Raw genomic sequence first — 57,107 nt, forward strand, 5'->3', positions numbered from 1 at the left:
GGTGGTCTTCCCATTGGTGCCTGTGACACCGAACAGCGTCGGGAAGCCGCTATCCGCAGGCTGGCTGCGGTAGATCAGTGCTGCCAAGCGCCCGACGGCGGTCCGCGGCTCCTGGACGATAAGTACCGGCACGGGCTGCTCGCCCGCAAGCGCAAGCTGGCGCGCTCCGGCGTCGTCCGTGACCACCGCAACCGCCCCGGCCTCGACTGCCTGCGGTACGAAGTCGGCACCGTGGCGGGAAGCTCCGGGCAGGGCCATGTAGAGGTCGCCTGCTTCGACGGCCCTGGAGTTGAGGGTTATGCCTGTCACTCCCCTGTCCCGGCTGGCATCCGGAGCGGCGACGCCCAATGCGTCCGCGATGACTGCCAACGGCACTGCCGCCACGGATGCGGGACGAAAGCCGGTCTGGCCGGCATCCGGCGTAGTGGCGCTGATAGCTGCCTCATTGTGCTCTGACACGTGGTTCTCCGTTGGTGCTCGTGGAACGACCGGCTTGGGGCCAGCGGCGCCCGGGCCGTTAGTGGTGGATCGATTTTTGGCCGAAACAGACGCCCAAAAAGCTTACTTGACGAACTGGGGCAACCGCGCGGGCGTTCCGGTGGACGGGGCCACGTTGTAGGTCCGGAGGACTTGCGCCATCACGGAGCGGAAAACGGGTCCGTTCGTGACTCCATAGATGTTTCCCTTGGGGCGCTGAAGGACTACTTCAACGATGAACCTGGGGTCATCCATGGGTGCCATGCCCACCATCGAGGCTGTGAAGCCGTCGAATCCCGGCAGTCCGTCCTCGCGGGGAGCTTGGGACGTTCCTGTTTTGGCGCCGACGCGGTAGCCGTCAATGGCTGCATCCTTGATCTGCCCCTCGGTTACGGCGCTTTCCAGGATGTCCCGTACCTGCTGGGCTGTTTCCTTGGACACCACTTGGCGGGAGTCCTTGGCAGGAACCTTTTGCTCCTCGCCCTCCGGGGTGATGTAGCTGTCAATGAGCCTGGGCTGCAGCATCACGCCATCGTTGGCAATGCTTTGGAAGGCGCGAACGGTCTGGAGTGTCGATTGGGACACGCCTTGCCCGAACAGCACGGTGTATTGCTGACGGTCGTCCCACTGCTCGGGCTTGGCCAGGATGCCTGTTGCTTCCGCGGGAAGGCCGATGTCCGTCTGTTCGCCGATGCCGAATTTCTTCAACCAGTCGTACCGTTGCTCCTTGGTGAGCCGGCTGCCCGCCATCACCGTTCCGGTGTTCATGGACCAGCCGAGGATACCGGCCAGGGTGCGCTCTTCAGTGCCGTGCTCGAAGGCGTCGGTGAACGTCTGCCCATCGATGGTGTAGGCCGCGGGGGTAGTGAAGTGGTCCAGGGGAAATGACTTCCCCTCCTCAATTACGGCTGCGGCAGTGATCATCTTCTGCACGGAACCGGGCTCGTAGGCGGCCGTCACCGACCTGACGCCGCGATCCTTGGCATCAACCTTCCCGGGGTCATTGGGGTCCGGCGAATTGGTATCAGCCAAGGCAATGAGATTGCCCGTCTTGGTATCGATCACAATGATGGAACCCCACTCGGCGTTCATCTTGTTGACTTGGCTTTGGATTGCCTGCTGCGCAAAATACTGGATGTCCGTGTTGATGGTCAGCTTGACGTCGCTACCATCAACAGCCGGGGTGAGTTCATCTGTTGCCACCGGAATCCTGAGTCCATCAGCACCGATCTCAAAGACGCGTTTACCCTCAACACCACGAAGAATCTCGTCCTGGGTTTGTTCGATGCCCGCCTGCCCGTTGGTTCCATCCTTGAGGAAACCAACCACGCCGCCGGCAACGCTGCCGTTCGGATAAACGCGCTTGCTGACACCCTCCGCACTAAGGCCCGGGATGTAGAGCTTGGAAATCCGGTCTTCCAGTTCCGGCTTGACGTCCTTTGCCACCATGAAGTACTGCTTATCCCCGGTCAAAGACTCACGGATAGTACTTTCATCCGCTCCCAGAAGCCCGGCCAGGTCAGAGATCCCCTGATCACGGGTGATCTCGTCCAGTTTCTCGGTCTTCTCATTGAAGCGGTGGAAAGTTTCCGTGCTCGTATTCACCGTCTGGTCCACCACGATGTTGTACCGGATCACGCTGCTGGCCAGCACCGTCCCGTTTGCATCCACAATCTGCCCCCGCTCGGCGGGGAGCACTTGCGGAGTGAGGCGGCTCGCCAAGGCAGCTTCAGCCATCCCGCCCATATCCAGGCCTTGAACCATGAACAGCTTGCCACCCACCACCAGGAGCAAGGTCAGCATGATGCCGAGGCCAACGCGCAACCGCTTTCTTGCCGCCGGCGTCTTCGTTTTTTTCGATGTGCCGGGGTTCTTCGCCACGTTGATTCCTTGCTGCTGGCCTTGCTTCGGTGGACTGACGGTCTACTGCCCTGGTGCCTTCTGCTGGGGGGCCGGTACCGATCCCCCGTGGAGCTCTACCGGCGGTGTCGCTGCCGGAGACGCCGGGGTAGCCGCCGGCGTCGGGGGCGTTGCAGCCGGGGTCGTCGGAGTTGCATCCGGCTTGCGGTTTTCCAGCGGGTCCTTGGTAGTTACCGATGGAACCACGTCAATCAAACCCTCAACAGCCGGAGCAGCAAGCAGGGCTCCGGGATTATCTCCCTTAACCGCCGGTGATGCCTTACCGGTCACAGACATGGTGTTCAGATCGATTTGGCCTTTAACTGTGGAAGCAACCATTCCCAATTCTGCAGCCTTGGCAGCGAGGTTCTGTGGAGCTTCGAAGTTCTGCTTCTTCTGCGTCAGGTCCTGGTTCTCTTTGTTCAGCGTGGCAGCTTCGGCTTTCAACTGCACCAACTGGTACTGCGCTGTGGACACGGAGATGTTCAGCACCAGGACAGTCAGGAGCGCGGCTGCCATCGCCACGAAGCACAGGACCACAAATGGCGTCCTTCGCTTTCCCGGTGCACTGCGTACCACTGATAGAGGAGTGCGTGCCTTGCGGGCAGTGTCGGGCTTCCCCGCCGGGACCGGAAGCGCACGTGCAGTGCTGCCCACCGTGGAGGGCAAGGTCTTCGCTGCGGCGTTGCTCATGCGTCTCTCCTCTGTTTGATACGCTCCACTGCCCTCAACCGGGCAGACGCCGCGCGGGGGTTTTCAGCAATTTCTGCTGCTGTAGGCACTTCCGTGCCCTTGGTAATGGTCTTCAATTCGGGTTTGTGTTCTTCTAGCTCAACCGGGAAGCCGAGTGGTGCCGACGACTTGGAACCTGACTGGAAAACGGATTTCACGATCTTGTCCTCAAGGGAGTGATAGGACATGACCACAATCCGACCACCCATGGACGTCGCGGCAACCGCTGCCGGAACTGCACGTTCCAAGACATCGAGTTCCTCGTTGACCTCAATCCTTAGGGCCTGGAACGTGCGCTTGGCCGGATGACCGCCGCTCTTCGCTGCAGCAGCGGGGACAACGCTGCGGATCTGCTCCACAAGTTCCCCTGTGGTGGCAAAAGGCTTCTCCGCGCGAGCGTTGACGATCCGGTTGGCTATCCGCCCGGCGAACTTCTCCTCGCCCCATTTCCTGATGATGCGCACCAGTTCGTCTTCGCTGTAGTTGTTGACCACATCAGCGGCCGTTTGGCCGCGGCTGGTATCCATCCGCATGTCCAAGGGAGCGTCGTAGGAGTACGCGAATCCACGCTCACGCTCATCCAACTGCAGGGACGAGACCCCAAGGTCCATGAGGATGCCATGAACTTCCGGTATGCCCAGGTCCAGCAGGACGTCCTCAATCTCGTCGTACACCGCGTGAACAAGATCGGTACGGTCAGAAAAGGGCTCCAAGCGGGCTCCGGCCAAGGCCAGGGCTTCCTCGTCGCGGTCGATGCCAACCAAGTGGAGGTCAGGGAAGCGCTGCAGCATGGCCTCTGAGTGGCCCCCCATGCCAAGGGTTGCATCGATGGCGACAGGTCGTTCCCCGCGTTTCCTGGCGGCCTCAAACCCCGGAGCAAGCAAGTTGATGCAGCGGTCTTTCAGGACGGGCACGTGGCGCTCCGATGTGGGCTTTGCCGCGTCCTGCTCTTCCACGCTGCCTCCTCTTTCCTCAATCGCTTGCATGCTGATTCTTGAATCGGATCCCCATCCGCGCCTATCGCTCGGCCGGCCTGGCTCAGGGGAAGGTGAGCCAGGAAGACAGTTCGATGGGCGGCTGGAGATCCCATTCAAGAAGCTGGACTGCGGCTTCCTCCAACCGGGTCAGATGAACCCGGGCAGATTGTCGTCATCCGTTTCCGAGAAGGCTGCTTCCTTCTCGTTGAGGTACTCGTTCCAAGCGTCGGCATCCCAGATCTCCGCCCGGGTACCGGCGCCGATGACGGCCAGTTCCCGACCAAGCCCTGCGTATGTCCGGAGCGCCGGCGGAATCGTCACGCGCCCCTGCTTGTCAGGTACCTCATCAGAGGCTCCAGACAGGAAAACCCGAATGTAGTCACGCGCCTGTTTGGAAGACAGTGGCGCCTCCCGCATTGACTCGTGAATGCGCTCGAATTCTTTCTGGCTGAAGACGTAGATGCAGCGTTCCTGGCCCCTGGTGAGAACCAATCCGTCGGCAAGTTCCTCACGAAACTTAGCGGGGAGGATGATCCGGCCCTTTTCATCAAGACGCGGCGAGTGAGTGCCCAGAAACACTGGCCCACCGCCCCTCAATCAAGGTGCCCGCACATACCCAACACTGCCACTACCCTCTTATGCACTCCACTTTACTCCACAACGCACCACAGTCAACGCAATCCATGGCGTTTCTCCACCACTTTGAGAATCGTCGGGCCCGAAGTCACGCGGATTTTAAGGCAGTGGAAGAAAGTGGAGGGCCCAATGCAGAGGGCAGGGCCGGCCGCTTTAAGATCCCGGATTTCGTGCCCAGGATCGGGCGATGCCAGGCCATGTTCAGGGCAGAGGGGTGAAAAGTGGAGAAAAGGGTGGGAAGTGGAGCGCCGCTCCTCCACCAGAGGACGAGCCCTTAAACGCGAAAAGACCCGCAGTGCGGGTCTTTCGTTATCCCCTGTGGAAAATTAGGGGCGTGTTTGATTCAGGAGTGGCCGCGGGTGACGGCTGAGAGCCCGGAAGGGTCAGTCAGTTGTCGTCGCGACGCCGTTCGTCCCAACGTTCTTCCAAGCTGCTCATGAACGAACTCTTGGGCTTGGTCTTGCCGGGTTTTCCTTTGTTGGCTTTGCCGAAGGCCGCGCCACGTAACGTGGCAAAGTAGACGCCAGCACCCATGACGATGAAACCAAGGACACCCACAGGTATCGCCTGCATTGATACGCCAACCAGCAGGAGAAGGATACCGGCAATGGCACCAAGCACACCGATGATGACATGCCGGGTAGACCAGCTGCGGATGGGATCCGAACCCATGGTGTTGGCGAACTTCGGATCGTCCTCATGAAGTTGCTTCTCAAGTTGCTCAAGCAGCTTCTGTTCATGCTCCGAGAGGGGCATCGCGACCTCCTTTAGTCAGCCAGCGTCTGGACATAACGCGTCCTGTGCGTCTGTTTCCATAACGATCGGACCAAGAAAATCGTTCCCAAAATTCCCTCTTGGTTCAGCGGGCATCCCGGGGCCGACTGTTCAGGAAACAGTTTGTCCAGACGATCTAAATCTCTGTAATAAATAGGATAGTTTGTCCGACGCCGTTCTGAAAGACGCGAGGAGTCCTGCCGGGTACCCGTGCTGGCCTCAGGAGTCCGCAGGCGGCTTTCCAGGTTCCAGGAGCCGTGCCGGAAGAAGCGTTTTGGACCCAAAGCGCTCGGAGACGCGGTCAAGCGCCTGTTCGGCCGCCCGCCAGTTATCGTCCCGCCGATCAAGGCTCAACTGCAGGGATGTTTGGCCTGCCGGTTCCAATTGCTCAGCCCGCACTCCAACGAGTCGAACGCTCATGGATCGCGTCCCCAGAGATTCAAGGAGCTGCACGGCCACTTGATAGATCAGTTGCGCGCTGTCCACGGGGGTGTGCACGGTGCGGCTGCGTGTGACCGTGGAGAAGTCCGAGTACCGCAGCTTCAATGCCACAGTCCTTGCCAGCATGCCTGAGCTCCTGAGCCGGATGGCGGTGCGGTGCGAAAGACGCAGCAATTCCCTGTGCAGTAGAGCATCGTCGGCCGTGTCCACGGAGAACGTCTCCTCCGCGCCGATGCTTTTTTCAAGCCTGGCCGGAGTTACGGGTCGCGGGTCGATACCCATGGACAGGCGATGAACATGTTCGCCGCTGGCTCCCAACACCTTTTTGAGCGATGGCAAGGGCGTTGCCGCGACATCCGCTACCGTGCGAATGCCCATACGCGAGAGCACTTCGGCAGTCTTCCCACCTACACCCCACAAGGCGCCGACAGGAAGACTATGGAGATAAGGGATGGAGTCCTCCGCGTCAATCTGGAGGATACCGTCGGGCTTGCACCGCGTGGAGGCGATCTTGGCCACAAACTTGGTGCTGGCAATCCCTACGGATGCCGTGATGCCAAGTTCTGCATGAACCTTGCGGCGGATGAGATGGCCGATGTCCATCGGGGACCCAAGACGACGAATCGCGCCTCCCACGTCCAGGAAGGCTTCGTCTACGCTAAGCGGCTCCACCAGGTCGGTAATGGAGGCGAAAATCTCCATGAGTTGGGCGGAAACCTCGTAGTACTCCGTGTGCCGGGGGTTGATGATCACCGCGGATGGACACCGCCTCATGGCAATGGACATTGGCATGGCAGACTTCACACCTGTGGCCCGGGCCTCGTAAGAAGCAGAAAGCACCACGGACCGTTCTGCAGGAAATCCAACAATGACCGGCTTTCCCCGAAGATCGGGGCGGCTGCGCAATTCCACGGAGACGAAGAAAGCGTCCATATCCACGTGAAGTATGCTGGTTCGCCGCATTTCCCGCAGTGCATCTCCGGCGCTGCGGGCGGGCTTGCTGCCGGCACTTTGAGCGCCACCGAATGCTTCCTGCCTCACAACGGCAATACTATGCCCGGCCACTGACTAAACTGGAGGCACAGTCCGGCTCAGCCCCAGGAAGGATACCCTGTGAAGCTCTTTGGAACTCCTCAATCGCGAGGGTTTGCCCTGCTCGCAGTCAGTGTCGCTTTGGCGGCCTCAGCATGCACCCCATCACCCGGCGGTTCGGCAGCGCCGTCCACGACAAGCGCTTCCTCGCCATCGTCGGCGACGCCGACTCCGTCATCATCTGCTTCCGGATCAACGGCGTCGCCTGAAACCACCTCCTTTACGGAAACCCCCGCAGCTGCTCCCGACACCACGGCAACGGTGAACGCGCTTGTTCCTGGTTTCCCTGAGCAACTCATCCCGGTCATGCCCAAGACTTCTGTTCGTTCAAGCAGCGTGGACAAGAGCGCTGCAGTAGCCACAGTGGCCCTCGTTGGAACAATCAAGGCTCCGCCGGAGGGCGTTGTGGACTACTACAAGACCTCCATGGAGGCACAGGGCTTTAAACTTGTCCCCGGCCCGTCCGCTGTCGGCAATGTCACCTCCCTGGACTTCATCCGTGGTGACGGCGAGACGGTGAACGTTTCGGTCAGGCAAAAAGAAGGCGTCTCAACGTTCACTATCGGTGCCAACGTGGCGGCCGGGTCCGTCAAGTGACGGTAACTTCCCACGTCACCTCGGAGCAGGCAAAGTTCATTAGCGGTGTTGCCGGCAAACTGAGCGGGTTCATGTCTGAGCAGCGGGACCTTATGGCCTCGGTTTCTCCCGATGTGGAACCGCTTATTGGATCGATTTCGAATCTGGTCACCGGTGGAAAACGTCTCCGTGCCCTGATGTGTTACTGGGGCTGGAGGGGCGCAGGCGGCGCCGCCGACGATCCGGGCATCGTCACGGCCGGGTGCGCCCTGGAGCTTTTCCAAGCGGCAGCCCTGATCCACGACGACATCATTGATCGATCCGACACCCGCCGCGGCGGACCAAGCGTGCACAAGCGGTTCAGCCAGCTCCATGAAATGAATGGCTGGGCGCTGGACAGCGGGCGTTTCGGCGACGCGGCGGCGATCCTGACCGGCGACCTTTGCCTTTCCTTCAGCGAGGAGTCCTTTACGGAGATCGGCCCCCGGGCAGCAGCGGGAACTCCTGCACGCCGAATCTTCAACATGATGCGGGCAGAAGTGATGGCAGGTCAGTACCTCGACATCCTGGAAGAAGTGGCCGGCCCCGTCCGCGACAGAGCCGGTTCCGTAGAGCGGGCAAAATCCATCATTCGGTATAAGTCCGCCAAATACTCCACCGAACATCCGCTGGCGTTGGGCGGCGCGCTGGCCGGTGCTCCGTCCGGCTTGCTCAACGGCTACTCGGAGTTTTCCCTACCACTGGGTGAGGCTTTCCAAATGCGGGACGACGTCCTGGGCGTCTTTGGCGATCCCGAAACGACCGGCAAGCCCGCCGGGGATGACCTCCGGGAAGGCAAACGCACCGTGCTGGTTGGTTTTGCCATCAACCAGGCACCGCCGAGCGAAGCAGACCTCCTTGACCGCATGCTCGGCAAGCCTGACCTTGGCGAGGACGAGGTAGCTGAAATACGGCGCGTCATGATTGAGTGCGGCGCCTTGGAGGCCACGGAGTCGCTGATCGCAGAGCTAAGCGATAGGGCCTTCGAAGCCCTGGAACGCCTGCCCCTCGAGGACGTGCCACTGGTGGCGTTACGCCAACTGGCCGAAGCCGCTGTCAGTCGGGCAGCCTGACCCGCAGGCAGCGCCAGCACAAACACGACATGCAGCGACGACGGCGGTGAATCACCGCCGTCGTCCGCGTTATGTCCGGCCCGCTCAGGAGGCGCTGTTACCAGGCCAGTGACTGGGCGCGGCGCCTGATCTCTGTCTTACGCCCCTCGCGCAGGGCGTCAATGGGGCGCCCCCGCAAAGATTCGTCCGGAGTGAACAGCCAGATGATCAGTTCTTCGTCGTTGTACCCAGCGTCGCTGAGAACCGCAATGGTTCCCTTAAGGCTGTCTACAACATGCCCGTCCTGGATAAAGAGGGCAGGGATTGAGCGGATATTCCGTTCTCCCCGCCGGATGGCGACAAGCGCACGCTCATCCAGAAGTCCGTGGACTTTGGTGATGGAAACTTCCAACAGTTCGGCAACATCCGGCAGCGGCAGCCAGTCGGAAACAAGGCTTTCTACATTACTCACGGATCAAGGTTGCCACGCCGCCCCTCCCGGCGCATAGCCGGAGTCCGACGCCGATACCTCCGGACCGCTTTGCAGTCGCAATTTCGTCCGTCGGAATTGTGGCTATTTGTCCGGTTTGACAGGAATTGTTGTGCTCATCGACTAAGTGTGAGAGATTCACACTGATCACATTTGCATCATTGATAACATCAGCAACATTGGTAACACTGACAACAGCGCCAAACAATCCCCCCACCGCTGTTTGAGATGAGGACACATTTCATGACGACGCCCCGCTCGCCGAAACGAACCATGAGCATGCCGGTCATCGCGGCAACCACGGCTGCGCTTCCCGCCGTGGTTTTGTCCTCGCTGGCCCTGGCACAACCGTCCATGGCAACACCGGCGCCTCAGCCTCGAAAGATTCCGGCTACGCTCGCTGCGGCCATGAAAGCGCAAGCAGTCAACGTGGGCTCTGTTATTCCCGCGCAGGCCGTTGCCAGCACCATCCCTACAGCCCTGCGCCCGATGGCTCCGTCAGTACCGGACTCTTACACGATCGTGCGCGGCGATACGATTAGCGCCATCGCACGCCGCTTCAATGTGGACACGACGGCCGTTCTTCAGCTGAACAAGCTCTCTGCAACCACGCTGATCTACCCGGGACAGACCATTAAGCTCAAGGGCACAGCCACAGCAGCGCCCGCGCAGCCTGCCCCGACCGCCCCCAGTGCGCCCAGCACCCAGGGCAGCGCAACCGTCTATACCGTGGTCGCCGGAGACACCTTGGGCGCCATCGCAGCCAAACATGGCGTTCCGCTCTCCAGCATCTTCAGCTGGAACGGGCTCAACGGAAGCTCCATCATTTATCCCGGTCAGAAAATCAAGGTCAGTGGCGGATCCGCCCCATCAGCGCCCGCAGCCCCGGCACCGGCACCTGCGCCCGCCCCTCTGGCCGGCACAGGTTCCTACACCATCAAGGCGGGCGACACCCTCAGTTCCATCGCTTCCCGCCACGGGGTTTCCCTGGCCGCTTTGATGGCTGCCAACAACAACGTGACAGCCACCACCGTCATCTATCCGGGCCAGAAGCTCACCATCCCCGGCGCGGGCTTGCAGCCTGCCGGTGACACCAAGCCCTTGGTCCCCAGCACGTTCCTGGGCTTCACCTACCCGCCGGCAGTTGTCAGCTCGGCTAACGAGAACAAGGCCTTGCTCAACGCCTCACCTGTGCCCAGCCGGGCTGAAATGAAGAGCATCGTAGCTGACACGGCCCGGCGCATGGGCGTCAGCCCCTCACTGGCTTTGGCCTTCGCCGAACAGGAATCAGGCTTTGACCAGCGGGCTGTCTCGCCCGCCAATGCGATCGGCACGATGCAGGTTATTCCTTCTTCCGGCCAATGGGCGTCCGACCTCGTGGGCCGCAAGCTCAATCTCCTGGACCCGTACGATAATGCCACGGCAGGTGTCGCTATCATCCGGACCCTTATTGCTACCAGCAAGGACTTGGACACGGCGATTGCCGGCTACTACCAAGGTCAGTACTCGGTCAGTAAGTACGGCATGTATGACGACACCAAGCGTTACGTCGAATCGATCAAGGCCCGACAGCGCACTTTTGGCTAGGCCATCAACTGCACCTTTGAAGGGGCCCGAAACCCACGTGGATTCGGGCCCCTTCCCTGCCTCGTTTAGGATCATATGGTGCAAGAACCAACGCAGGACCACCTCATCGGGACAACCGTAGACGGCCGATACACGGTCCGTTCCCGCCTGGCGAGGGGCGGTATGTCCACTGTTTACCTGGCCACGGACCAGCGCTTGGAGCGGGACGTGGCCCTCAAAGTCCTGCACCCGCATCTGGCCAACGATCCCACATTCCTTGAGCGGCTAAGCCGCGAAGCAAAGGCGGCCGCCAGCCTCTCGCACCCGCACATCGTAGGGGTGCTCGACCAAGGTGAGGACGGCCATATCGCCTACCTGGTCATGGAGTACGTCAAGGGGCACACCCTTCGTGACACCCTTAACGAACAGGGTGCCTTGCCGCCGCGCCTTGCCCTGGCGCTGATCGATCCTGTCATTGAGGGCCTGGCTGCCGCCCACCGCTCAGGCCTGATCCACCGGGACGTCAAGCCTGAAAACGTCCTCATTGCAGACGACGGACGCATCAAGGTTGGAGATTTTGGACTGGCCAGGGCGATCTCGGCCAACACCAGTACCGGTGCCCTGATAGGCACTGTGGCTTACTTGGCTCCCGAGCTGGTGCTCGGCCAGCCAGCCGATGCCCGCAGCGACATCTACTCGGCAGGCATCATGCTCTATGAGATGTTGACGGGCAATCAACCTTACTCGGGAGACTCCCCTATCCAGGTTGCCTACCAGCACGTCAATGCTGTGGTGGGACGTCCTTCGGAGTCCGCTCCCGGCCTCGCCGAGGACCTCGATGAACTGGTGCAGTGGTGCACGGCGGCAGATGCGGAGAACAGGCCGGTGGACGCCGCTGCGTTGCTGACCGAGCTCCGCCACATCCGCACTACGCTCACAGACGAAGAACTGGACCACAGGCAAGCGTCGTCCCGATTGCCCGGCTCCCCCACGCCCTCGGCGGCCGCCGCTGCCTTCGGCGGGTCCGGTGCAGCAGGTGTTACCAATGGGAACCCCACAGAAGCCATTGCCTCCACTGCCTCGCCCACGGAGTTGATCTCGCACCAGAGCAACCCCACCACCATCATGGCTGCGGGCGTTTCAGGCAGGCCGCAGGCCTCAGCTGTTGATCCGGGCAACGATCCAGACGTGCGCCGGCCCGGCAAACGGGAGCTGAAGAGACTCGAACGGCAAGAGAACAAAGATCGCGCACGAGCCGCTGCCACTCCTGTTCGCCCGCTACGCGAGGGCAACCCCCGCCGCCGCGGCGTTATCTGGACCATCGTGATCGTCATCCTTGCAACGCTTGCCGCGTCGGCCGGTTGGTTCTTCGGGATGGGACCGGGATCCCCGGGAACCGTCCCGGACGTTAAGAATAAAACCGTGGCCGAGGCACAGCAGCTCCTCCGAACTGCCGGCTTTCAATCAGAACCGAAGGATGTTTTCGACGACGACATCCTTGCAGGGCTGGCCGTTGGGACGGAACCGAAGTCCGGCACCGAGGTCCGGAAGTTCCAACCCATCACGCTCTTCGTCTCCAAGGGGGCCCAGCTGTTCGCCCTGCCCGGTCTGACCGGTGGCACGTTGGACGAGGCCAAGGTTTCCTTGAATTCCGCCGAAATGGCCCTTGGCAACGTCACGCAGGCCTTTGACGAGAAGATTCCCGCCGGCGTCGTGATTTCGCAGGACCCGGCCGAAGGCACCGAGGTGAGGCATGGCACCCCCGTGTCGCTGGTGGTCTCCAAGGGGCCCCAACCCATCCCCGTTCCCGATGTGCGCGGACTGACTCAGGACGCAGCCGTCAAAGCCCTGCAGGATGCCGGGCTCAAAGCAGTTATCGCTCCGGAGATGGTGAATGACAAGGCGGTCCCCAAGGGCGCCGTTGTTTCCCAGATACCGGCGACTGGAACCCTTGTCCGGGGCGAAGCGGTGACGCTCACAGTATCCAAGGGACCAAAGTTGGTGAAGGTGCCCAGTTTCATCGGCAAGCAGGCCGATGAAGCCGAAAGGGAACTGAAAAGGCTCGGTTTCAAGGTAGAGGTCAACAAGATCCTGGGTGGCTTCTTCGGCACCGTCCGGGACCAGAACCCCGTCAATGCCGAGATACCGGAAGACTCTGTGGTCACCCTGACTGTCGTCTAGGGTTCGAGCCCTGCAATTCCAAGCGCAAAATGGCGCGGTCCGGGAATCCGGACCGCGCCATGTTGTATCTCTACCTCTTGGAGAGGGCGCCTGCCACAAGGAAGGCCATCTCAAGGGACTGCATGTGGTTCAGGCGGGGATCGCACACCGACTCATAACGGTCCAGGAATGCGTCCTGGTCGATCGGGTCGGCGCCACCCAAGCACTCGGCGACGTCATCGCCGGTCATTTCAACGTGGAGTCCACCCGGGACCGTGCCCAGGGCGTGATGCACCTCGAAGAATCCACGCACTTCGTCAATAACATCATCGAAGTTGCGCGTCTTGTAGCCGTTGGGCGACGTGACCGTGTTGCCGTGCATCGGGTCGGTCACCCACAGCACCTGCGCGCCGGAAGCAGTGACGCGTTCGACGACGGCCGGCAGCTTCTCCCGAATGTTGCCGGCGCCCATGCGGGTGATGAATGTGAGGCGGCCGGGTTCGCGGTTGGGATCCAGTTTGTCGATGAGACGCAAGGCATCGTCGCCGCTGGTGGTTGGGCCAAGCTTGACGCCGATGGGGTTCCGCACGCGGGACAGGAAGTCAACGTGGGCGTGGTCCAGCTCGCGGGTCCGCTCACCGATCCACAGGAAGTGCGCGGACGTGTCGTAGGGCAGGCCGGTGCGCGAATCGATGCGTGTGAGTGCGCGCTCGTAGTCGAGCAGCAGTGCTTCGTGGCTGGCAAAGAACTCCACGCGCTTGAGTGCCTCAAAGTCGGCGCCGCAGGAGTCCATGAAGCTGATGGCACGGTCGATGTCGCGCGCCAGCGATTCGTAGCGCGCGTGTGCCGGGTTCTCGGTGAACCCCTTGTTCCACTGGTGAACCAGGCGGAGATCCGCGAAACCGCCTTGGGTGAAGGCGCGGATGAGGTTCAGCGTGGATGCGGACGTGTGGTACGCCTGAAGCATCCGGCCGGCGTCGTGTGCGCGTGATTCCGGCGTGAAATCATAACCGTTGACAATGTCACCGCGGTACGCGGGAAGCGTCACGCCGTCGCGCGTCTCGTCATTGGATGAGCGCGGCTTCGCGAACTGGCCGGCCATGCGCCCCATCTTGATGACGGGCATGGCAGCGCCGTATGTAAGGACCACAGCCATCTGGAGGATCGTTTTAACCCGGGCGCTGATCTTGTCGGCGGTAGCTGCCTCAAAGGTTTCAGCGCAGTCACCACCCTGCAGGAGGAAGGCTTTGCCCTGGGCAGCAGCGGCCAGGCGCTCCCTCAGGACGTCCACTTCACCGGCGAACACCAAGGGCGGCACCACCGAGAGTTCCTTGACGGAAGCCTTGAAGACTTCAGTGTTGGACCAGGTGGGCTGCTGGGAAATCGGCAGGTCCCGCCAAGCGTCGAGCCCGGGATAGTTCGCTGCTCCGCTCTGGGCGGTGCTTGCGAGAGGATCTGCTGCGGAGGGTGCGGTGTTCGCGGTTAGCTCAGTCACCCTTCAAGAGTAGTAGCCCACGGCAAGGTTGCGGGACTGCGTCCGTAACCGATGCCACCGCCTACGTCACAGTTTCTCCGCTGATCCGCTTCCGTCACCACGGGGTTCATCCCTGTCCTCTGCGATGTCTGACGTGGCGTCTTCGGCAACCTCGATCTTATGGACAGGTTCGGGGCCTTTGCCGGCCAACTGGGCCTTGACCACTGCTGCGTACTCGTCCACATACTCCTGGCCGGAAAGCCGCATCAATTCGTACATGATTTCGTCGGTCACAGCCCTCTGGATCAGTCGGTCGTCTTCCAGGCCGTAGTAGCGGCTGAAGTCCAGGGGCTGCCCGAAAATGAGGCCGATCCGGCGGATGTTGGGCAGGCGTTTGCCAATGGGCTGGACCTTCTCCGTCCCGATCATTGCCACAGGCACCACGGGAACACGTGTTTGCAGTGCGAGCTTGGCCACGCCCACTTTGCCACGGTAGAGCCGGGCATCCGGGCTGCGGGTTCCCTCCGGATAGATCCCCAGCAGGCCTCCGGAGTTCAGGACGTCTTTGCCTGCCTGCAGTGACATTTCCGACGCCGCGCCGCCGGAACGGTCCATCGGCAGTTGGTTGCTCAGCCTGAAGAACAGCGCAGTCAGCCGGCCTTTGAGCCCTTTTCCTGTGAAGTACTCGGACTTGGCCAGGAAAATCACCGGACGACGAACCATCAGGGGCAGGAAGATGGAGTCCGAGAAGGACAAGTGGTTGGAGGCCAGGATGGCAGCTCCGCTTTCAGGAACGTTATCCAGTCCCTTCACCCAGGGACGGAACAGGAGTTTGAGGATGGGACCGAGAAAGATCCTCTTCATGACCCAATAGAACACATTTGTCCTCTCACGGCCGATTGGTTGGCATGCACCCGGGCAACCCGGCCGGCACTCAACAGCAACCCTACTCCAGTGAGAAATGTCAGGAACAGTGACACGATGGACGCATGACGGAACGCAACAAACCCGCCGCGCCGCTCGCTTTCCACCATGCCGGACATGGAGCCAACGCATCCATCGGCGTGGCTATCTGCCACGGCTTCACCGGAAGTCCCCTCAGCGTCCTCCCTTGGGCCGAATACCTCGCCGAGCAGGGCTTCGCAGTGTCCGTGCCACTCCTTCCCGGTCATGGCACCAGTTGGCGTGACCTCGCCACCACGAGGTGGCAGGACTGGTACCGGACCTTCGAGCAGAGTTACCTGGACCTTGCAGCGACGACGGAGACGTGTTTCGTGGCAGGGCTCTCCATGGGCGGAGCCTTGGCTCTGCGGGTGGCCTCCCGCCATGAAGTTCCCGGGCTGGTCCTGGTGAACCCGGGGCTGAGCTTTTACGACCGCCGGGTGCGGTACGTCGGAGCGTTGAAGTACGTCATGCCCACTACCACCCCCATAGTGGAGGACAGGCCGGCGCCCATAACGGTCGAGGAAGGCGACTACTCCAAGACGCCGCTGAAGGCCGTCCATGAACTCAAGAAGCTCTTCCGCGCGGCTACCCGGGGCCTACCGCATGTGGAGGCTCCCGCGCTGGTGTTCAAATCCTCGGTTGACGACGTCGTCCCGCCGAGCTCAGTGGCCACCATCAGCAAGTACATCGACTCCTCGCGCCTCAAAGTGGTCACGCTTCCACACAGCGGGCATGTGGCCACACTGGATGTTGATGCACCCACCATTTTTGAAGAATCAGCCGGCTTTTTCCGCCAGCGTGCCGGGGACAGAGTAGCCTCGGAGTCATCATGAAAATGCTCCCCGACTTTTCGCCGTTCCACAGTAGCTGGAAGGGTGCCGGCCCCCGCGTTGGCGTGGTCATGTCCCACGGGTTCACTGGAAGCCCGCACAGCGTCAGGCCGTGGGCCGAACACCTCGCTGCGTCCGGCTACGCCGTAAGGCTGCCGTTGCTGCCCGGCCACGGCACCACGTGGCAGGACATGGCCACCCGCTCGTGGCGGGAGTGGCACCGTGCCGTGGATGATGCGTACCTTGAGCTGGCTTCGGAGTGCGATTACGTTTTCTCTGCCGGTTTGTCCATGGGCGGCACCCTGGCCTTGCGGATAGCAGCCACGCGTCCCATTGCAGGGACAGTGGTGGTGAACCCTGGACTGGTCCTGGACGATCCGCGGGCTGTCATTGTCGCTGCCCTCAAGTATGTGGTGAAGACAACTCCGGCCATCGCCAATGACATTCTCAAGCCGGACCAGGACGAAGGTGCCTACGCCCGGACGCCAGTTGCGGCCGCTCACCAACTCAAGAAGATGTACAAGGACACGGCCACCATCCTGCCGCGGATCAGCTCACCCGTCAGGGTCTACAAGTCAACGGTGGACAACGTCATCTCGAACGCGAGCCTGGAGTTCCTCCGTTCCCGGGTTCAGGCACCGGTGGATGTCACTTACCTCCACAACAGCCGCCATGTTGCCACCCTTGATAATGACGCTCCGGAGATTTTTTCCGGAACTGTCGACTTTATCCAGAAGACCGTAGCGGCCCTGGCCGGGCACGGGCTTTCCCCCGAAAAGGACACAGCCCATGAACAGGCCTGATCCCAATTCTGCTGATCAAAGCGCCAACAAGGACGACGACGCCGTATGGCAGGATCTGGTCGCCCGGCTGGAGGCCACGCAGTCAGGCCCGGAAGGGGAATCGCCAAAGCACGGAAAGCCGCAGGACATCAACCAGGCCCCGGGCCCTGAAGCCGGGCTTCAGCAAGAGTCCGGCAGGACTTTCAGGGACTTCGATCCGCTCGGGTTGTCCGCACCTGCCCCGGAACCGTTACCTGATCCGGCGGCAGTACGTCCCGATGCCGATGCCGGAATCCGGCCGTCCGGGCCTCGTGACTTCGAAGTCGAGGACGAGGACCACACCTTCGTTCCTGAGGATCCGCCCAGCCTGGCGGGAACTGAGCCGCTGGTCATGCTGGCGTGGGTGGGTGCCGTGGGCGGACCCATCGCCCTGCTTTTCACAGCCATGTTTTGGCGGTCCGCGCCGTTGACGGCAGTTCTGGGCATTGTCGCCATTTTCGTGGCGTCAGTGCTCTACCTCATCATGCGGCTTCCGCAGGAAAAAAACGAGGACGACGACGGCGCCCGCCTCTAGGGGCACACAGCCGTTCCCAGCATGGCAAGCCTAGCTGCGCGCCCGTCCGCTGACACGCGACAAGTCTGCTGCGCCGATCATGCCGGCACGCGGCCCGAGGGCCGCGAGCTCGATTCTTGCCATAGGACGGAAACCCCGCCCTGTGAGGTTCTTCGCGAATGACTCCCGGGCGGGTGCGGCGAGCAACTCCCCCGCATCACACAATCCTCCGCCTATAACGAACATCCCGGGGTCAAGTGCTGCTGCAAGGTTGGCCAACCCCAGGCCCAACCATTCGCCTTGGTCGGCGAGGAGTTCGCGGGACGTGGCATCGCCCGCAAGTGCCAGCGAGGTCACGGCTGCGCCCGACAGGTTCTCTGCGGTCCCGCCTGCCTTCTCCAAGAGCGCACGGCCTGCGGGGGAATTGGTCCGCACCAACTGCCGGGCTTCGCGGCCCAGCGCGTTACCGGAGGCATACTGCTCCCAGCAGCCGCGGTTACCGCATTCGCAGCGGTGGCCCCCGGGGAAAATGATCTGGTGCCCGAATTCCCCGGCCACGCCGTAGCGTCCCCGTTCCACCCGGCCATCCATGACCATGGCACCACCAATGCCTGTGCCCAGCGTGATGCAGACCAGGCGGCTTTCGCCCTGGCCTGAGCCAAAGCGCCACTCCGCCCACGCCGCAGCATCTGCGTCATTTGTGAGCAGTACGGGACGCCTCAGCAACTTCTGGAGGCTCTCCCTCAGGGGCTCGTTACGCCACGCCAGATGGGGGCTGAACAGCACCGTGCCGCCGTCGAGGTCCATCCATCCTGCGGCACCGATGCCCACCGAAGCGATCCGGTGTCCTGCGCTGAGTTCGTCCACCAACTCCACAATGGTCTGCTCGACGGCTCGGGGGTCCGCGCCTGGCGTGGACCTGCGTGCCTCGGCGAGGACCCTGCCCTCGGCGTCCACAACGCCGGCGGCTACCTTGGTGCCTCCGATGTCGATCCCGATCGCCAGTCCGCGGCGGCCCAAATGGCTTCGTCGGGCAGCCCAGGGCACGTCCCTCCATGCCGAGGCCGGTGGCTTGGGTCTGACCAGGGAACTGGACCGTAGTGCGGGCATCCCCTCATCCTATTCCGCAGGGCGGGGCAGCACCGGCATCGTAGGGGCATGGATGGCATCGAGTTGCTTGAAATGACGGCTCATCCGTAAAGTTACTCGCCAGTAGGTGAAATAGAACACACCTCCGCGAGCGGGCATACTAGAGTGGAAGCAGCCCCTCGTGGCCCGTGGATATCAAAGGAGCTACCGTGCGTGAAATCAGTGTTCCTCCCCTCGTGAACATCGCCCCGGAAACCAACATCACGGACCTCGTGATCCGAGAGGCAGAAAAAGCATCCAACCCTGCGCTGTTTTCCAAGTTGGACGGCAATGGGCAGTGGCAGGACATCCGTGCCAAGGACTTCCTACAAGACGTGAGGGCCTTGGCAAAGGGCCTCATCGCCAGTGGAGTCGGCGTAGGCGATCGTGTGGGCATCATGTCCCGCACGCGGTACGAATGGTCCCTCGTGGACTTCGCCATCTGGTTTGCCGGAGCCGTCTCTGTCCCGATCTACGAAACGTCGTCGCCTTCACAAGTGGCATGGAACCTGGGCGACTCAGGCGCTGTTGCAGCCTTTGGCGAAGCCGCGCACCATGAGGACGTCATCCGCCAGGCTGTTGCCGCAGAAGACATCACGTCGGTGGCAAACGTCTGGCAGCTTGAGGGCGCCGGACTCGATGCGCTGCGCACTGCAGGTGCAGGCGTCCCCGACGACGAACTCGAGTCCCGCCGCTCCTCAGCCGGGCTCAAGGATCTCGCTACGATTATCTACACCTCCGGTACCACCGGCAGGCCCAAGGGCTGCGAACTGACCCACGGCAACTTCGTGGAGCTCTCCGAGAATGCCCGCGCTTCATTGCCGGAAATCATCAACGAGTCTGCCAAGACCATCATGTTCCTCCCCTTGGCCCACGTCTTCGCGCGTTTCATCTCCGTGCTTGCAGTGGCCGGCGGGGTGAAGGTGGCGCACACCCCGGACATCAAGAACCTCTTGGCTGACCTCCAGAGCTTCCAGCCGACGTTCATCCTGGCTGTTCCGCGGGTCTTCGAGAAGGTCTACAACTCGGCGCTGACCAAGGCAGAGGACGGCGGCAAGGGAGCCATCTTCCACCGCGCAGTGGATACTGCAATCGCCTATTCCAAAGCACGCGAGTCCGGTTCGCTGGGACTTGGCCTGAAGCTCAAGCACGCCTTGTTCGACAAACTCGTATACGGCAAACTCCGTGCGGCGATGGGCGGCCATGTTGCCCACGCAGTCTCGGGAGGCGGTCCGTTGGGTGAAAGGCTGGGGCACTTCTTCCAGGGCATCGGCCTGCAGATCCTGGAGGGCTACGGCCTGACCGAGACCACGGCGCCGATCTCCGTGAACACACCGTCCATGATCAAGATCGGCACGGTAGGTGCCCCCTTGCCGGGCAACTCGGTCAGGATCGCCGACGACGGGGAAATCCTCGCCAAGGGTGTCTGCGTCATGCGCGGCTACTACAAGCGTGAAGACCTGACTGACGAAACGTTTGCTGACGGCTGGTTCCGCACCGGAGACATCGGCGAACTGGACAACAACGGCTTCCTCAAGATCACTGGCCGCAAGAAGGAAATCATCGTTACTGCCGGCGGAAAGAACGTGGTTCCTGCCCTGCTCGAGGACCAGATCCGCGCGGATGCGTTGGTTTCCCAGGTTCTTGTGGTGGGCGACAACCGTCCGTTCATCGGCGCCCTGGTCACCCTGGACGAAGAAGCGCTCCCGGGCTGGCTGGACCGCCACGGGCTCCCCGCCGGCACCACAGTCGCCGAGGCCACCGACCACCCGGTGGTTAAGGCAGCAGTCCAGGAACTCATTAGCAAAGCCAACCAGTCGGTGTCCCAGGCTGAGGCCATCAAGTCCTTCAGGATCGTTCCGGCGGACTTCACCGAAGCCTCGGGTCACCTGACGCCATCCCTCAAGGTCAAGCGGGCCCAGGTCATGAAGGACTTCGACACCGTCATTGAGGAAATGTACACAGCACCCCGCGCGTCCTAGCCAGGGCTTTTCAGCCAGGAGCAGCAAAAAAGTACCCCGTCCGGATTCTTTCGGACGGGGTACTTTTTTGCGTGGATGGCTAGCCGATCACCAGCAGCAAGTCGCCGCCCTGGACCTGCTCAACCGAGGAAATGGCGAGGCGGGAGACCGTGCCGGCCACCGGCGTCGTGATGGATGCTTCCATCTTCATCGCCTCAATGGTGGCAACGGTGTCGCCGGCGTTGACGACATCGCCCACCTTGACCGTTACGGTGACTGCGCCGGCAAACGGTGCGGCAACCTGGCCTGGCTGTGCCGGATCTGCCTTTTCCGCGGCCTTGACATTGCTGACCACGGATCGGTCACGCACAACGACGGGCCTGGACTGGCCGTTGAGCGTGCACATCACAGTGCGCATGCCCTTCTCGTCGGCTTCTGAGACGGCCTCAAGCTGGGCAATGAGGCGTACGCCCTTCTCGAGCTCGATAACGTGCTCTGCGCCCTGCTGGAGACCGTACAGGTAGTCACGGGTGTCCAGCACGGAGATGTTGCCGTAAGTGTCAACACTCTTCAGGTAGTCCTTGGTGGGTCCCGCGAAGAGCAAACGGTTCAGCGTGTGCTGCCGCGTCTTGGAATCACCCTTCAGCGCGGCGCTGTCCTCGGCGCTGATGTCGACGTCGCGCACCTTGACGCTGCGGCCTTGAAGGGCCTTGGTGCGGAACGGCTCCGGCCAGCCTCCGGGAGGATCACCGAGCTCCCCGGAGAGGAAGCCGATGACGGAGTCCGGGATGTCGTAGTTCTGCGGGTTCTCGTTGAAGTCCGCGGGATCGGCGTTGAGTCCTACAAGGTGCAACGCAAGGTCGCCTACCACCTTGGAGGATGGGGTGACCTTCACCAAACGGCCCAGGATCCGGTCAGCCGCCGTGTACATGTCCTCGATGGCCTCGAACTGCTCCCCCAGGCCCAAAGCGATGGCCTGCTGGCGAAGGTTTGACAGCTGGCCGCCGGGGATTTCGTGCTGGTAGACGCGGCCGGTGGGGCCCGGAAGACCGGACTCGAAGGGGGCATAGACGCGACGAACGGCTTCCCAGTAGGGCTCAAGGGAACCGACGTTGGCCAGGCTGAGCCCGGTATCGCGGGGTGTGTTGGCCAATGCAGCGACCAGTGCCGACGCGGCGGGCTGACTTGTGGTGCCGGCCAGGGATGCAGATGCCACGTCAACGGCATCCACGCCAGCGTCAACAGCAGCCAGCAAAGTGGCAAGCTGGCCACCCGCAGTGTCGTGTGTGTGCAGGTGGACGGGCAGGTCGAAGCGCTCACGCAGGGCAGATACCAGTTTCGCGGCAGCGGCCGGACGCAGGAGGCCTGCCATGTCCTTGATGGCGAGGATGTGTGCACCGGCGTCGACGATCTTCTGGGCGAGGTCCAGGTAGTAGTCGAGGGTATAGAGGTCCTCGTTCGGGTCCAGGAGGTTGCCTGTGTAGCAAAGAGCCACTTCAGCCACGGCCGTCCCCGTTGCACGCACGGCCCGAATCGCGGGGGCCATCTGGTTGACGTCGTTGAGGGCGTCAAAGATACGGAAGATGTCGATGCCCGTAGCGGCAGCCTCGTTAACGAAGGCCTCCGTCACTTCTTCCGGGTACGGGGTGTAGCCCACGGTGTTGCGTCCGCGGAGCAGCATCTGGATACAGGTGTTCGGCAATGCCTTGCGCAATGCAGCCAGACGGTCCCACGGGTCCTCACCCAGGAAGCGGAGTGCGACGTCGTAAGTTGCGCCGCCCCAGGCCTCCACGGAAAGCAGCTCGGGCATGAGTGCCGTCACTGCCGGACCAGCGGCCACGAGGTCGCGGGTGCGCACCCGTGTTGCCAGCAGGGACTGGTGGGCGTCGCGGAACGTGGTGTCCGTAACAGCCAGCGCCTGCTGCTCGCGGAGGGCCTTGGCAAAGCCCTCCGGCCCAAGTTCGATCAACTTCTGGCGCGAACCCGACGTGGGAACCGGTCCATCGATCGTCGGCAGCTTGCTGGCAGGGTCCGAATGGACAGCGAGCTCGCCGTTGGGCTTGTTCACGGTGACCTCAGCCAACCAGGTGAGCAACTTGGTTCCACGGTCTGCGGAGATGTGCGACTTCAGCAGCTCAGGGCGCTTGTCGATGAAGTCCGTGGCCACGTTTCCGGCGTTGAAGTCCGGATCCGCGAGAACAGCCTGCAGGAATGGAATGTTGGTGGACACGCCACGGATACGGAACTCAGCCAAACCACGACGGGCGCGGGCTACAGCCGCAGGGTAGTCGCGGCCACGGCACGTCAGCTTCACCAGCATTGAGTCGAAGTGCGGGCTGATCTCGGCACCGGAGTAAACAGTGCCGCCGTCGAGCCTGACACCGGCGCCACCGGCAGAACGGTAGCCGGTGATCTTTCCAACGTCCGGACGGAAACCGTTGGACGGGTCTTCGGTGGTGATGCGGCACTGCAGCGCAGCACCCTTGATGGACACCGTATCCTGGCTCAGCCCAAGGTCCGCAAGGGTTTCCCCCGAGGCGATCCGCATCTGAGCCTGCACGAGGTCAACATCGGTGATTTCCTCGGTGACGGTGTGCTCCACCTGGATGCGGGGGTTCATCTCAATAAAGACGTGCTGGCCGGCCCGCTCACCTTCCGTGTCCACCAGGAACTCCACAGTTCCGGCATTGACATAGTTCAAGGCCTTCGCGAACGCCACGGCGTCGCGGTAAAGGGCCTGGCGAATGTTCTCGTCCAGGTTAGGCGCGGGCGCAATCTCCACCACTTTCTGGTGTCGACGCTGAAGCGAACAGTCACGCTCGAAGAGGTGCATGACGTTACCTTCGGCGTCGGCCAGGATCTGCACTTCGATGTGGCGGGGACGCAGAACTGCCTGCTCAAGGAACATGGTGGGGTCGCCGAAAGCCGCATCGGCTTCGCGCATGGCGGACTGCAAAGCTTCGGGAAGGGCTTCGCGCGTCTCCACACGCCGCATGCCACGGCCACCACCGCCGGCAACGGCCTTGGCGAAGATCGGGAAGCCGATCTCGTCGGCGGCAGCGATGAGCTCATCAAGGTCCTTGGAAGGCTTGCTCGACTTCAGGACCGGGACGCCGGCCTTGCGGGCGGCTTCCAGGGCAGCAACCTTGTTGCCAGCGAGCTCCAGGACCTCCGCGGGCGGCCCCACGAAGGTAATGCCTGCTGCCTTGGCAGCGCGGGCGAGGTCCGGGTTCTCGGAGAGGAAGCCATAGCCGGGGTAAATTGCGTCAGCGCCGGCTTCTTTGGCGACGCGGACAACCTCCTCTACGTCCAGGTAGGCGCGGACGGGATGGCCCACCTCGCCGATCAGGTAAGCTTCGTCGGCCTTCTGCCGGTGGATCGAGTTACGGTCCTCATGCGGAAAGACGGCTACGGTCTTGGCGCCCAGTTCATAACCAGCGCGAAACGCCCTGATCGCGATTTCGCCGCGATTGGCCACCAGAATTTTCGAAAACATACTTCTCCTGCATCATTGCGGGTGGATCGGTCGGTGGTCACAGTGTGTAGTGCCGCCAGCATCAAACACAAATCTTTGTGGCAACCATCACAAAGGAATCGTCATCTGGGCTGTATATGCGTGCGCGCGATCCGGCCGCATGCTATTGCTGCCGCTTATCCCCAGCGGTCTGGCGCGTAGAAAGCGGGAATCGACCGCGATGCACCATATGATGTTCAGGGGGCTTCGGCAAGCCCCGGCTCCGGTGCTTCCGGAGCGAATCAGCGCGATACGGCAACCGGCGTTAGGTTTTGGGTTTTCAAGTGCAAGTAGTCAGCATCAGCAGCCTCAAGGGTGGAGTGGGAAAGACGTCCGTGACCACCGGTCTGGCGTCCGCGGCCCTCGCAGCCGGTATTCCCACATTGGTGGTGGACCTCGACCCACACGCCGACGCCACCACGGCACTTGGCGTCCAGCCGGGCGGGCAACTCGACATCGGCCGAATGCTGAAAAGCCCCCGAAAAGCCAATCTCGCCGGCAATGTGGCCGGCAGCTCCTGGGTGTCCAATGGATCCAGCAACGGCACCTTGGACGTCGCAGTGGGATCGGCCTTCACCGGAATCTATGATCGGCCGGATCTGGGCCGACGCGACCTTCGCAGGCTTTCAGCCGTACTGGCAGGCACCACTAACTACGAACTTGTCCTGGTGGACTGCCCCCCGTCCCTCAACGGCCTGACGCGCATGGCTTGGAGTGCAAGCGATCGCGTAGTCCTCGTCGCAGAGCCCGGGCTCTTCTCGGTGGCCGGCACGGAACGCACCATGCGTGCTATCCAGTTGTTCCGGCAGGAGTTCGCGCCCAACCTGGCCCCGGCAGGGATTGTGGCCAACCGGGTGCGCACCGGATCCGCGGAGCACACCTTCCGCTTGGCTGAAATGGAATCCATGTTCGGCGAGCTGCTCCTGACGCCCCATATTCCGGAGCAGGCCAATTGGCAGCAGATCCAGGGTGCAGCACACTCGGTCCACCACTGGCCCGGAGACTCTGCCAAGAACGCTGCCAAACTCTTTGATGACCTCCTCGGGAGCCTCCTGGCGGGACAGTCCTCGACGCGGGACCGCCGACAGCGCTGAGCGCCTCCGCCTCAGCACGTTAGACACGAAGAAGGCCTCGTCCCCCTAGGGACGCGGCCTTCTTTTGGCTCGAGTTCAGTGGACCGGTGTTTAGCCGATGCGGCGCGCTACGCGCCTCTTGCTCAATTCATCGTCGGGAAAGGACTGCTCCGCGGCATGCTCGCTCGGAAGCGCGGCCAAGCTTCCCTCAACTTCCCGCCATACGCGCCCAACGGCGATGCCGAAGACGCCCTGCCCGCCCTGCACGAGGTCGATGACCTCATCAGCGGAAGTACATTCGTAGACACTCGCACCGTCGCTCATCAGCGTGATCTGCGCCAGGTCCTCGACGCCCCGTTCGCGAAGGTGTTCCACGGCACTGCGGATCTGCTGGAGGGATACGCCAGTATCGAGGAGACGCTTGACTACCTTCAGGACAAGAATGTCCCGGAAGCCGTACAGACGCTGGGAACCGGAGCCCGCAGCGCCACGGACAGCAGGCTCAACCAAGCCTGTACGTGCCCAGTAGTCGAGCTGGCGGTACGTGATGCCTGCAGCTTTGCATGCGGTAGGACCGCGGTAACCCGCGTCCTCGTCCAGCACGGGAAGGTCCTCCGTGAAGAGCAAACCTTGGGCGCCGGATGCGGGCGCAGCAATACCGGCAGAGGACTGCTTCAGCTCGCCTGCTTCGCCTTTCGGACTCACGTGACCTCCTTGTTCTCAGTTCCCTTGGGGACGGTGCATACTCTGATACAACGGCGAAATGCAGCAGTGTAATTCCCGCAAGTCCGCACCTTCCAGTGTGACTTGCGCCGGCAGTGTATGCAACGGGAACTTGATAACTTCGACGTTAGGCCCGTGAGGCGTCGAGGTCAAAGACCTTGGCTCCAAAATCCCGTCGTGTCGAAAGTTTCACCCTCAACTTTAGGCTTAGGCTGAGTCAGCCTTCGAAATCTTCCGGTTCCACGTCGTCCAGGAACTCGCGGAATCGACGCATCTCGCGCTCTTCGTCCACTGCAGGATCCGGCTCCGAGTCTTCGCCTTCATCATGCTCGGTGATGCGGACACCGGCTTCTTCCATGACCGCATCGGCGCACCAGATGCGGCATTTGGCTCGCAGCGCCAGGGCCAATGCATCCGAAGCCCTCGAACTTACTACCGTACCGTCGTCGAACTGCAGCTGCCCGTAGAAGATGTTGTCCTCAACAGCCACAATGTTCACGCTGATGATGGAATGGCCCAAGGATTCGACAACATCAACCAGGAGATCGTGCGTCATAGGCCGGGGCGGGACAACGCCCTGCTGTGCCAACGCGATCGCGCTGGCTTCAGGAGTGCCGATCCAGATCGGAACATGCCTCTCACCGTTGATCTCCCGAAGGAGTACCAGCGGCTGATTGGACGGCAGTTCGATCCGGACGCCGACGATTTCGACTTCGATCATCAGCTATCCATCCGGGAGATACGGTCATGCACCAGGGCCCTGTGTAGGGTGAGGCAAAGATCGCTGATCTCACGGGCAGCCTCGGCGGCACGAGCCTGCGAAGCAGCGTCCCTCCGCGACGTCAACGGGGCAACGGCGCGTTCCACCAGGCCGAACTCCCGCTCAGCTGCAGCTTGGAAGGGACGAAGGTGGCGGGGCTCGAGGCCGTGACCTTCCAATTGGACACAAGCCCGGGCCACCTGGAGTGCATGCTCGTCGAACTTGCCGCCCACGTGGGTGATTAGTCCAAAACTCAGGAGGGATTCAAGCAAGGGGACGCTGGCGCCCGACTCGGCGCGTAATTGCTCTTCGGTGAGAGCGCGGGCCCGCCCTTGCACTTCGGCTGCCATTTCCGCCGAGACCACCCTGGGCGACACGGTGACACCCGGAGGGAGGTTCTCCGGCCTCTCACCGCGGTCGATGGCATCGAGATAATCCTTGATGACCTTCAGTGGCAGGTACTGATCACGCTGAAGGGCGAGGACGAAACGGAGCCGCTCAACATCACTGTCCGAATACTGCCGGTAACCCGCAGGAGTCCTCTTCGGGTTAATGAGGCCTTTTTCCTCCAGGAAACGGATCTTGGACGCTGTCATACCGGGAAAGTCATCGCTCAGCTGGGCCAGGACTTCCCCGATATTCAGGACCTGCGGTCCGCGACGGTCCTGCTGGGCCATAGCCACAGGCAAATACCCCGTCAGACTTGGCCTGCTGCGCGAACAGGGCTCAGGTAGTAGGTCAACCGGAACTTGCCGATCTGCACCTCATTGCCGCTCTTCAGCTGCACGCGGTCCACGCGGTCGTGGTTGACGTACGTACCGTTGAGGCTTCCCATGTCCACCAGCTCGAAGCCGGACGCCGTCCGGATGAACTGAACATGCTTGCGGGAAACCGTGACGTCATCCAGGAAGATGTCCGCATCCGGGTGCCGGCCCGCCGTGGTGGTGTCCGCGTCCAGCAGGAAACGAGCGCCTGCGTTGGGACCACTGTGCGCAATGAGCAATGCCGAGTTCGGCGGAAGTGCGTCTACGGATGCACGCTCTTCAGGAGCCAACTTGGGCGCAATGCTCGGCTCGTCCCACGTTGGCGTGATGCTGATCGAGGTGGTCTCCGACGTCGGCTGTTCCTCCGCGCCGTTCCCGACATTGGCTTGATTCTGTTCGCCGCCAACCATGGAATTTCCTCCTCATCCGCCGGCAGTTCCAAACCCTGCCGGCCACTTCCGCCTCCCGGTACCGCCGGGCAAATCGGTTGCTGGCCCGCCGTCCCGCTTTCCCGGTTATGGGAATGCGGCCTGACGGGCCAGATAACTTTAGCCTACCTGTTGTTCGTACTCCGATGCACTGAGCAGGGAATCCACTGCATCAGCTTCTGCAAGCTTTACTTCAATTAACCATCCCTCGCCGTACGGGTCCGAGTTAATGAGGGCCGGATCAGTGTCCAGGGCGTCATTTCGATTGGTGACTTCGCCAGTCACCGGGGCGTAGATATCACTGACACTTTTCGTGGACTCCACTTCGCCAACAACTTCATTGCCGGTGACTTTCGTGCCCGGCTCAGGCATCTGGGCGTAGACAACGTCACCCAAGGCGTCCTGCGCGAAGTCGGTGATGCCAATGCGCACTACGCCATCGGCATCCGGAGCGGTAACCCATTCGTGTTCTGCGGTGTAGGAAAGTTCTTCCGGAATATTGCTCACTGGTGGCCTTTCATCGGGACATTTACGAACCTCGACGGCGGCCTTGCTGATGGCCACCGCTGAAAGTATAGGCACATTTCCCCTGCACCTCATGGGGTCTCTGCCATGATTGACCCATGACCGAACAAGCACAAGTACCAGCTCAGAAAAAGCGCAATTGGGGCGTAAAAATAATCCTGATCCTGGTGGCAGTACTTGTCGCTGTGGCCGCCTACTTCATCCTCGGGGCCATCCTTCCCCGCTGGTGGTCCGACGTCATCGCCGGACAGATCCGGCGAGACCTTGGAGCCAGCGTGCTGGTGGGAATGTTCTACGGTTTCGTTTTCACTTTCATTCCGCTCCTCGTAGCGTGGCAGGCCACCCGTAAAGCGGTGTCCTGGCCCTGGAAAATTGCTATTGTCCTGGTGGCCGTCGCCATCGCCACGCCTAACCTGCTTACGGCCGGCATCGTCTTCGGCAGCACGGAGTCAGCCCACGCCGGCCAGCGGACCTTGAGCGTGGATGCAGGATTCTTCACAACCTGGACAGCCATTTCCGCTGTTGCCGCCGTGGTGGTCTTCGCTGCAGTCACAATTCTCTGGGCGGTGTGGCGCCGTAGGGGCAAGCAAATGCAAGTGCTCAAGCAAGCAGAGAACCACCGCATCCGGGCTGCGAAAAATGCCGAAGCACAAGCGCAGGACACCACACCCAGCCCTTAGGGCGCAGGAAGCCCGCCATGGGATATCCATGGCGGGCTTCTTCGTGTTGCGGCCTTGCTTTGTAGTCCAGCGTCAGGCGACGGGGGCCTCACGTGGTTCGCGTTCGACGTCGGGAGTTACAGCAGGCGCCGCCACTCCCCTGCGCTTTGCTGCTGCCGCTGCCGCCAGCATGACCAGCAGCGCGGCAACGGTAATTCCGGCTCCAGCCCAGATGGGCGAGGTGTAGCCGAGGCCGGCGGTGATGGTAACGCCACCGAGCCAGGCCCCGAGTGCGTTGCCGAGGTTGAACGCGCCGATGTTCGCGCCGGATGCGAGCGTTGGTGCCGTGGAGGCAAAGTGCATCACGCGCATCTGGAGGCCCGGTACGGTGGCGAATCCGAAGCCGCCCAAGAGCGCCAGTGACACCAAGGTGGCGATGCTATTGGACGCGGTGAGGGCGAAGAAGACCAGCACCGCCACCAGTCCGGCAAGGATGACAATGAGGGACTTGTCCAGGGCTCTGTCGGCCGCCCTGCCACCCAGGAAGTTCCCAACAAACAGGCCGGCACCGAAGAGCACCAGGAGCCACGGCACGGCGCCGGACTCGAATCCGGACACCTCGGTGAGAGTGAAGGCGATATAGGTGAAGGCGCCGAACATGCCGCCGAACCCAAGGATGGTCACCATGATGGAAAGCCATACCTGACCGGACTTGAACGCGCCCAGCTCGCTGCGGAGGCCCTTGGTTGGTTCCGTGCTGGCTTTAGGGACCATCAGGGCAATGCCGATCAGCGCCACGACGCCGATGGCGGTGATCGCCCAGAAAGTAGAACGCCAACCGAAGTTCTGGCCCAGCAGCGTTCCAAAGGGAACACCCAGGACGTTGGCCGCAGTGAGGCCGGTGAACATGATGGCGATGGCACCGGCTTTCTTGTGTGCCGGCACCAGGCTCGCGGCAACTACGGAACCGATGCCGAAGAATGCGCCATGGCAAAGCGCTGCGATGATGCGGCCGATCATCATGGCCGCGTAGCTGTCGGCTATCGCGGAAAGGAAGTTGCCGGCGATGAACAGGACGAGCAAACCAATAAGGACCGGTTTTCGCGGGAGCCTTGTGACTGCGGCCGTCACCAGTAGTGCGCCGACGGCAACGCTAAGGGCATAGCCGGAGATGAACCAACCGGCCGAAGCCTCACTGACCTGGAAGTCGGCGGCAACTTCGGGCAAGAGGCCCATGATCACGAATTCGGTCAGTCCGATGCCGAATCCGCCGAGGGCAAGGGCAATCAACCCTGCGGGCATGTGGAGCTCCTTAAAGTTCGGTTCCGATCAGAAGTGGAAGTGCGTCGTCGGGAACCGTAGAATAATAGTTGCAGACGCTCTATATATAGTTGCACACGCTAGATAGTTGCGCAAACAACTACTTTTTGATGCGTCGCGATCACTACATCGAGGCAGGAGCACAGCAGGCATGGGCATCAAGGACGACGCCGTAGAAGTACGGGCGCAGGGCTGGCGAACCCTGGCCGCCCTTCACGGAAGCATCGAAGCCGAACTGGAGAAGGCGCTCCAGGCCTCGAGTGACCTGTCGGTAGTGGAGTACACGGTGCTGGATGCGCTCAGTCGCCAGGACGGCTGGCACATGCGGATGCAGCAGCTGGCCCGCGCAACTGCCCTATCCAGCAGCGCTACCACCCGCCTGGTCAACCGCCTCGAGGACCGCGGCCTGCTCACGCGCATCCTGTGCGCCGATGACCGTCGAGGCATTTACACCGAACTCACAGTGGACGGCCAGAAGCTTCTGGAGGAGGCCAAGCCCGTACATGACGAGACCCTGGCCTCCGCTCTGGAGGCCGCCGAGTCCATGCCGGAGCTGGAACCGCTGGTGAGGGCGCTCGGCGCGTTGCAGAAGGTCTAGCTCGATCCCGGTCTTGTTTGTTTCCCCCGGCGTTCAACGCAGGGGGATACAAACAAGACCGGGACTAAACGAAGCATTAACGACCAAAGGCCGGAATCACCGTGTTTCCACGTGATTCCGGCCTTTATGGTCGGGCTGACAGGATTTGAACCTGCGACCCCTTGACCCCCAGTCAAGTGCGCTACCAAGCTGCGCTACAGCCCGCTGGTTCCACCGTTCTCCGCCTAAGTTTTCCTCCGAAGAGTCCCACCTAAGCAGTCCGGCCGAACCACCTCCAAAAGCTTACACGAAGTTGGAGGTCGGAGACGCCATCACAGCCAAAGTGGGCTGTGATGCCCGTCTCACTTAGCGCTTCTTGCCACGCTTCTCGCGTACGCGCATGTTGACCTCGATGGGTGTGCCCTCGAAGCCGAACGTTTCGCGGAGGCGACGCGTGATGAAGCGACGGTATCCGGGGTCCAGGAAGCCGGTGGTGAACAGCACGAACTTCGGCGGGCGGCTGGATGCCTGGGTGCCAAAGAGGATGCGTGGCTGCTTTCCGCCACGAACCGGGTGCGGGTGGGCTGCCACGAGTTCGCCAAGGAACGCGTTGAGGCGTCCGGTGGGGATGCGGCGGTCCCAGCTCTCCAGCGCGATGTCCAGCGCGGGGACCAGGCGGTCCTTATGCCAGCCGGTCTTGGCCGAGATGTTCACGCGGGGTGCCCATTCCACGTGGGCCAGGTCCTGCTCGATTTCACGCTCCAGGTAACGGCGGCGTTCGTCGTCCAGGAGGTCCCACTTGTTGAACGCGAGCACCAGCGCACGGCCGGACTCAATGGCCAGCTGCAGGATACGGACGTCCTGCTCGCTGAGGACCTCGTCGACGGCAAGAAGCACGACGGCGACCTCCGCCTTTTCGAGGGCGGCCTGCGTACGCAGGGAAGCGTAGAAGTCGGCGCCCTGTGCCATGTGCTGGCGGCGGCGGATACCTGCGGTGTCCACGAAGCGCCACGTGCGGTCGCCAAGTTCGATGAATTCGTCAACAGGGTCGCGGGTGGTGCCGGCCAGCGGATCCACCACAACGCGCTCGGAGCCTGCGAGCTTGTTCAGCAGTGAGGACTTACCCACGTTCGGGCGACCGATCAGGGCGATACGGCGGGGACCGCCGGAACGCTCAACGCCGTCCACCAGCGAGTACTCGGGCAAGGTGTCCATGACGTGGTCGAGGAGGTCGGCAACGCCACGGCCGTGCAGAGCCGAAACCGGGTACGGCTGGCCGAAGCCCAAGCCCCACAGGGCGGCGGAATCGGCCTCCTGTGCGAAGTCGTCCACCTTGTTGGCCACCATGATGACCGGCTTCTTGCTCTTGCGGAGCATCTTCATGACGCCCTCGTCAGTCGCGGTCGCGCCAACGGCGGAGTCAACGACGAAAAGCACGGCGTCGGCAAGCTCAACGGCCATTTCGGCCTGCTCGGCTACGCGGGCGTGGATGCCCTTGGCGTCGTGCTCCCAACCACCGGTATCCACCAGGGTGAAGTTGCGGCCGTTCCAGCGCGCCGAGTACATGACGCGGTCGCGGGTAACGCCCGGGGTGTCCTCCACAACAGCTTCGCGGCGCCCGAGGATGCGGTTGACCAAGGTGGACTTGCCCACGTTGGGGCGTCCGATGATGGCCAGAACCGGGTCCAGCTTGAGGGGACCTTCGTCGCCTTCATCGCCGTATTCACCGCTGAGCAGCGCGGCATCTTCTTCGTCGAGTTCATAGTCCTCCAGGCCTGCCCGGAGGGTGGCCGCGCGGAGCTCGGCTTCGTCGTCGTCGAGGGCCGCCAGGTTTTCCGCCACCTGGTCGGTGCCGGTGGGCGTGTATTCGTCGTCGCCGGCTCCGTGGAGGCCGGATTTTTGAGTCGTATCGCTCATTGCACTTTCCTTAGTGGTGGTCTGCCGGCGTCCCGGCTACTGCTGTATGGCGGTGCTGCGAAGTGGGTTCGCCGGGCGCAGGTTCCAGGGGAAGGCCCTGGCCTGTGGCCCGGATGGCGTCCTGGACGTGTTCGGCCAGGGCTTCACGGATCTCCGCAGCCGCCCTGTCCATTGAAACACGCCCGGGTTCGCCCTTCCGGCGCTTCACCGTGATGGGTTCACCGAAGCTGACATGCAGCTTGCGGCGGGGTTTGGGGATATGGTCTCGATGCTCATCACCCTGTCGGGTTCCGAGAATGGCCACAGGGATGACGGTAGCTCCCGAGTTGAGGGCGAGCCAGGCAACTCCACTGCTGATGCTTTCGGCAGAGCCGCTCCCCCGGGTTCCTTCGGGGAGAATCCCTACGCAACGACCGGCGTCGAGCAGTTTCCTGCCGACATGCAGGGCGGTGCGGTCACCGGCGCGGTCCACTGGAATCTGTCCGGATCCCCTCAGGACAGAGCCCAGAAGGCCTCTGAACATCTCCTTCTTAACGAGGATATGCATGGGGCGCGGCGACGCACCGTACATCACGGGCCCATCCAGGAAGCTGATGTGGTTCGCGGCAAATATCACGGGTCCGGCAGCGGGAACGTTGCTTTTGCCCGCCACGATGGTCCGGTAGATGACGTGATCCAGGAACCAACCAACGGGTCGGCTCCACATCTTGCTCCCCACAGAGGGGAGCTGATTCTCAGTCACCATAGATAACCTTGCTCACGATCGCCAAGGCGGTCTGGACGGTTTCCTCAAAGTTCAGTTCCGAAGAATCGAGTGTCACCACACCGTCGGCCGCCTGGGTGAAGTTCACGACCGTTGAGTCCTTGGCGTCACGCTGGATTACCTGGGCATTGAGCTGTTCTTTGGTCTGCGTGCCGCCCAACTGGATCCCACGACGCCGCATCCTGGCTTCCTCGCTGGCGGTCAAGAGCATGCGGACCTCGGCATTGGGGACGACGACGGTGGTGATGTCGCGCCCCTCCACCACCATGCGGCGGTGGCGCTGATCGATCAGCTCGCGCTGGCGACGGATCAGCTCGGTGCGGGCACCGAGCGTCGTGGCGACAGCACTGACCGACGACGAGATCAAAGGATCCCGGATTTCGTCCGTGATGTCCGTTCCATCAACCGCCACATACTCCGTGGCAGTCGTGGTGCTGATCTCCAGCGGCATGATTTTGGAAGCCTGTTCCACCGCCGCGCCATCCTGGAGGTCAACGCCGGTCTTGAGGCAGTACCACGTCAGCGCCCGGTACATTGCGCCGGTATCCAGGTATGCCAGTTTCAAGCGCCGGGCAACTTCCTTGCTGACGCTGGACTTGCCGGACCCCGAAGGGCCGTCAATTGCGATCACGAGCGGCTTTCCGGGACGGGCAACTGTTTCCGGGCCAAAAAATTCACGCGTCATTACTGAAGTACCCGCCATCCACGGTCAGTCAAAGCTTCAACAAGGAGGTCATGCTTGCTGGGAAGCACGGAAAGCTCCACCATGCCCACGTTCTGTCCCGACGAATGGTCGAGCCGAAGGTCTTCGAGGTTCACGCCGATCTCGCCGATCTCCGTGAGGAGTTGCGCGATCTGGCCGGGCTTGTCATCCACCAGGATGGTGAGCCACGAGTACGCCTGGGGAGGTCCGCCGTGCTTGCCTGGGATCCGGGCCTGGCCTGCATTCCCCTCGCTGATGAGCTGGGCAAGGTCAAGCCGCGCACCGGGTGCAAGCGGTTCTTCCAAGGTACCGATCAAACGGTTCAGGTCCTCGCGCACACCGTGCAGGATGGACACCACCTTTTCCGCGTTGCCGCCCAGGATCTGTACCCAGAGGGTGGGATCGCTGGCTGCAATGCGGGTAGTGTCCCTGAGTCCGTTGCCCGCCAAGGAGAGGGCATGCAGCGGTGTGCCTTGCAAACGGCTCGCCAGAAGCGACGACATGATCTGCGGCAGATGCGACACCAACGCCACGGCTTCATCATGCTCGTCCGCGGTGAACTGGGAAACGATCGCTCCCAGATCCCCCGCAAGTGAACGTGCAGCCTGAAGTGCAGCATCCGACGTTTCTTCGGAGGGGCAAAGCACCCAGGGCATGGAGGTGAAAAGCTCTCCCCTGGCCGCAACCGGGCCGGACTTCTCCCTGCCTGCCATGGGGTGGGTACCCACATAGCGGGCAAGGTCCACGCCGCGTTCGCGCAGCTGCGCCTGGATGGTCGCTTTGACGCTGGCAATATCAGCCACGACGGCGGACGGGTAGTCCGCCAGGGCCTTCTGCACGACGTCTGCTGTAACATCCGGCGGAGCCGCGACAACTACCAGTTGGGGTTCTTCATCCAGCTCCCCCAACGGACGTCCTGCGCCGATATCCACCGCGACCGCCTGGTTGGTGGGCGAAGGATCGAAAAGGAAAACCGGGACCCCGCGTCCGCGCAGGCCCAGGCCGATGCTGGCTCCAAGCAAGCCTGTACCGAGGACGACGACCGGGCCATCAAGATGACCCCTGCCGTGCGTACCAAATGCCGACATGCCCTAGAGTCCCACCGATGCCAGGAGGTGTCCGACTTCCTGCCTGCCGAGGTTGCGGATGCTGCCCTGGCGCTGGTCGCCCAAGCCAATGGGACCCACCTTGACGCGGACAAGACGCTCCACCGGGAACCCGACGGCGTCGAACATGCGACGAACAATACGGTTCTTGCCCGAGTGCAGGACAACCTCAATCAGGACGTGGCCTGGAGTGGAGTCCACCAAGCGGAAGGAATCCACTGCAGCAACGCCGTCTTCAAGCTCGACGCCGTTCTTCAGCTTCGCGCCCACACCTTGCGGGAACGGGCCACGCACCTGGACCAGGTACGTCTTGGGTACCTCATACGAAGGGTGCGTCAAGCGGTTGGCAAGTTCGCCGTCGTTGGTCAGCAGCAGCAGTCCCTCAGTGGCGACATCGAGGCGGCCGACGTGGAAAAGTCGTTCGCCCTTGTTCTTGTTGTTCTTGAGGAAGTCGCTGATGCAGGGACGGCCCTCGGGGTCTTCCATGGTGGAAACGACGCCCTTGGGCTTGTTGAAGACCATGTAGACGAGGGTTTCGTCCAGCTGGATCCGGATGCCATCGACGTGGATGACGGCAGACGTTGGGTCCACTCGCATACCAAGTTCGGTGGTAACCACTCCATCAACTTCGACGCGTCCTTCGAGGATCATTTCCTCGCACACACGGCGTGAAGCCACACCAGCCTGTGCCATGACCTTCTGCAGGCGGACACCGTCAACGTCGTGAAGGTCGGACTGCGGGACTTCCTGGCGCGGACCGCGGTTGCGACCCGGCTTCCGGATGGGGCCCAGGTTCTGGCCGAAGCGTTCGCTGCCGAAGGCCTTGGAGCCGTACTGCCGTGCAGGCTTCGCCTTGGGCTTCAGGGCGCCCGGAGTGCCCGGGGCTTTGCCGAAGCCGGGCTTGTTGGAGCCTGGCTTGCGGAACGGCTTTGCCGGCCTGGCTGCCTGGCCGCGATCGTAATCGCCTGCAGTTGTGGGGTTGTCAGGATCGAAAGGGGCCGCTTCGCGCGGCTTCGATGCCTTGAAGGGGCGTCCCTCGCCCTGGGTGAAGTTGCGCTTTCCAGCGCCGGCGCTGCCGCCGCGGCCCGAGAAGCCGCCGGCGTTGGAGCGGCCGGTGCCGCCCTTGGCCTCATTGCGTCCGGAGCTGTTGCGTCCCGAACTGTTACGTGGTGAACTCTGGCGTCCCGCCTGTGTCATGACCCGTCCTTGTGTAGTAATGGCCGGCAATTGGTGTTGGAATCAACACTAGCCAGCCGGGCAGACATCGTCTGCCCCTTGTCGCTGTGCACCTTGGTCAGATGCCGTGAATCAGTATGAAGTTGTCTTGCAGTGCCGGTGTGGGCCGTGGCTACATCCGGCTTGCGTCGTAGTACTCGTCGATCCCTTCCAAACCCGGAAGGTGCGGCGAGAGCTGTGGCAGTTCAGCCACTGAACCGATGCCCATCCGTTCCAGGAAGTACGAGGTTGTCCGGTAAAGGACAGCTCCCGATTCGGGATCGTTTCCGGAGTCCTCGATCAAACCCCTTTGGGTAAGCGTCCGGACTACGGAATCGACGTTGACGCCGCGAATGGCAGACACCCGGGCCCTTGAGACCGGCTGCCGGTAAGCAATCACCGCCAGGGTCTCAAGCGCTGCCTGAGTAAGCCTGGTGGTCTGGCCCTCGAGGACGAACCTGCCCACGATGTCGGCAAATTCCGACCGTGAATAGATCCGCCACCCACCGGCGACGTTCCGCAATTCAAAACCCCGGGGTGCAGTACTGGCAGCGGCAAAGCCGACAGCATCCACGTCCGGGGCTTTAACAGTATAGCCGCTATACTCCCGCTGCAGGTCCTGCAGCAAATCCTCGACGACGGCGACCGTCACGTTGAGTCCGGCGGCCAGCTCCTCCGAGGTGGCCGGCTCATCAATGACCATAAGGACCGCCTCCAATGCCGCCCGCGCACCGCCGGGCAGGGCCTCCAGTTCAGCCAAGCCATCCTCGACTGCTTCCTGCTCACTCACTGGTGCCATCCCCGCTTCGATCCGCTTCTGTTCCTGATTCGTACTCCTCGCTCAGGCTGGAACCGTCCCAGCCGGCGTCATCACCTGTCCACCGAACCGTCAGCTCAGCCAGCGGACCGGGCTGTTCAAACGCAACCACGCGGTCGCGGAACATTTCCAGCAACGCAAGGAAACGTGCCACCACCACCAAAGTAGTCTCGGCGTCGGCAATCAGCGACTGGAAGGATAACGGCGCGCCCAGCTTCAAGCGGTATTCCATGATTTCGGCCTGTTCCTTGACGCTTACCGGCGGAGCATGAAGATGGTCCAAGCCCACCTCGGCAGGGGCGGAATCCTTGGGTTTAAGTGCTTTGGCGGCAAGTTCCGCGAACTGCTCCGGCGTGTGCCGCCACACCAGCTCCGGAAGCAGCGCAGCGAAATGGCCTTCCAAGGCAACCTGCCTCGGATACCTCCGACCTTCCTGTTCCAGTGTCTCGCCCAGGATCCCGGCGATCTGCTTGAAGGCCTTGTACTGGAGCAGACGGGCGAACAGCAGGTCCCTTGCCTCCAGGAGCGCGATGTCCTCAGCGTCCTCCACCTCACCGGCAGGCAGGAGGCGCGCCGCCTTCAAATCCAGCAGCGTTGCGGCGATCACCAGGAACTCACTGGCTTCATCCAGCGCCCAGTCCTCCCCCAGCTCCTGGAGGCGCCTGATGTACTTGATGAATTCATCGGTGACCGTGGCCAACGCCACCTCTGTGATATCCAGCTTGTGCTTGGAAATGAGTCCGAGCAAAAGGTCAAAGGGGCCCGTGAAGTTAGCGAGGCGTACTTCAAAGCCGACCTTACGGGCTTCGGAGGTACCGGCGTCGGGCGTTTCCGCTTCAGCGGCTGTTTCCGCTACGGCGGTGGGGGCGGTTGACGGTCCCACCGTCCGCTAGGGCGCGCCGCCGCGCGAGATCAGTTCCTTGGCAAGGCGGCGATAAGCGTCAGCTCCGATGTGGTTGCCGGCGTAGCTGGTGATGGGCTCGGCGGCCACGGTGGCGTCTGCAAACTTAATCGAACGCTTGATGACAGTCTCAAAGACCTTGTCCCCGAACGCCTCCACCAGGCGCGAAATCACTTCACGGCTGTGCAGGGTGCGGGCGTCATACATGGTGGCCAGGACACCGTCCACCTGCAGCCGCGGGTTGAGGCGGTCCTGTACCTTCTCGATGGTCTCCACCAGGAGTGCGACGGCGCGCAAGGCGAAGAATTCACAGATCAGCGGGATGATAACGCCGTGGGCTGCAGTCAGCGCGTTTACTGTCAGCAAGCCCAGCGACGGCTGGCAGTCGATCAATACGACGTCGTAGTCATCTTCAACGCTTTTGAGTGCGCGGTCCAGGACTTGCTCACGGGCGACCTCGTTGACCAGCTGCACTTCGGCAGCAGAGAGATCAATGTTGGCGGGCAGGAGGTCAACGCCTTCAACACCGGTCTGCTGGATGGCATCGCGGATGTTCACTTTGCGGTCCATCAGGACGTTATAGACGGTGAGGTCGAGCTCGTGCGGGTTGGCCCCGAGGCCGGCGGACAGAGCGCCTTGCGGATCAAAATCCACCAACAGGACGCGACGGCCGTACTCGGCGAGCGCAGCCGCCAAGTTGATGGTGGAGGTGGTTTTACCCACGCCACCCTTTTGATTGACCATGGCGATGACTCTCGCCGGACCATGGGAGGCCAGTGGAGCAGGTTCCGGGAATTCGCGGTAAGGGCGGCCCGTGGGCCCCATGATGGCGTCTTCCAGATCGAGCTCGGTGCCTTCCAGCGTAGCTGTTCCCCGTTCGATGCTCACGTATCTAACCACTCTTTCGACGACGATCTTCCCTGCCGCTGCGCCCCCGGACGACAGCGCTGCTACCCCTTTAGGCTACAGCGCCCGACACGGTTATTTGGGGAACTTGACTTTGGCCGATTGTTGAGCCTTGACCCTCTAGTTGAGGTCGAAGGTTGAGGCGCGTGCCTGGGCTGCCGCGGGAACAGCGAAGGCCGGCACCTGGTGGGGTGCCGGCCTTCGCCAAACTATCTTGCGTTGACGCTGATCCTGCTAGACCGTGGCCTTCTCGCGGTTTTCAGCCTCGGGTGCAGCCTCTTCTTCGCCGCCGTGGGCGATCATGGTCTGCTCATCGAAGGGCTCGCTGCCGGAGAGGACACGCTCTACCTGGCCGTTGTCGATTTCCTTCACCCAGGTGCCGATGAGGACTGTGGCGACTGCGTTGCCGGTGAAGTTGGTCAATGCACGTGCCTCGGACATGAAGCGGTCGATTCCAACGATCATGCCCACGCCGCCCAAGAGCTCCGGCTTGTGTGCCTGGAGGCCGGCCGCAAGGGTGGCAAGTCCGGCACCCGTGACGCCTGCAGCACCCTTGGAAGCGATGATCATGAAGACCAGCAGGGAGATCTGCGCGCCGAGATCCAACGGCGTGCCCATGGCGTTGGCTACGAACAGCGATGCCATGGTCAGGTAGATGGCCGTGCCGTCCAGGTTGAAGGAGTAGCCGGTGGGAACCGTGACGCCAACAACCGGCTTGGAGACACCCAGGTGCTCCATCTTGGCGATAAGGCGGGGCAGGGCTGCCTCGGAGGAAGAGGTGGAGAAGATCAGGAGGTACTCGCGGGCCAGGTACTTCATGAGCTTGAAGATGTTCACGCCGGCCACTGCGCGGAGCAGCGTACCGAGGATGACCACGATGAACAGTGCGCACGTTACGTAGAAGGCAAGCATCAGGGTGAACATGCTGAGGATCGCCTGGGCGCCGGTGGCACCAACGACGGCGGCGATGGCACCGAATGCTCCAACCGGGGCCAGCCACATGATCATGATGAGGATGCGGAACACGAGGCGCTGTCCGTGACCGATGGCGGTGAGGATGGGTGCACCCTGCTTTCCCATCTTCTGCAGTGCGAAACCGACCAGGATGGCAGCCAGAAGGGTGGGCAGGACCGGGATGTCGCCGGGGATGATTCCCAGGAGGAAGTCCACTGTGCTGTTGGTATCGGCCTTCTTGGTGGGATCGTACGGGGTCAGCTTGAGCCCCTCGCCCGGGTGGATCAGGTTGCCCACCACCAAGCCGATGGCGAGGGCAAACGTGGACATTGCCACGAAGTAGCCCAGGGCGAGTCCCCCGACCTTGCCAACGGTTGCGGCTTTGGCGATGGAGCCGATGCCCAGGACGATGGTGCAGAAGATGACCGGGGCAATCATCATCTTGATGAGCTTGATGAAGCCGTCACCGAGCGGCTTGAGGGACTTGCCAACCTCGGGGAACATCAGGCCGACCACGGCGCCGAGCACTACGGCCAGGATGACCGCGATGTACAGGTAGTGCGACTTGTCGAGCCCCTTGCGTCCACCTTTGGCGGTTACTGCCGACTCTCCTCGTTGAGAGGTCATGGGATTCTCCTTCTGGATACTGTGTAAGGCGCTGCGGTCCTGCACTGATGTCCAATCCGCTGCCCTTGTGTGATATCCATCATTGAGCCGTTGGTGACACACATCACCGTTGCGGTCATATTGGTCATGGGAGGCCCACGTGTTTCACAGCTGGAGCATCGCCCGCCGCTTGTTCGTGGCGAACCTGTTGTTCGTCCTGGTCCTGACGGCGGTCTTCGGCGCGTTCTCCGTGGTGGAAGCCAGGGACAGGGCCTACGACGAAGCCGGCGGAAGGATGCAGGCGATCGCCACGTCCCTGGCCAACAATCCCCTTGTCCTGGAGGCCTCATCCACGGCAGATCCTTCAGCCATCCTCCAGCCCTACGCGCGGGAAGTCATGGACGACGCCGATGCTGATTTCATCACCATCATGGCTCCGGACAGAACACGCTGGACCCACCCCCGTACAGAGGAACTGGGCAAGCCATATATCGGGACGATTGAGCCGGCCCTCGGCGGTGAAACCTTCACCGAAGTTACTGCAGGAACCTTGGGCCCCTCGGTCCGAACCATCGCTCCCGTCAAGGACGCCGGTGGAAGCGTCAAAGCCCTGGTCGCTGCCGGCATCACGGTCCGCACAGTGGACACCGACGTTGCCGAGAGGCTGGGAGTGATTGGCGTCATCGCGTTGGTGGTCTTGTTCTTCGGATCAGTGGCCTCCTGGCTCTTGGGCCGCTATCTGCGCTCGGTCACAAGGGGATGGGGACCAGAGCAGCTGGCACAACTGTTCGCGTACTACGAGTCCGTCCTCCACTCCGTCCGCGAAGGCGTGATCCTGATTGACACCCACGGCAAGGCGGTGATGTACAACGACCAAGCCGCAGAGCTTCTGGGCCTGGAGCCGTCCGACGCCGACCGGTCCCCTGACGACGCCCCCAAACTCGCCGATCTTCCCTTCGATGGCAGCCTGCGGGCGCTTTTCGAATCGGGTAGGCCGGCACATGACGAAATCCATCTGACTGGTTCACGGATCCTGGTGGTCAACCAAGCCCCGGCAGTAGGCCCGGTGCCTGAGCGGAGCCGGCAGAAACCCGCCGTCTACGGAACGGTGGCCACTATCCGCGACCGGACCGAAATCGAATCCCTGGGCACGGAGCTCCAGACGATGAAGACCCTCTCCGATGCCCTTCGCGCCCAGACACATGAGCATGCAAACCGGCTCCATATGATCGTTTCCCTGTTGGAGTTGGGCCGCACGCCCCAGGCCTTGGACTTTGCCACCAAGGATCTTGAGCTCAGTCAGCAACTCACCGATGACATGGTGGCCTCCGTGGACGAGCCCGTGATGAGCGCCTTGGTGATGGGCAAGGCGGCGGAAGCCCACGAACGCGGGGTGGAGTTGGTAGTCAGGACCTCAGGGAGCTCCGGCGTGCGTGGCCTGGAGATCCAGGACCTGGTGACCATTCTCGGGAACCTGCTGGACAACGCGATTGACGCTGCCGCTGCCGGCGACTTTCCCCGGAAGGTGGAGCTGGACGTGGAAGCCGGACCTGCCGCCGTCGAATTTACGGTGCGTGACTCCGGCAGCGGCATCAATCCGGGCTCCATCGATGACGTCCTGCAGTACGGCTTCAGCACCAAGTCTCCGGAAGGAAACCCGCAAGGTGCCCATGGTCGGGGCGTTGGCCTGGCCTTGGTCCGTCAGGCTGTGGAGCGGCTCAACGGTACGATGACCATCAGCAATCCCGGCGGAGCACAGTTCCACGTCATGCTCCCCGCGCCGGTTCCCGAGGAAGAGAAGGCATGACAGAGATCCGTGTCCTGGTGGTGGAGGACGAGCCAATAGCCTCGGACGCCCACTCTGTCTACATTGGCCGCTTGGACGGCTTCACTTTGGTGGGGACGGCACCCGATGGCCAGTCGGCATTGCGCATCCTCGGAGAATTTGCGGCGTCCGGCTCCCCCGTGGACCTCGTCCTGCTGGACATGAACCTCCCTGACCTCCACGGCCTGGACGTGGCCCGGCGGATGCGTTCCGCGGGAGTCTTTGCCGACATCATCGCCATCACTGCCGTCCGTGAACTGAACATCGTCCGCAGCGCCGTGTCCATCGGCGTCGTGCAGTACCTCATCAAACCCTTCACGTACGCCACCTTTGCCGACAAGCTCAGCAGCTACCGGACCTTCCGCGAACAGTTGGCGGGCTCGATGTCCGGCATTTCCAAAGCAGGGGCCTCGCAGAGTGACGTCGACCAGGCGTTCGCGAGCCTTCGCGCACCCACGGAACTGCCGCTGCCCAAGGGACTCTCCGGGTCAACGCTGGAGTCAGTGAAGGACCTGGTGAGGGCGGGGCAGCGGCCGGTGTCCGCAAGTGAGGTCATGGACGCACTGGGGATGTCCCGAGTGACCGCCCGCCGCTATCTGGAATACCTTGCCGACGCCGGAACGGTCACCCGGGCGCCCAGGTATGGCACTCCTGGCCGGCCGGAGAACGAGTACGGCTGGAACCGGGCCTAGGGATCCTCCCGTTACCTGTACCTCCGCAGTAAGCTGGTGGCGACCCATGGAGGGCCCATGTCCGCACAGCCGCCGCTCCGACAACCAGAATCACCAGCGCCACCGCAGCTGATGGAAGCCCGCGAGGCGTACGCCCGTGGAGAGTGGGATGCTGCGCTTCGGACCATGGAGAGTGCCGGTGAAGAATCTCCGCTGAGCCTGGAGGACCTGGAAATCCTGGCGCGCTCCAAATGGTGGCTCGGCGACGTTCAGGGTTCCATGGCATTATCCGAGGAAGTATTTCGCGGATTGGTCGCCCGTACACAGTTCCAGGCCGCCGCTAAGGCTGCGCTGACCTTGTCCTTGCAGTGGGGTGTCCGCGGGAACATCGCTGTGTCATCGGCATGGCTGAACCGGGCGCGACGACTCTTGGACAGGCTTCCCGAGTCTCCGGAACACGGATATTTGCTGTATCTGGAGGGCAACGACGCAATCTACCTCGAAGGTGATGCGGACTCTGCCTTTGCTGCTTCCCTCCAGCTGACCGCCATGAATCGTAGGCAGAAAGCTCCCGAGCTGGAGAGTTTCGCGCTCATGTTGTCGGGTCTCGCCGCCGTCCGGAGAGGCCAGGCAGCCCGCGGCTTCGAGGACCTGGATCAAGCACTGCTTCCCGTCATGGCCGGCAAGGTCCCGGCGGAGTGGGGTGGCGATATCTACTGCTCCGTCATCCACCTCTGCTACGAACTGGCCGACTACTCGCGCATGAGGTGGTGGACTGACGCTTTGGCCGCATGGTGCGCCAGCCTTTCCACGTCCTTCATGTACTCGGGGATCGTCCGGGTCCATGAACTGCAGCTGATCAGTGCCGAAGGTGGCTGGAAGCAGGCAGAGGCGGAACTGGCGCACCTCGGCGAGCGTCTTCGGAATGCCCAGACTTGGATCGCGGCCGACTGTTTCAACGAACTGGGCGATATTCGCCGACGGCAGGGAAACAGATCCGGCGCCGCGGCCGCGTATGCCATGGCGCGTGGACTCGGCGTTGATGCCCAGCCCGGCTCGGCCTTGCTTCTTGCTGATGCCGGAAAGGACGAGGAAGCGCTCACGGATCTCCGCGCCGCGTTGGCAGACCGCGGGCGCCTTGGACGGGCCTGGTTGCTGCTGCCGCTCGTGGAGTTGCTTGCACCCCGGGACGCTGACAGTGCTGAGGTGTTTTGCAGCGAGCTGGAAGGAACTGCTGCCCATTACGGGACAACGGGATTGATTGCGTGGGCGCATCATGCCAGGGGCGCTTTGTTGATGGCCCAAGGCCGCTGGCTCCAGTCGCTGCCCGAGTTCGAAGCGGCTGCACTGGGCTACCGTTCCCAGCATTTACGTTTTGAGCTGGCACGGATCCATGAGCGAATATCGTCAGTCCGGGCGGCGCTGGGCGAGGCCGGTGCGGCCGACGCGGAACGCGCCACCGCTGCCGCCATCCGTACACAGCTAGGAGCTGCACCGTTCTCCTTGCCAAATGTTGATGACGCCCTGGGTGGGCTGACGGCCAGGGAAATGGAAGTACTGGGCTGCGTGTTGTCCGGCTCAAGCAACAGGCAGATAGCTCAGACCCTCACCATCTCCGAGAAAACAGCCAGCCGTCACCTGGCGAACATCTTCACCAAGATCGGCGTTAACTCCAGGACCGCTGCGGCCGCTTGGGCGCGTCATCACGGAATGGCAGAGCACCACCGGACTTGAGCCTGCATGATTTGACCCATGGTGCGCCAAAAGATGCAGGTTTTCGCGGACGCGCTGCAAGGCCCCGCGGCCTTACCTTGAAGTTACGGATAACGGGCCGTGCAGGCCGGCCCCCGCATTGTTAAGGACCCGCGATGAACAGCACCCAGGCCGGGCAACGGGAAGCTTCCACGGCGGCGGAAGCCGTCCAGCAGGCCACGGGACGATTGATCGGAATCCTCAACGATTCTTCCATCGCCCTCTTGGTGGTTGTAGGCCACCAAACTGGCCTTTTCAAGACATTGTCGGCCCTCCCTGCGGCCTCTTCCAGCCTTATTGCCGATGCGTCGGGCCTCAATGAGCGCTACGTCAGGGAATGGCTGGGCGGCATGACCTCGGCTGGCTTCGTGGACTTCCAACCGGACAGTGGAACGTATCTCCTGCGCCCGGAATTCGTTCCTGTCGTATCAGGTGCAGGTACCGAGAATCTCGCGCGAACACTGCAGTACGTGCCGCTCATGGGCGAGGTGGCCCCGAAGATCGTCCACGCGTTCCGGACGGGCGGCGGAACAAGCTACGAGGATTACCCGCGATTCCATCACATCATGGCTTCTGAAAGCGCTGCAGTGAACGATGCATCACTCCTGGAGACCATTCTTCCCCTGACAGATTGTCTGGAGGCGCTGCGCAGCGGTATCTCCGTCGCTGACATCGGATGCGGCGAGGGCCATGCCTTGAACCTGTTGGGGTCCACCTTCCCTGCCAGCACTTTTACCGGCTACGACTTCTCCGCCGAAGCATTGGCAACCGCCGCTGCCGAGGCCTCAGGCCTGGGACTTTCCAACGTCCGATTCGAGCTTCAGGATGTGAGCCGGTTGGACATCTCCGAGGCGTTCGACTTGGTGACAGCGTTCGACGCCATCCACGATCAAGCCCACCCGGCTCAGGTGCTGAAGAACATCCATGCCGCGCTTCAGCCCGGGGGCACCTTCCTGATGGTGGACATCAATGCTTCAAGCCGGTTGGAGGAGAACTTGGACCTCCCGTGGGCCGCCTTCCTGTACACCATTTCCACATTCCACTGCATGGCTGTTTCCTTGGGGCAAGGCGGCGATGGCCTGGGCACGGTATGGGGGAAGGAGCGGGCCACGGACATGCTCCGTGAAGCGGGTTTCCGGACCTTGGAGGTGAAGGAATTGGAGGAGGACCCGTTCAATGCGTACTTCATCGCCCGCGCGTGAATGTATACATTGTGGGAATTTTACCCCTAAATAGTGCTGTAATTGACGATTCGTGTATACAATGAGGGCATGCGTGCTAGTGATCGGGCTTACTCTTCCCTTCGGGAAGACATCATTGAGTGGCGCCTGCGGCCGGGTACTGTTTTGGCGGAAGTGGAGCAGTCCGAACGTCTCGGGGTGTCCCGGACGCCGGTCCGGGAGGCGCTGGGCCGGCTCACCGCGGAGGGATTGACGACGGCGGCAGGCGGCCGCGGCGTCGTCGTTACCGATATCTCGCTGGAGAGCATCGACGAGTTGTTCGAGTTGCGCGAAACCCTTGAAGTCAGGGCCGCGGCGTTGGCTGCCCAGCGCGGGGAACCCGGGATCTTCGCCGAGTTGCATACCCAGCTGCTGCTGGCCCCTGAACTGCTCCGCGATACCGATCCCGTACGCCACGATTACTACGCCCTGGTGAGTCGGCTGGATGACGCCATCGACGTTGCGGTCTCCAATTCCTACCTGGCCCAGGCGATGCGGAGCCTGCGCGTCCATTTGGTCCGGGTCCGCCGCCTGGCCGCCGATGACACTGCCCGGCTCCACGCGGCAGCCGCCGAGCACGCCGCGATTGCTGAGGCCATCGCCGCAGGCAACCCCCGGCTGGCCGAGGCCGCCACCACAGTCCACCTGCACCGCAGCCTCACCCACGTCAAAGCCACCCACACCCCTGCTTAGCCAAACGCCTCACGAGAAGGAGCACCATGGTGAAGAACCATCACGTCCGCGTCTACAAGTCCGAAGAGAACCTCCCCCGCGAGGAGCAGTTGGCGCACAAGATCGCCGTGGTCGCCGCCGACCCCGTCGAAGTCACCCCCGAGGTCACTGACATGGTGATCAACCGGATCATCGATAACGCCTCGGTGGCCATCGCCTCGTTGAACCGGGCACCGATTGTCGCGGCCCGCGCGCAGGCACTGACCCACGCACCTTCGGCCAACGGCAAGGGCGCTGCAGTGTTCGGCATCGAAGAGCAGGTCTCCGCCGAGTGGGCCGCCTGGGCCAACGGTGTGGCCGTGCGTGAACTGGACTACCACGACACGTTCCTGGCCGCGGACTACTCCCACCCCGGCGACAATATCCCGCCGATCCTGGCCGTCGCCCAGCACGTGGGTTCCAACGGTGCCGACTTGGTCCGGGCCATCGCCACCGGCTATGAGATCCAGGTAAACCTGGTCAAAGCGATCTGCCTGCACAAGCACAAGATCGACCACGTGGCCCACCTTGGCCCGTCCGCTGCGGCCGGCATCGGCACATTGTTGGGGTTGGATGTTGAGACGATCTTCCAGTCCGTGGGCCAGGCCCTCCACACCACCACCGCCACCCGGCAGTCCCGTAAGGGTGAAATCTCCACCTGGAAGGCCCACGCCCCGGCCTTCGCAGGCAAAATGGCCGTCGAAGCCGTGGACCGCTCCATGCGCGGCCAGACCTCACCCGTGCCGATCTACGAAGGCGAAGACGGCGTCATCGCCTGGATGCTCGACGGCCCCGATGCCTCCTACGAGGTCCCGTTGCCGCTGCCCGGTGAAGCCAAGCGCGCCATCCTGGACACCTACACCAAGGAACACTCCGCCGAGTACCAGGCCCAGGCGTGGATCGACCTCGCCCGCAAACTCCACAAAGAGCACCCCGAAACCACGGACCCGGCCAACGTGGCCTCCGTTCTGATCAAGACCAGCCACCACACCCACTACGTGATCGGCTCCGGCGCGAACGATCCCCAGAAGTACTCCCCCACCGCGTCCCGCGAAACACTGGACCACTCCATCCCGTACATCTTCACCGTCGCGTTGCAGGACGGTGCGTGGCACCACGTGGACTCCTACGCCTCCGAACGCGCCGCCCGTCCGGACACCGTGGAACTTTGGCACAAGGTCACCACCGTCGAAGACCCGGAGTGGACCCGCCGGTACCACTCCCTGGACATCGCGGAGAAGGCCTTCGGCGGCTCCGTGGAAATCACCCTCACGGATGGGTCTGTTATCACGGACGAGATCGCCGTCGCCGACGCCCACCCGCTCGGTGCCCGGCCGTTCGCCCGCGAGCAATACATCAACAAGTTCCGCACCCTCGCTGCCGGTCTCGTCGAGGAAGCCGAAATCGAAAGGTTCCTCACCGCCGTCGAACGCGTCACCGAACTCGGCGCCGGCGAACTGGGTCAGCTGAACATCACTGCCGCGCCCGGCGTGATCGACCTCAGCAACGCGCCCAAGGGACTGTTCTAAAATGCTGTACTCCAAAGTCACGCCCGAACAGAAACGCGTCAAGCTGCAGGAGCTGCTGGCCTCCGGAACTGTGCAGCAGTTCCCGGGCGCGTTCAACCCGCTCTCGGCCCGGCTGATCGAGGAAAAAGGCTTCGCCGGCGTCTACATCTCCGGCGCCGTCCTGGCCAACGACCTCGGCCTGCCCGACATTGGCCTCACCACCCTCACCGAGGTGGCCACCCGGGCCGGGCAGATCGCCCGCATGACGGACCTGCCCTCCCTGGTGGACGCGGACACAGGCTTCGGTGAACCCATGAACGTGGCCCGCACCATCCAGGAACTCGAGAACGCGGGCCTGGCCGGCTGCCACATCGAGGACCAGTTCAACCCCAAACGCTGCGGACACCTGGACGGCAAGAACGTGGTGGACATCGACACCGCCACCAAGCGCATCCGCGCCGCGGCAGATGCCCGACGCGACCCGAACTTCCTCATCATGGCCCGCACCGACATCCGCGCCACAGATGGAATCCAAGCTGCGCAGGACCGCGCCAAAGCACTCGTGGATGCCGGCGCCGACGCGATCTTCCCCGAAGCCATGCATGACTTGAGCGAGTTCCAAGCCATCCGCGACGCCGTGGACGTGCCCATCCTGGCCAACATGACCGAATTCGGCAAAAGCGAACTCTTCACCGTCGAGCAGCTCCAAGGTGTCGGCGTGAACATGGTCATCTACCCCGTCACCCTCCTCCGCATTGCCATGGGCGCTGCAGAGCGTACTCTGGAATCGATTAAGGCTGCGGGGACCCAAGAAGCGCAAGTGGAAAACATGCTCACGCGTGCGCGCCTCTACGAACTCGTCGACTACGAGGCATACAACCAATTCGATACCGGCGTTTTCAACTTCCAGGTACCTGGCGTCCGCTAGGTTCCGGATTCATCAAGGGGAACGCAGGCACTCTGGCCTACTCGGAGCGCCTGCACTATGAACGAAGGAGTTCAGCATGGCTGCTGAAGACATCAAAAAAGGCCTTGCCGGCGTCGTGGTGGACTACACCGCGGTCTCAAAGGTCAACCCGGACACCAACTCGCTGCTGTACCGCGGGTATCCGGTCCAGGAACTGGCCGCTAAATGCAGCTTCGAAGAAGTCGCCTACCTGCTGTGGAACGGCGAACTGCCCAACGAAACAGAGCTCTCGGAATTCACGGCCCGCGAGCGCGCAGGACGTGCTCTGGACCCCGTGGTGAAGTCAGTGGTGGATACACTGCCCAGCACGGCGCACCCTATGGACGTGTGCCGCACGGCAGCGTCGGTGCTGGGCGCCAGGCACCAGCTGGCGGAGGATTCCTCACCTGAAGCGAACATGAAGAAGGCGATTGATCTCTGGGCCGCCATGCCCGCCGTCGTGGCCTATGACCAGCGCCGCCGTCGCGGACAGGAACCCGTTGAACCGCGTGAGGACCTGGACTACTCGGCCAACTTCTTGTGGATGACGTTCGGCGAAGAACAGGTTCCGGAGGTGGTGGAGGCGTTCAACGTCTCCATGATCCTGTACGCCGAGCACTCCTTCAACGCCTCCACCTTCACCGCCCGCGTGGTCACCTCCACGCTCGCTGACCTGCACTCGGCGGTTACCGCCGCGATCGGCGCCCTCAAGGGTCCACTGCACGGCGGAGCGAACGAGGCCGTGATGCACACCTTCGATGAGATCGGCATCCGCAGCGAAGAGTCCCTCGAGGAAGCCGCCACCCGGGCCCGGGCCTGGATGGAAGACGCCCTGGCCCAGAAGAAGAAGGTCATGGGCTTCGGACACCGCGTCTACAAACACGGCGACTCCCGCGTGCCCACCATGAAAGCCGCCCTGGACAAGATGATCGCCCACTACGGCAGGCCTGAGCTCCTGGGCCTCTATAACGGACTCGAGCAGGCCATGGACGAGGCCAAAGCCATCAAGCCCAACCTCGACTACCCGGCCGGGCCCACCTACCACTTGATGGGCTTCGACACCCAGACGTTCACCCCATTGTTCGTCGCCAGCCGCATCACCGGCTGGACCGCCCACATCATGGAACAGGTAGCATCCAACTCACTGATCCGTCCGCTGAGTGAATACAACGGGCCGGAAGAGCGGCACGTCCCCTAACGCGTCCCGAAATTTGGCGAACTCTACGACGACGGGCCGGTCACCGAAAGGTGACCGGCCCGTCGTCGTACTTGCTTCGGTACTGCTACCGCTGAGGATCCACCCAATCAATGGTGTGGACGTCGGCCACATTCTCGTTGTCTGCCGCCAAGGCCACCCTCACGGCGACGCGCTGGCCGGAAATCATGGCCGGCAGCCAGTGTTCCGCATCAGCCCACATCCGCTCTACTGGAAGTTGCGCCACGGGGAACCATTCAGGGGCGATCTCGTCGCTTTCCGATGGCTCCCCCTCCCACACGCGGGTCAGGAACACGGTGGTGGCCATGTTCCACTCCGGCCTCGCAGGGAAAACGAAATCAACTGTGCCCGCCGGAATCAGGTCCTTTGCGTGCACCACCACGTTGATCTCTTCCATGACCTCACGGCACGCAGCCTGTGAGGCGGTCTCCCCCAACTCAACGTGCCCGCCGACGCCCACCACCTTGCCCCGACCGAAACCTGTCTTCTTGGTCCCGAGCAGGACATGTTCTCCGTCCGCGCCGTCGCGGAGGAGGAAGCACAAAGTCACATGGGCTGCAGTCATGCTGCCTACCTTAACCTGATCTCCCCTGCCGCTGCCGCCATTGCTACAGTGAGCCCATGACTGAAGGTGGGGGCAACCGGCAAGCCCAGGTGGCAGCCGTCGAAAGCGTTGGCGAACCGCCGCCCAACGACGGTTCGGGTGCAGGAGAAACAGTCCCCAAGGCTAAAGCCGAACGGGACGCCTGGTTGCCCCGCTGGCTCGTGGCACACCCGCTCTATGCAGGGTGGGCCTGGACGGTGGTTTGGGCAGGACTGATCGTTTTGGACGAAGTGGCGGACCTGGCCGGATGGACCTGGTACCTGCTGGTCCTCGTGGCCGCACTGCCCACCTTGATCTCTACGCTGGTGGTGCTGCATGCCACGCCGCGAAGCCACCTCAGGGCAGTCGACGCAACCGTCTTGGGCCACTTCTTCGTCCGGTTCCTTGCACTGGTGGCAGCCTTCATGGTGTGGGCAGCCTCAGTGGTGATGAGTGCTTCCATCTCCACCACCATCCAGTCCGTGATTGGCGATTCCGAAAAGGAAGTCACGGCTCTGGGTTTCAACCTCATGCTGGCAGCAGTTCCGCTGGTGCTCTCCATCCTGTGGATGGCGTTCATCGTCCGCTGTGCGTGGTTCCTGCGGCGGCTGCGGGGCTGGCGTCAGATACCACTGAAGACACGCGTACCGAAGAAGTACCTCCGCGGACGCCCGCGGCTCAAGCGCGTGGTGGTAGGGCTGGCACACCCCGGCCTCTTGCTGGTAGCTGGCTTGGGGACCTCGCTGCTGGCATTGTTCGTGGACGCCGTGGAGCTGACGCTGAACGTCCTCGAGTAACCCGGGCGTTATCTTGGGGTCTGGATTTATCCCGGCGCCCTGGCTATCCGAGCGCCCTTGGATGCGCAGCTGCGTAGACCTCACGCAAAGTATCCGCGGTGACCAGCGTATAGACCTGGGTGGTGGTCACGGACGCGTGTCCCAGCAGCTCTTGAACCACCCTGACGTCCGCCCCACCTTCCAAGAGGTGGGTGGCGAAGGAATGGCGCAGCGTGTGTGGAGAGACATCTTTGGTGATATTCGCCTTCTCGGCGGCGGCCTTAAGGATGGTCCACGCACTCTGCCTGCTGATCCGGCCACCCCGGGCGTTGAGGAACAGCGCCGGGGAGCCCTTGCCCTTGGACGCCAGCAACGGCCTGCCGCGAACAACATAGGCCCCGACGGCGCGGGCACCGTAAGAGCCCAAGGGCACCAGGCGTTCCTTGGAACCTTTGCCGAACAGCCGCACGATGGCAGGGTCACCGCCGGTGTCTTCGAGGGAGACGTCATCGACGTCCAACCCCACGGCCTCGCTGATGCGGGCTCCCGTGGAGTAAAGGAATTCAAGCAATGCGCGGTCTCGCAGACCGGTGGCACTGTCTGAGCCGGCAGCTTCCAGAATGCGCGTCACTTCACCAACGCTGATGGCTTTTGGCAGCCGCTTGCCCGGCATTGGTGGGTGCACATCGCTGGCTGGGTCCGCCGTCGTGGTTCCTTCCAGCGCCCAAAACTTGTGGAGGCCACGCACAGCTACCACTGTGCGTGCAGCAGAGCGCACCCCCAGGGCGGCGGCGCCGTCCGAACCGTCGGACAAGGCCTGCACGAAGGCGGTCACGTGATGCCGTGTGATGTTTCCCGGCTGATCCACGCCTTGCGCAGCAAGGAAGTTCGAATACCGGGCGAGGTCCCTGCGGTACGCGGACAGCGTGTTCGCCGCCAAGCCGCGCTCCACCCCGACGTGCTGCAGATAGTCGGTTACTGCACGGTCAACGCCATTGACGGTTCGAGTGGCGGCCTCGGCCATGCTCAGCGCTGGCTCGGGTGAGCCGGCCAAGGCGCATTGGCTGGACGAAGGCTGGTGAAGCCATCAGCCTTCGCGGCAGCGGCAGCGAGGATCCCCAGCACTGCCGAGGGATTATGCAGCCGGCCTTCCAGCACTGCTTGCACGGCGTCTTCGAGCGGCACCCAGTGAAGTTCAATTTCAGCTTCTTCATCGGTGCGGACATGCCGGTCCGCCAAAGGTACGTCACTGAGGCCCCGTGCCAGGTAGATCCGGACTGCCTCGCTGGAGGAACCCGGCGAGTTAAAGAAGTCCACAAGGACGTTCCAGGTAGCCGCTACCAGGTCGGCTTCCTCCGCCAGTTCCCGGGCCGCGCCCACCACGAAGTCCTCGCCTTCAACGTCCAGCAGGCCGGCGGGGATCTCCCACAGATCCATGGCGACCGGATGCCGGTACTGCTTCAGCAACAGAATCTCACCGTCCACGTTCATGGGCAGCACCGCTACTGCGCCGGGGTGGTCGATGTAGTCACGAACCAGGGTGTCCGTGCCGTCGCTGAGTTGGAACGAGTCGCTGACGACGTCCCAAATGCGGCCTTCATATACCTTGCTGGTAGACAAAAGACGGCGCGGGCTCGGCATGTCCGAAACCTGCCTTGATGTGCGGGGGGTTTCAGAAATACCGGGCATCGCGCCGTCCTTCGTTAGTGCTTACGTTTACTTGGCAGCTACCGTGCGGGCACCGGTCTTGGTGGCCACGGGCGCACCTTCACGACGCTCCAAGGCAGCCTTGACCAAACCTGCGAACAGCGGGTGGGGGCGGGTGGGGCGGGAGCTGAGCTCCGGGTGCGCCTGCGTTGCCACGTAGTACGGGTGGACTTCGCGGGGAAGCTCCACATATTCCACGAGCTTGCCGTCCGGGGAAGTACCCGAGAACACCAGGCCCTCGGCAGCGATCTGGTCGCGGTACTTGTTGTTGACCTCGTAGCGGTGGCGGTGCCGTTCGCTGACAGTGGTGGTGCCGTAGGTCTCGGCAATGACCGAGCCTTCGTCCAGCTTGGCTTCGTAGAGGCCCAGGCGCATGGTGCCGCCGAGGTCTCCCTTGCCTTCCACGATGTCCAACTGTTCTTCCATGGTGGCAATAACCGGGTACTTCGAGTCGGGCTCGAACTCGCTGGAGGAAGCACCTTCAAGGCCAACCACGTTGCGGGCGTACTCGATCACCATGCACTGCAGGCCCAAGCACAAGCCCAGGACCGGGAGCTTGGTTTCGCGGGCGAACTTCAAAGCGCCAAGCTTGCCTTCGAGGCCACGGATACCGAAGCCGCCGGGAACGCAAATGGCGTCCACACCTGCCAAGGACTTGGTGGCACCTGCCAGGGTTTCGCACTCGTCCGAGGGGACCCAGCGGATTTTGACCTTGGCTTCGTTGGCAAAACCTCCGGCGCGGAGAGCCTCAGTGACCGAGAGGTAGGCGTCCGGGAGGTCGATGTACTTGCCCACAAGGGCAACCTCGACCTCGTGCTTGGGGTTGTGGACAGCTTCAAGCAGCTTGTCCCACTTGGTCCAGTCAACATCCTTGAACGGGAGATCCAACGCACGGACGATGTAGGAGTCCAAGCCCTGCGAGTGAAGGGTCTTGGGGATGTCGTAGATGCTGGGTGCGTCAGCGGCGTTGACCACTGCGTCGATGTCGACGTCGCACATGCGGCCGATCTTTTCGCGCATGGCATCGGGCACTTCGCGGTCCGAGCGGATCACGATGGCCTCAGGCTGGATGCCAATGGAGCGGAGGGCAGCCACGGAGTGCTGGGTGGGCTTGGTCTTCAGCTCCTGGGAAGGGCCGATGTACGGCACCAATGAAACGTGCAGGAAGAAGACGTTGTTGCGGCCCACATCCTGGCGGACCTGGCGTGCGGACTCAAGGAACGGCTGCGACTCGATGTCGCCCACCGTGCCACCGATTTCGGTGATGATGACGTCCGGAGCGTTTTTGCCTTCGGCAGGCAGGCGCATACGGCGCTTGATTTCATCCGTGATGTGGGGAATAACCTGAACGGTGTCTCCAAGGTATTCGCCACGACGTTCCTTGGCGATGACGGTGGAGTAGATCTGGCCCGTTGTGACGTTGGCCGAACCTTCAAGGTTCTCATCGAGGAAGCGTTCGTAGTGTCCGATGTCGAGATCGGTTTCGGCACCGTCGTCCGTCACGAATACTTCGCCGTGCTGGAAGGGGTTCATCGTGCCCGGATCCACGTTCAGATAGGGATCGAGCTTCTGCATAGTTACAGACAAACCACGTGCCCGCAGCAGGTGACCGAGGCTAGAAGCCGTCAGACCCTTACCGAGCGAGGACGCCACACCACCGGTGACGAAGATGTGTTTGGTCGTCTTGGACGAGCCCGGGAACCGGGAATTTACACGGGAATTTGATCGCTGCACCACGGAATTCGAGCTTATCATCAATTACGCCTTCCAAGCGTCTGTTCGGATTCCCCAAATGGTCAATAGTTGCTCACCACCGCATTCCAAGCAAGACCTGGGCGGGAAGAAGCGCACCAATGTGATTGTGCTCGCACTAGCCCGCGGCAGCTAACCCCGGCAACACTACGCGCGCTGCGGCAGGAGCTTCGCGTCGTCCAGCAATTCCTGGGCATGCGCCTGCGCGCTCTCGGAATCCTCTTGACCGGCCAACATGCGGGCAAGCTCCTTGACCCGCTCGTCGTCGCCAAGAAGCTGAACGTCACTGGACGTGAACCCCGTGGTTGTCTTCCCATCAGCGCCACGCACGGAAGTTTTCGTCACGCGGATATGTTGATCTGCGAAGGCCGCTACCTGTGGCAGGTGTGTGACCACAAGGACCTGGACGTGCCGGGCGAGCATGGCCAGCCTTCGTCCGATTTCGACGGCGGCACGCCCACCCACGCCGGCGTCCACTTCATCGAAGACGAACGTGGGGACGGGATCCACTGCGGCAAGAACTACCTCGATTGCCAACATGACCCTGGACAGTTCACCGCCGGAGGCACCCTTGCCCAGTGGCCTCGCCGGAGCACCGGAGTGAGGCCGGAGGAGGAAGGCGATCTCATCGGTGCCCCACGGCCCCAGCACGCCGCTGCCATCAACCTCGATGACCAACGTGGCGTCGGCCATGGCCAAGGCCTTCAGCTCGGCGCTGACCCGCGCTGAGAGGTCCTTGGCAGCTTTGAGGCGGGCTTTGGTGATGCCCGCGGCCAGCTTGCGCAGGGTTGCCTCCGCAGAACCCACTTCGGCGTCCAAGGCCTCGATACGGCTGGAGTCATCCTGCAACTCATCGAGGCGTGTCCTGGCCGCAGCAGCCCACTCAAGCACTTCGTCAATGCTGGGGGCGTACTTTCGGATCAGCTTGGCGAGGGCAGCGCGGCGTTCCTCGATTTCTGAGAGACGTTCGGGGCCTTCCGTGTCCAGCGCTGCCTGGTAACTGGACAACTCGGCGGCGATGTCATTGAGGAGGAAGCCGACCTCCGCCAGCCGCGTTGCTGCGGAACGAAGTTCCTCGTCGTGCTCCGCCACGTGCTCCAGTGTCCGTTTGGCGGCATCCACCATGGTCGTTGCGTCGCCGGCGTCTCCGAATTCTTCGGCAATGAGGGACTCATGGGCCGCAGCTGCCGCCAAACGCAGTTCTTCCACATTGGCCAGTTTCACGGCCTCGGCCTTGAGGGTTTCGTCTTCACCAGGCTGGGGATCCACCTCATCGATTTCCTTGAGGGCCGCGTCCAGGGATTCAGCCTCCCGCAAACGCTCGCGGGCTTCGCTGCGCAGTGTTTCGAGTTCGGACTGAATGGCCTTCCAGTGGTTGAACAGTTCCTGATACTCCCCCAGCGTCTTGGCGAGGGGTGCTCCGGCAAACCTGTCCAAGGCGTGCCGCTGTGCGGTGGCGCTCTTGAGCCGGATCTGGTCTGACTGGCCGTGGACCACCACCAGGCTCTCGCCCAATTCAGCCAACACACCCACCGGTGCCGCACGTCCGCCAACATAAGCCCGGCTACGCCCGTCGGCACCCACGGTGCGGGCCAGCAGGAGCTCAGCAACGCCGTCGAACTCTT

At 62.4% G+C, this 57,107-nt stretch carries 52 protein-coding genes and 1 tRNA gene (2 of these 53 running past the window's edge); 20 read left to right on the forward strand and 33 right to left on the reverse strand.

What is annotated here, in order from left to right; translation table 11 throughout:
• The 7 genes from ACZ881_RS20860 to dinB form a co-directional block, all read right to left on the reverse strand.
• Nucleotides 1-459, reverse strand: partial view of a UDP-N-acetylmuramoyl-L-alanyl-D-glutamate--2,6-diaminopimelate ligase gene (locus ACZ881_RS20860; protein WP_476117830.1) — the start only. The gene continues 1,188 nt to the left of window position 1, outside the view; 459 of the gene's 1,647 nt are visible here — the first part of the coding sequence; its start codon is at nucleotides 457-459; its stop codon lies off the left edge, out of view.
• A gap of 102 nt (nucleotides 460-561) precedes the next feature.
• The gene (locus ACZ881_RS20865) at nucleotides 562-2,358 is read right to left on the reverse strand and encodes a peptidoglycan D,D-transpeptidase FtsI family protein (RefSeq protein WP_179017394.1); all 1,797 of its coding nucleotides are present in this window, start codon (nucleotides 2,356-2,358) and stop codon (nucleotides 562-564) included.
• Nucleotides 2,359-2,400: 42 nt separating this feature from the next.
• Nucleotides 2,401-3,069: a cell division protein FtsL gene (ftsL, locus tag ACZ881_RS20870; RefSeq protein WP_476117831.1), complete on the reverse strand. Its 669-nt coding sequence runs from the start codon at nucleotides 3,067-3,069 to the stop codon at nucleotides 2,401-2,403.
• A complete protein-coding gene (gene rsmH, locus ACZ881_RS20875; protein WP_208295758.1) occupies nucleotides 3,066-4,094 on the reverse strand; it encodes a 16S rRNA (cytosine(1402)-N(4))-methyltransferase RsmH in 1,029 nt (342 codons plus the stop codon). Before rsmH ends, ftsL begins: the two co-directional genes overlap by 4 nt.
• A gap of 138 nt (nucleotides 4,095-4,232) precedes the next feature.
• Nucleotides 4,233-4,664: a division/cell wall cluster transcriptional repressor MraZ gene (gene mraZ, locus ACZ881_RS20880; RefSeq protein ID WP_091466623.1), complete on the reverse strand. Its 432-nt coding sequence runs from the start codon at nucleotides 4,662-4,664 to the stop codon at nucleotides 4,233-4,235.
• Nucleotides 4,665-5,108: 444 nt separating this feature from the next.
• Nucleotides 5,109-5,477, reverse strand: a complete 369-nt coding sequence (locus ACZ881_RS20885) for a DUF3040 domain-containing protein (protein ID WP_017200835.1) — start codon at nucleotides 5,475-5,477, stop codon at nucleotides 5,109-5,111.
• Nucleotides 5,478-5,714: 237 nt separating this feature from the next.
• Nucleotides 5,715-6,977, reverse strand: coding sequence for a DNA polymerase IV (gene dinB / locus ACZ881_RS20890; protein ID WP_091467638.1), 1,263 nt, complete (start codon nucleotides 6,975-6,977; stop codon nucleotides 5,715-5,717).
• 72 nt (nucleotides 6,978-7,049) lie between these two features.
• Here dinB and ACZ881_RS20895 point away from each other — a divergent pair, with 72 nt between their 5' ends.
• Together ACZ881_RS20895 and ACZ881_RS20900 are read left to right on the forward strand one after the other, a co-directional pair.
• Nucleotides 7,050-7,625 carry a hypothetical protein gene (locus tag ACZ881_RS20895; protein WP_476117832.1) on the forward strand — a complete coding sequence of 192 codons (576 nt, stop codon included), beginning with the start codon at nucleotides 7,050-7,052 and terminating at the stop codon, nucleotides 7,623-7,625.
• Complete coding sequence (locus ACZ881_RS20900; protein WP_364309376.1) at nucleotides 7,622-8,716, forward strand: polyprenyl synthetase family protein; 1,095 nt, start codon at nucleotides 7,622-7,624, stop codon at nucleotides 8,714-8,716. The genes ACZ881_RS20895 and ACZ881_RS20900 overlap by 4 nt, the downstream gene beginning before the upstream one ends.
• Before the next feature lie 97 nt (nucleotides 8,717-8,813).
• On the opposite strand, the gene ACZ881_RS20905 is transcribed toward ACZ881_RS20900, so the two are convergent.
• Entirely contained in the window at nucleotides 8,814-9,167 is a 354-nt protein-coding gene (locus tag ACZ881_RS20905) for an Rv2175c family DNA-binding protein (protein WP_017200830.1), read from the reverse strand.
• Nucleotides 9,168-9,428: 261 nt separating this feature from the next.
• On the opposite strand from ACZ881_RS20905, the gene ACZ881_RS20910 reads away from it, so the two are divergent.
• Nucleotides 9,429-10,772: a lytic transglycosylase gene (locus ACZ881_RS20910; RefSeq protein ID WP_476117833.1), complete on the forward strand. Its 1,344-nt coding sequence runs from the start codon at nucleotides 9,429-9,431 to the stop codon at nucleotides 10,770-10,772.
• 75 nt (nucleotides 10,773-10,847) lie between these two features.
• Nucleotides 10,848-12,932: a Stk1 family PASTA domain-containing Ser/Thr kinase gene (gene pknB / locus ACZ881_RS20915; RefSeq protein WP_476117834.1), complete on the forward strand. Its 2,085-nt coding sequence runs from the start codon at nucleotides 10,848-10,850 to the stop codon at nucleotides 12,930-12,932.
• A 70-nt stretch (nucleotides 12,933-13,002) separates the two neighbouring features.
• Here the strand turns inward: pknB and ACZ881_RS20920 are convergent, their stop codons facing one another.
• The gene (locus tag ACZ881_RS20920) at nucleotides 13,003-14,406 is read right to left on the reverse strand and encodes a class II 3-deoxy-7-phosphoheptulonate synthase (protein ID WP_178994993.1); all 1,404 of its coding nucleotides are present in this window, start codon (nucleotides 14,404-14,406) and stop codon (nucleotides 13,003-13,005) included.
• Nucleotides 14,407-14,472: 66 nt separating this feature from the next.
• The gene (locus ACZ881_RS20925) at nucleotides 14,473-15,264 is read right to left on the reverse strand and encodes a lysophospholipid acyltransferase family protein (RefSeq protein WP_476117835.1); all 792 of its coding nucleotides are present in this window, start codon (nucleotides 15,262-15,264) and stop codon (nucleotides 14,473-14,475) included.
• A 110-nt stretch (nucleotides 15,265-15,374) separates the two neighbouring features.
• On the opposite strand from ACZ881_RS20925, the gene ACZ881_RS20930 reads away from it, so the two are divergent.
• Genes ACZ881_RS20930 through ACZ881_RS20940 form a run of 3 tightly spaced genes read left to right on the forward strand, consistent with a single transcriptional unit; the run spans nucleotide 15,375 to nucleotide 17,516 of the window.
• Nucleotides 15,375-16,163 carry an alpha/beta hydrolase gene (locus ACZ881_RS20930; RefSeq protein ID WP_476117836.1) on the forward strand — a complete coding sequence of 263 codons (789 nt, stop codon included), beginning with the start codon at nucleotides 15,375-15,377 and terminating at the stop codon, nucleotides 16,161-16,163.
• Nucleotides 16,160-16,963, forward strand: coding sequence for an alpha/beta hydrolase (locus ACZ881_RS20935; RefSeq protein WP_476117837.1), 804 nt, complete (start codon nucleotides 16,160-16,162; stop codon nucleotides 16,961-16,963). Before ACZ881_RS20930 ends, ACZ881_RS20935 begins: the two co-directional genes overlap by 4 nt.
• Nucleotides 16,950-17,516, forward strand: a complete 567-nt coding sequence (locus tag ACZ881_RS20940) for a hypothetical protein (RefSeq protein WP_476117838.1) — start codon at nucleotides 16,950-16,952, stop codon at nucleotides 17,514-17,516. The genes ACZ881_RS20935 and ACZ881_RS20940 overlap by 14 nt, the downstream gene beginning before the upstream one ends.
• A gap of 30 nt (nucleotides 17,517-17,546) precedes the next feature.
• On the opposite strand, the gene ACZ881_RS20945 is transcribed toward ACZ881_RS20940, so the two are convergent.
• Nucleotides 17,547-18,605: an ROK family protein gene (locus ACZ881_RS20945; protein WP_091466607.1), complete on the reverse strand. Its 1,059-nt coding sequence runs from the start codon at nucleotides 18,603-18,605 to the stop codon at nucleotides 17,547-17,549.
• Nucleotides 18,606-18,793: 188 nt separating this feature from the next.
• Here ACZ881_RS20945 and ACZ881_RS20950 point away from each other — a divergent pair, with 188 nt between their 5' ends.
• Complete coding sequence (locus ACZ881_RS20950; protein WP_476117839.1) at nucleotides 18,794-20,605, forward strand: AMP-dependent synthetase/ligase; 1,812 nt, start codon at nucleotides 18,794-18,796, stop codon at nucleotides 20,603-20,605.
• A gap of 79 nt (nucleotides 20,606-20,684) precedes the next feature.
• On the opposite strand, the gene ACZ881_RS20955 is transcribed toward ACZ881_RS20950, so the two are convergent.
• A complete protein-coding gene (locus ACZ881_RS20955; protein WP_364309364.1) occupies nucleotides 20,685-24,080 on the reverse strand; it encodes a pyruvate carboxylase in 3,396 nt (1,131 codons plus the stop codon).
• A gap of 302 nt (nucleotides 24,081-24,382) precedes the next feature.
• On the opposite strand from ACZ881_RS20955, the gene ACZ881_RS20960 reads away from it, so the two are divergent.
• A complete protein-coding gene (locus ACZ881_RS20960; RefSeq protein WP_091466602.1) occupies nucleotides 24,383-25,192 on the forward strand; it encodes a ParA family protein in 810 nt (269 codons plus the stop codon).
• A gap of 90 nt (nucleotides 25,193-25,282) precedes the next feature.
• Here the strand turns inward: ACZ881_RS20960 and ACZ881_RS20965 are convergent, their stop codons facing one another.
• The 5 genes from ACZ881_RS20965 to gcvH form a co-directional block, all read right to left on the reverse strand.
• Nucleotides 25,283-25,876, reverse strand: a complete 594-nt coding sequence (locus tag ACZ881_RS20965; RefSeq protein WP_017200818.1) for a MerR family transcriptional regulator — start codon at nucleotides 25,874-25,876, stop codon at nucleotides 25,283-25,285.
• Between the two features lie 235 nt (nucleotides 25,877-26,111).
• On the reverse strand, nucleotides 26,112-26,615 hold the full coding sequence (locus tag ACZ881_RS20970; RefSeq protein WP_017200817.1) for a bifunctional nuclease family protein: 504 nt from the start codon (nucleotides 26,613-26,615) through the stop codon (nucleotides 26,112-26,114).
• Nucleotides 26,615-27,331, reverse strand: a complete 717-nt coding sequence (gene ftsR / locus ACZ881_RS20975; RefSeq protein ID WP_178995005.1) for a transcriptional regulator FtsR — start codon at nucleotides 27,329-27,331, stop codon at nucleotides 26,615-26,617. The genes ACZ881_RS20970 and ftsR overlap by 1 nt, the downstream gene beginning before the upstream one ends.
• Before the next feature lie 20 nt (nucleotides 27,332-27,351).
• Nucleotides 27,352-27,828 carry an FHA domain-containing protein gene (locus tag ACZ881_RS20980; RefSeq protein ID WP_011774388.1) on the reverse strand — a complete coding sequence of 159 codons (477 nt, stop codon included), beginning with the start codon at nucleotides 27,826-27,828 and terminating at the stop codon, nucleotides 27,352-27,354.
• Between the two features lie 138 nt (nucleotides 27,829-27,966).
• Entirely contained in the window at nucleotides 27,967-28,353 is a 387-nt protein-coding gene (gene gcvH / locus ACZ881_RS20985; RefSeq protein ID WP_017200815.1) for a glycine cleavage system protein GcvH, read from the reverse strand.
• A 116-nt stretch (nucleotides 28,354-28,469) separates the two neighbouring features.
• Between gcvH and ACZ881_RS20990 the strand changes: the two genes are divergently transcribed.
• On the forward strand, nucleotides 28,470-29,051 hold the full coding sequence (locus ACZ881_RS20990) for a hypothetical protein (RefSeq protein ID WP_476117840.1): 582 nt from the start codon (nucleotides 28,470-28,472) through the stop codon (nucleotides 29,049-29,051).
• Nucleotides 29,052-29,123: 72 nt separating this feature from the next.
• On the opposite strand, the gene ACZ881_RS20995 is transcribed toward ACZ881_RS20990, so the two are convergent.
• On the reverse strand, nucleotides 29,124-30,332 hold the full coding sequence (locus ACZ881_RS20995; protein WP_476117841.1) for an MFS transporter: 1,209 nt from the start codon (nucleotides 30,330-30,332) through the stop codon (nucleotides 29,124-29,126).
• 169 nt (nucleotides 30,333-30,501) lie between these two features.
• Between ACZ881_RS20995 and ACZ881_RS21000 the strand changes: the two genes are divergently transcribed.
• Nucleotides 30,502-30,948, forward strand: a complete 447-nt coding sequence (locus tag ACZ881_RS21000; RefSeq protein WP_054809065.1) for a MarR family winged helix-turn-helix transcriptional regulator — start codon at nucleotides 30,502-30,504, stop codon at nucleotides 30,946-30,948.
• A 127-nt stretch (nucleotides 30,949-31,075) separates the two neighbouring features.
• Here ACZ881_RS21000 and ACZ881_RS21005 read toward each other — a convergent pair.
• The 10 genes from ACZ881_RS21005 to ACZ881_RS21050 form a co-directional block, all read right to left on the reverse strand.
• A tRNA-Pro gene (locus tag ACZ881_RS21005) sits at nucleotides 31,076-31,152 on the reverse strand.
• Nucleotides 31,153-31,293: 141 nt separating this feature from the next.
• Nucleotides 31,294-32,844: a ribosome biogenesis GTPase Der gene (gene der / locus ACZ881_RS21010; protein ID WP_091466594.1), complete on the reverse strand. Its 1,551-nt coding sequence runs from the start codon at nucleotides 32,842-32,844 to the stop codon at nucleotides 31,294-31,296.
• Nucleotides 32,845-32,854: 10 nt separating this feature from the next.
• On the reverse strand, nucleotides 32,855-33,550 hold the full coding sequence (locus ACZ881_RS21015; protein ID WP_476117857.1) for a lysophospholipid acyltransferase family protein: 696 nt from the start codon (nucleotides 33,548-33,550) through the stop codon (nucleotides 32,855-32,857).
• 28 nt (nucleotides 33,551-33,578) lie between these two features.
• Entirely contained in the window at nucleotides 33,579-34,292 is a 714-nt protein-coding gene (gene cmk, locus ACZ881_RS21020) for a (d)CMP kinase (RefSeq protein WP_476117842.1), read from the reverse strand.
• On the reverse strand, nucleotides 34,292-35,398 hold the full coding sequence (locus ACZ881_RS21025) for a prephenate dehydrogenase (protein ID WP_178995013.1): 1,107 nt from the start codon (nucleotides 35,396-35,398) through the stop codon (nucleotides 34,292-34,294). The genes cmk and ACZ881_RS21025 overlap by 1 nt, the downstream gene beginning before the upstream one ends.
• Before the next feature lie 3 nt (nucleotides 35,399-35,401).
• On the reverse strand, nucleotides 35,402-36,613 hold the full coding sequence (locus tag ACZ881_RS21030; protein WP_091466587.1) for a pseudouridine synthase: 1,212 nt from the start codon (nucleotides 36,611-36,613) through the stop codon (nucleotides 35,402-35,404).
• 151 nt (nucleotides 36,614-36,764) lie between these two features.
• Nucleotides 36,765-37,430 carry an SMC-Scp complex subunit ScpB gene (gene scpB, locus ACZ881_RS21035; protein WP_309074293.1) on the reverse strand — a complete coding sequence of 222 codons (666 nt, stop codon included), beginning with the start codon at nucleotides 37,428-37,430 and terminating at the stop codon, nucleotides 36,765-36,767.
• Nucleotides 37,414-38,331 (reverse strand): segregation and condensation protein A, encoded by a 918-nt coding sequence (locus ACZ881_RS21040; protein WP_476117843.1) that lies wholly within the window; start codon nucleotides 38,329-38,331, stop codon nucleotides 37,414-37,416. The genes scpB and ACZ881_RS21040 overlap by 17 nt, the downstream gene beginning before the upstream one ends.
• A gap of 6 nt (nucleotides 38,332-38,337) precedes the next feature.
• On the reverse strand, nucleotides 38,338-39,237 hold the full coding sequence (locus tag ACZ881_RS21045) for a ParA family protein (RefSeq protein WP_024820433.1): 900 nt from the start codon (nucleotides 39,235-39,237) through the stop codon (nucleotides 38,338-38,340).
• A 252-nt stretch (nucleotides 39,238-39,489) separates the two neighbouring features.
• Entirely contained in the window at nucleotides 39,490-40,836 is a 1,347-nt protein-coding gene (locus ACZ881_RS21050) for a cation:dicarboxylate symporter family transporter (RefSeq protein WP_476117844.1), read from the reverse strand.
• A 139-nt stretch (nucleotides 40,837-40,975) separates the two neighbouring features.
• Here ACZ881_RS21050 and ACZ881_RS21055 point away from each other — a divergent pair, with 139 nt between their 5' ends.
• The 8 genes from ACZ881_RS21055 (at nucleotide 40,976) to ACZ881_RS21090 (ending at nucleotide 50,646) form a co-directional block, all read left to right on the forward strand.
• Nucleotides 40,976-42,622 (forward strand): sensor histidine kinase, encoded by a 1,647-nt coding sequence (locus ACZ881_RS21055; RefSeq protein ID WP_476117845.1) that lies wholly within the window; start codon nucleotides 40,976-40,978, stop codon nucleotides 42,620-42,622.
• The gene (locus ACZ881_RS21060) at nucleotides 42,619-43,332 is read left to right on the forward strand and encodes a response regulator (RefSeq protein ID WP_091466581.1); all 714 of its coding nucleotides are present in this window, start codon (nucleotides 42,619-42,621) and stop codon (nucleotides 43,330-43,332) included. Before ACZ881_RS21055 ends, ACZ881_RS21060 begins: the two co-directional genes overlap by 4 nt.
• 57 nt (nucleotides 43,333-43,389) lie before the next feature.
• Nucleotides 43,390-45,045: a helix-turn-helix transcriptional regulator gene (locus tag ACZ881_RS21065; protein WP_476117846.1), complete on the forward strand. Its 1,656-nt coding sequence runs from the start codon at nucleotides 43,390-43,392 to the stop codon at nucleotides 45,043-45,045.
• Between the two features lie 134 nt (nucleotides 45,046-45,179).
• Nucleotides 45,180-46,265, forward strand: coding sequence for a class I SAM-dependent methyltransferase (locus ACZ881_RS21070; RefSeq protein WP_476117847.1), 1,086 nt, complete (start codon nucleotides 45,180-45,182; stop codon nucleotides 46,263-46,265).
• Between the two features lie 69 nt (nucleotides 46,266-46,334).
• Nucleotides 46,335-46,976, forward strand: a complete 642-nt coding sequence (locus tag ACZ881_RS21075) for a GntR family transcriptional regulator (RefSeq protein ID WP_476117848.1) — start codon at nucleotides 46,335-46,337, stop codon at nucleotides 46,974-46,976.
• 26 nt (nucleotides 46,977-47,002) lie between these two features.
• Nucleotides 47,003-48,523 (forward strand): MmgE/PrpD family protein, encoded by a 1,521-nt coding sequence (locus tag ACZ881_RS21080; protein WP_476117849.1) that lies wholly within the window; start codon nucleotides 47,003-47,005, stop codon nucleotides 48,521-48,523.
• A 1-nt stretch (nucleotide 48,524) separates the two neighbouring features.
• Nucleotides 48,525-49,430 (forward strand): methylisocitrate lyase, encoded by a 906-nt coding sequence (gene prpB, locus ACZ881_RS21085; protein ID WP_476117850.1) that lies wholly within the window; start codon nucleotides 48,525-48,527, stop codon nucleotides 49,428-49,430.
• Between the two features lie 76 nt (nucleotides 49,431-49,506).
• Nucleotides 49,507-50,646 (forward strand): bifunctional 2-methylcitrate synthase/citrate synthase, encoded by a 1,140-nt coding sequence (locus ACZ881_RS21090; RefSeq protein WP_476117851.1) that lies wholly within the window; start codon nucleotides 49,507-49,509, stop codon nucleotides 50,644-50,646.
• An 85-nt stretch (nucleotides 50,647-50,731) separates the two neighbouring features.
• On the opposite strand, the gene ACZ881_RS21095 is transcribed toward ACZ881_RS21090, so the two are convergent.
• The gene (locus tag ACZ881_RS21095; protein ID WP_476117852.1) at nucleotides 50,732-51,229 is read right to left on the reverse strand and encodes an 8-oxo-dGTP diphosphatase; all 498 of its coding nucleotides are present in this window, start codon (nucleotides 51,227-51,229) and stop codon (nucleotides 50,732-50,734) included.
• 56 nt (nucleotides 51,230-51,285) lie between these two features.
• Here ACZ881_RS21095 and ACZ881_RS21100 point away from each other — a divergent pair, with 56 nt between their 5' ends.
• Nucleotides 51,286-52,044, forward strand: coding sequence for a hypothetical protein (locus ACZ881_RS21100; RefSeq protein WP_476117853.1), 759 nt, complete (start codon nucleotides 51,286-51,288; stop codon nucleotides 52,042-52,044).
• 43 nt (nucleotides 52,045-52,087) lie between these two features.
• On the opposite strand, the gene xerD is transcribed toward ACZ881_RS21100, so the two are convergent.
• From xerD to recN, 4 genes are all read right to left on the reverse strand, one after another.
• Entirely contained in the window at nucleotides 52,088-53,047 is a 960-nt protein-coding gene (gene xerD / locus ACZ881_RS21105) for a site-specific tyrosine recombinase XerD (RefSeq protein ID WP_091466566.1), read from the reverse strand.
• A 2-nt stretch (nucleotides 53,048-53,049) separates the two neighbouring features.
• The gene (locus ACZ881_RS21110; RefSeq protein ID WP_091466564.1) at nucleotides 53,050-53,712 is read right to left on the reverse strand and encodes an NUDIX domain-containing protein; all 663 of its coding nucleotides are present in this window, start codon (nucleotides 53,710-53,712) and stop codon (nucleotides 53,050-53,052) included.
• Nucleotides 53,713-53,739: 27 nt separating this feature from the next.
• Nucleotides 53,740-55,485: a CTP synthase gene (locus ACZ881_RS21115; RefSeq protein WP_091466563.1), complete on the reverse strand. Its 1,746-nt coding sequence runs from the start codon at nucleotides 55,483-55,485 to the stop codon at nucleotides 53,740-53,742.
• A gap of 144 nt (nucleotides 55,486-55,629) precedes the next feature.
• Nucleotides 55,630-57,107: the 3' portion of a DNA repair protein RecN gene (recN, locus tag ACZ881_RS21120; RefSeq protein WP_476117854.1), read on the reverse strand. 262 nt of this gene lie beyond the right edge of the window; 1,478 of the gene's 1,740 nt are visible here — the last part of the coding sequence; the start codon falls outside the window, past its right edge — the gene reads right to left on this strand; it ends in the stop codon at nucleotides 55,630-55,632.

It is taken from the genome of Paenarthrobacter sp. TE3676, from assembly GCF_056279165.1.

What these genes read in the sequence shown, in the direction of transcription:
- ftsL (WP_476117831.1), bottom strand. Translation starts at nt 3,069, where the DNA reads ATGAGCAACGCCGCAGCGAAGACCTTGCCCTCCACGGTGGGCAGCACT.
- rsmH (WP_208295758.1), bottom strand. Translation starts at nt 4,094, where the DNA reads ATGCAAGCGATTGAGGAAAGAGGAGGCAGCGTGGAAGAGCAGGACGCG.
- ACZ881_RS20885 (WP_017200835.1), bottom strand. Translation starts at nt 5,477, where the DNA reads ATGCCCCTCTCGGAGCATGAACAGAAGCTGCTTGAGCAACTTGAGAAG.
- ACZ881_RS20910 (WP_476117833.1), top strand. Translation starts at nt 9,429, where the DNA reads ATGACGACGCCCCGCTCGCCGAAACGAACCATGAGCATGCCGGTCATC.
- pknB (WP_476117834.1), top strand. Translation starts at nt 10,848, where the DNA reads ATGGTGCAAGAACCAACGCAGGACCACCTCATCGGGACAACCGTAGAC.
- ACZ881_RS20930 (WP_476117836.1), top strand. Translation starts at nt 15,375, where the DNA reads ATGACGGAACGCAACAAACCCGCCGCGCCGCTCGCTTTCCACCATGCC.
- ACZ881_RS20935 (WP_476117837.1), top strand. Translation starts at nt 16,160, where the DNA reads ATGAAAATGCTCCCCGACTTTTCGCCGTTCCACAGTAGCTGGAAGGGT.
- ACZ881_RS20940 (WP_476117838.1), top strand. Translation starts at nt 16,950, where the DNA reads ATGAACAGGCCTGATCCCAATTCTGCTGATCAAAGCGCCAACAAGGAC.
- ACZ881_RS20945 (WP_091466607.1), bottom strand. Translation starts at nt 18,605, where the DNA reads ATGCCCGCACTACGGTCCAGTTCCCTGGTCAGACCCAAGCCACCGGCC.
- ACZ881_RS20955 (WP_364309364.1), bottom strand. Translation starts at nt 24,080, where the DNA reads ATGTTTTCGAAAATTCTGGTGGCCAATCGCGGCGAAATCGCGATCAGG.
- ACZ881_RS20970 (WP_017200817.1), bottom strand. Translation starts at nt 26,615, where the DNA reads ATGATCGAAGTCGAAATCGTCGGCGTCCGGATCGAACTGCCGTCCAAT.
- ftsR (WP_178995005.1), bottom strand. Translation starts at nt 27,331, where the DNA reads ATGGCCCAGCAGGACCGTCGCGGACCGCAGGTCCTGAATATCGGGGAA.
- ACZ881_RS20980 (WP_011774388.1), bottom strand. Translation starts at nt 27,828, where the DNA reads ATGGTTGGCGGCGAACAGAATCAAGCCAATGTCGGGAACGGCGCGGAG.
- ACZ881_RS20990 (WP_476117840.1), top strand. Translation starts at nt 28,470, where the DNA reads ATGACCGAACAAGCACAAGTACCAGCTCAGAAAAAGCGCAATTGGGGC.
- ACZ881_RS20995 (WP_476117841.1), bottom strand. Translation starts at nt 30,332, where the DNA reads ATGCCCGCAGGGTTGATTGCCCTTGCCCTCGGCGGATTCGGCATCGGA.
- ACZ881_RS21000 (WP_054809065.1), top strand. Translation starts at nt 30,502, where the DNA reads ATGGGCATCAAGGACGACGCCGTAGAAGTACGGGCGCAGGGCTGGCGA.
- der (WP_091466594.1), bottom strand. Translation starts at nt 32,844, where the DNA reads ATGAGCGATACGACTCAAAAATCCGGCCTCCACGGAGCCGGCGACGAC.
- ACZ881_RS21015 (WP_476117857.1), bottom strand. Translation starts at nt 33,550, where the DNA reads ATGTGGAGCCGACCCGTTGGTTGGTTCCTGGATCACGTCATCTACCGG.
- cmk (WP_476117842.1), bottom strand. Translation starts at nt 34,292, where the DNA reads ATGACGCGTGAATTTTTTGGCCCGGAAACAGTTGCCCGTCCCGGAAAG.
- ACZ881_RS21025 (WP_178995013.1), bottom strand. Translation starts at nt 35,398, where the DNA reads ATGTCGGCATTTGGTACGCACGGCAGGGGTCATCTTGATGGCCCGGTC.
- ACZ881_RS21030 (WP_091466587.1), bottom strand. Translation starts at nt 36,613, where the DNA reads ATGACACAGGCGGGACGCCAGAGTTCACCACGTAACAGTTCGGGACGC.
- scpB (WP_309074293.1), bottom strand. Translation starts at nt 37,430, where the DNA reads ATGGCACCAGTGAGTGAGCAGGAAGCAGTCGAGGATGGCTTGGCTGAA.
- ACZ881_RS21050 (WP_476117844.1), bottom strand. Translation starts at nt 40,836, where the DNA reads ATGACCTCTCAACGAGGAGAGTCGGCAGTAACCGCCAAAGGTGGACGC.
- ACZ881_RS21060 (WP_091466581.1), top strand. Translation starts at nt 42,619, where the DNA reads ATGACAGAGATCCGTGTCCTGGTGGTGGAGGACGAGCCAATAGCCTCG.
- ACZ881_RS21065 (WP_476117846.1), top strand. Translation starts at nt 43,390, where the DNA reads ATGTCCGCACAGCCGCCGCTCCGACAACCAGAATCACCAGCGCCACCG.
- ACZ881_RS21070 (WP_476117847.1), top strand. Translation starts at nt 45,180, where the DNA reads ATGAACAGCACCCAGGCCGGGCAACGGGAAGCTTCCACGGCGGCGGAA.
- ACZ881_RS21075 (WP_476117848.1), top strand. Translation starts at nt 46,335, where the DNA reads ATGCGTGCTAGTGATCGGGCTTACTCTTCCCTTCGGGAAGACATCATT.
- ACZ881_RS21080 (WP_476117849.1), top strand. Translation starts at nt 47,003, where the DNA reads ATGGTGAAGAACCATCACGTCCGCGTCTACAAGTCCGAAGAGAACCTC.
- prpB (WP_476117850.1), top strand. Translation starts at nt 48,525, where the DNA reads ATGCTGTACTCCAAAGTCACGCCCGAACAGAAACGCGTCAAGCTGCAG.
- ACZ881_RS21090 (WP_476117851.1), top strand. Translation starts at nt 49,507, where the DNA reads ATGGCTGCTGAAGACATCAAAAAAGGCCTTGCCGGCGTCGTGGTGGAC.
- ACZ881_RS21095 (WP_476117852.1), bottom strand. Translation starts at nt 51,229, where the DNA reads ATGACTGCAGCCCATGTGACTTTGTGCTTCCTCCTCCGCGACGGCGCG.
- ACZ881_RS21100 (WP_476117853.1), top strand. Translation starts at nt 51,286, where the DNA reads ATGACTGAAGGTGGGGGCAACCGGCAAGCCCAGGTGGCAGCCGTCGAA.
- xerD (WP_091466566.1), bottom strand. Translation starts at nt 53,047, where the DNA reads ATGGCCGAGGCCGCCACTCGAACCGTCAATGGCGTTGACCGTGCAGTA.
- ACZ881_RS21110 (WP_091466564.1), bottom strand. Translation starts at nt 53,712, where the DNA reads ATGCCCGGTATTTCTGAAACCCCCCGCACATCAAGGCAGGTTTCGGAC.
- ACZ881_RS21115 (WP_091466563.1), bottom strand. Translation starts at nt 55,485, where the DNA reads ATGATAAGCTCGAATTCCGTGGTGCAGCGATCAAATTCCCGTGTAAAT.